Annotated in this window: 53 protein-coding genes (2 of these 53 running past the window's edge); 37 read left to right on the top strand and 16 right to left on the bottom strand. The window is 57.9% G+C overall.

The genetic code is table 11. The features are described 5' to 3' along the window. Positions 1-252 carry the 5' portion of a MarR family winged helix-turn-helix transcriptional regulator gene (locus OSH04_RS16600; RefSeq protein WP_009463827.1) on the bottom strand. Its footprint begins 207 nt before the window's first position, so the window shows 252 of its 459 coding nt (coding positions 1-252); its start codon is at positions 250-252; its stop codon lies off the left edge, out of view. Positions 253-452: 200 nt separating this feature from the next. Here OSH04_RS16600 and OSH04_RS16595 point away from each other — a divergent pair, with 200 nt between their 5' ends. The 19 genes from OSH04_RS16595 to OSH04_RS16505 all read left to right on the top strand — a co-directional run bounded on the left by OSH04_RS16595 (position 453) and on the right by OSH04_RS16505 (position 23,082). Beyond that, the gene (locus OSH04_RS16595) at positions 453-2,663 is read left to right on the top strand and encodes a thiamine pyrophosphate-dependent enzyme (protein ID WP_060186754.1); all 2,211 of its coding nucleotides are present in this window, start codon (positions 453-455) and stop codon (positions 2,661-2,663) included. Positions 2,664-2,686: 23 nt separating this feature from the next. Continuing rightward, a complete protein-coding gene (locus OSH04_RS16590) occupies positions 2,687-4,192 on the top strand; it encodes an indolepyruvate oxidoreductase subunit beta family protein (RefSeq protein ID WP_035269365.1) in 1,506 nt (501 codons plus the stop codon). Between the two features lie 232 nt (positions 4,193-4,424). Then, positions 4,425-4,940, top strand: a complete 516-nt coding sequence (locus tag OSH04_RS16585; protein ID WP_009463824.1) for a MarR family winged helix-turn-helix transcriptional regulator — start codon at positions 4,425-4,427, stop codon at positions 4,938-4,940. Positions 4,941-5,035: 95 nt separating this feature from the next. Continuing rightward, positions 5,036-5,479, top strand: coding sequence for an acyl-CoA thioesterase (locus tag OSH04_RS16580; RefSeq protein WP_035269363.1), 444 nt, complete (start codon positions 5,036-5,038; stop codon positions 5,477-5,479). A 130-nt stretch (positions 5,480-5,609) separates the two neighbouring features. Further along, positions 5,610-7,946: a bifunctional salicylyl-CoA 5-hydroxylase/oxidoreductase gene (locus tag OSH04_RS16575; RefSeq protein WP_083055158.1), complete on the top strand. Its 2,337-nt coding sequence runs from the start codon at positions 5,610-5,612 to the stop codon at positions 7,944-7,946. Between the two features lie 21 nt (positions 7,947-7,967). Then, positions 7,968-9,092 (top strand): cupin domain-containing protein, encoded by a 1,125-nt coding sequence (locus OSH04_RS16570; protein ID WP_009463821.1) that lies wholly within the window; start codon positions 7,968-7,970, stop codon positions 9,090-9,092. A 95-nt stretch (positions 9,093-9,187) separates the two neighbouring features. Next, complete coding sequence (locus OSH04_RS16565; protein WP_009463820.1) at positions 9,188-10,111, top strand: fumarylacetoacetate hydrolase family protein; 924 nt, start codon at positions 9,188-9,190, stop codon at positions 10,109-10,111. A 15-nt stretch (positions 10,112-10,126) separates the two neighbouring features. Next, positions 10,127-11,155, top strand: coding sequence for a carbon-nitrogen hydrolase family protein (locus OSH04_RS16560; RefSeq protein ID WP_009463819.1), 1,029 nt, complete (start codon positions 10,127-10,129; stop codon positions 11,153-11,155). A 246-nt stretch (positions 11,156-11,401) separates the two neighbouring features. Further along, positions 11,402-12,190, top strand: coding sequence for a cyclase family protein (locus OSH04_RS16555; RefSeq protein ID WP_088451603.1), 789 nt, complete (start codon positions 11,402-11,404; stop codon positions 12,188-12,190). A gap of 330 nt (positions 12,191-12,520) precedes the next feature. Next, on the top strand, positions 12,521-13,489 hold the full coding sequence (locus OSH04_RS16550) for a PDR/VanB family oxidoreductase (protein ID WP_115634869.1): 969 nt from the start codon (positions 12,521-12,523) through the stop codon (positions 13,487-13,489). A gap of 23 nt (positions 13,490-13,512) precedes the next feature. Continuing rightward, on the top strand, positions 13,513-14,847 hold the full coding sequence (locus OSH04_RS16545; RefSeq protein ID WP_009463816.1) for an aromatic ring-hydroxylating dioxygenase subunit alpha: 1,335 nt from the start codon (positions 13,513-13,515) through the stop codon (positions 14,845-14,847). A 2-nt stretch (positions 14,848-14,849) separates the two neighbouring features. Beyond that, entirely contained in the window at positions 14,850-15,332 is a 483-nt protein-coding gene (locus tag OSH04_RS16540; protein ID WP_009463815.1) for an aromatic-ring-hydroxylating dioxygenase subunit beta, read from the top strand. Between the two features lie 19 nt (positions 15,333-15,351). Beyond that, complete coding sequence (locus OSH04_RS16535) at positions 15,352-16,983, top strand: AMP-binding protein (protein WP_266108886.1); 1,632 nt, start codon at positions 15,352-15,354, stop codon at positions 16,981-16,983. Between the two features lie 4 nt (positions 16,984-16,987). After that, positions 16,988-18,172: a thiolase family protein gene (locus OSH04_RS16530; RefSeq protein ID WP_083055163.1), complete on the top strand. Its 1,185-nt coding sequence runs from the start codon at positions 16,988-16,990 to the stop codon at positions 18,170-18,172. Next, positions 18,169-18,570 carry a Zn-ribbon domain-containing OB-fold protein gene (locus OSH04_RS16525; protein ID WP_026483927.1) on the top strand — a complete coding sequence of 134 codons (402 nt, stop codon included), beginning with the start codon at positions 18,169-18,171 and terminating at the stop codon, positions 18,568-18,570. The genes OSH04_RS16530 and OSH04_RS16525 overlap by 4 nt, the downstream gene beginning before the upstream one ends. A gap of 21 nt (positions 18,571-18,591) precedes the next feature. After that, on the top strand, positions 18,592-19,323 hold the full coding sequence (locus OSH04_RS16520; protein ID WP_266108885.1) for an SDR family NAD(P)-dependent oxidoreductase: 732 nt from the start codon (positions 18,592-18,594) through the stop codon (positions 19,321-19,323). Positions 19,324-20,094: 771 nt separating this feature from the next. Further along, the gene (locus OSH04_RS16515; protein ID WP_009464436.1) at positions 20,095-20,598 is read left to right on the top strand and encodes a TRAP transporter small permease; all 504 of its coding nucleotides are present in this window, start codon (positions 20,095-20,097) and stop codon (positions 20,596-20,598) included. A 15-nt stretch (positions 20,599-20,613) separates the two neighbouring features. Further along, entirely contained in the window at positions 20,614-21,903 is a 1,290-nt protein-coding gene (locus OSH04_RS16510; RefSeq protein WP_021447142.1) for a TRAP transporter large permease, read from the top strand. Positions 21,904-22,044: 141 nt separating this feature from the next. Further along, positions 22,045-23,082, top strand: coding sequence for a TRAP transporter substrate-binding protein (locus tag OSH04_RS16505; protein ID WP_035269350.1), 1,038 nt, complete (start codon positions 22,045-22,047; stop codon positions 23,080-23,082). 224 nt (positions 23,083-23,306) lie between these two features. Here the strand turns inward: OSH04_RS16505 and OSH04_RS16500 are convergent, their stop codons facing one another. Next, the gene (locus tag OSH04_RS16500) at positions 23,307-23,987 is read right to left on the bottom strand and encodes a pyridoxine/pyridoxamine 5'-phosphate oxidase (protein ID WP_266108883.1); all 681 of its coding nucleotides are present in this window, start codon (positions 23,985-23,987) and stop codon (positions 23,307-23,309) included. A 196-nt stretch (positions 23,988-24,183) separates the two neighbouring features. Continuing rightward, positions 24,184-25,572 (bottom strand): DUF6056 family protein, encoded by a 1,389-nt coding sequence (locus OSH04_RS16495; RefSeq protein WP_266108881.1) that lies wholly within the window; start codon positions 25,570-25,572, stop codon positions 24,184-24,186. 330 nt (positions 25,573-25,902) lie between these two features. On the opposite strand from OSH04_RS16495, the gene OSH04_RS16490 reads away from it, so the two are divergent. The 5 genes from OSH04_RS16490 to OSH04_RS16470 are packed head-to-tail and all read left to right on the top strand — an operon-like array spanning position 25,903 to position 31,127. Continuing rightward, positions 25,903-26,790 carry a SphA family protein gene (locus tag OSH04_RS16490; protein WP_035269964.1) on the top strand — a complete coding sequence of 296 codons (888 nt, stop codon included), beginning with the start codon at positions 25,903-25,905 and terminating at the stop codon, positions 26,788-26,790. Positions 26,791-26,812: 22 nt separating this feature from the next. Next, entirely contained in the window at positions 26,813-27,595 is a 783-nt protein-coding gene (locus OSH04_RS16485; RefSeq protein WP_035269344.1) for an SDR family oxidoreductase, read from the top strand. Positions 27,596-27,651: 56 nt separating this feature from the next. After that, a complete protein-coding gene (locus tag OSH04_RS16480; RefSeq protein WP_009461224.1) occupies positions 27,652-28,896 on the top strand; it encodes a styrene monooxygenase/indole monooxygenase family protein in 1,245 nt (414 codons plus the stop codon). Positions 28,897-28,921: 25 nt separating this feature from the next. Beyond that, the gene (locus OSH04_RS16475; protein ID WP_009461223.1) at positions 28,922-29,533 is read left to right on the top strand and encodes a flavin reductase family protein; all 612 of its coding nucleotides are present in this window, start codon (positions 28,922-28,924) and stop codon (positions 29,531-29,533) included. Between the two features lies 1 nt (position 29,534). Continuing rightward, entirely contained in the window at positions 29,535-31,127 is a 1,593-nt protein-coding gene (locus OSH04_RS16470; RefSeq protein WP_266108879.1) for a phytoene desaturase family protein, read from the top strand. A gap of 22 nt (positions 31,128-31,149) precedes the next feature. On the opposite strand, the gene OSH04_RS16465 is transcribed toward OSH04_RS16470, so the two are convergent. Beyond that, on the bottom strand, positions 31,150-32,127 hold the full coding sequence (locus OSH04_RS16465; RefSeq protein ID WP_266108877.1) for an AraC family transcriptional regulator: 978 nt from the start codon (positions 32,125-32,127) through the stop codon (positions 31,150-31,152). A gap of 161 nt (positions 32,128-32,288) precedes the next feature. On the opposite strand from OSH04_RS16465, the gene OSH04_RS16460 reads away from it, so the two are divergent. Then, the gene (locus OSH04_RS16460; protein ID WP_035269337.1) at positions 32,289-32,906 is read left to right on the top strand and encodes a flavin reductase family protein; all 618 of its coding nucleotides are present in this window, start codon (positions 32,289-32,291) and stop codon (positions 32,904-32,906) included. Positions 32,907-33,246: 340 nt separating this feature from the next. Here OSH04_RS16460 and OSH04_RS16455 read toward each other — a convergent pair whose 3' ends face one another. Continuing rightward, positions 33,247-34,026, bottom strand: a complete 780-nt coding sequence (locus OSH04_RS16455; RefSeq protein WP_009461219.1) for an ABC transporter ATP-binding protein — start codon at positions 34,024-34,026, stop codon at positions 33,247-33,249. 261 nt (positions 34,027-34,287) lie between these two features. On the opposite strand from OSH04_RS16455, the gene panD reads away from it, so the two are divergent. Next, the gene (panD, locus tag OSH04_RS16450) at positions 34,288-34,848 is read left to right on the top strand and encodes an aspartate 1-decarboxylase (protein WP_266108875.1); all 561 of its coding nucleotides are present in this window, start codon (positions 34,288-34,290) and stop codon (positions 34,846-34,848) included. Between the two features lie 242 nt (positions 34,849-35,090). Here the strand turns inward: panD and OSH04_RS16445 are convergent, their stop codons facing one another. From OSH04_RS16445 to OSH04_RS16410, 8 genes are all read right to left on the bottom strand, one after another. Beyond that, a complete protein-coding gene (locus OSH04_RS16445) occupies positions 35,091-37,628 on the bottom strand; it encodes a TonB-dependent siderophore receptor (protein ID WP_266108873.1) in 2,538 nt (845 codons plus the stop codon). 255 nt (positions 37,629-37,883) lie between these two features. Next, positions 37,884-38,891, bottom strand: coding sequence for a FecR domain-containing protein (locus OSH04_RS16440; RefSeq protein ID WP_266108872.1), 1,008 nt, complete (start codon positions 38,889-38,891; stop codon positions 37,884-37,886). Positions 38,892-38,902: 11 nt separating this feature from the next. After that, on the bottom strand, positions 38,903-39,463 hold the full coding sequence (locus tag OSH04_RS16435; protein ID WP_042484893.1) for a sigma-70 family RNA polymerase sigma factor: 561 nt from the start codon (positions 39,461-39,463) through the stop codon (positions 38,903-38,905). A 141-nt stretch (positions 39,464-39,604) separates the two neighbouring features. Then, the gene (locus OSH04_RS16430) at positions 39,605-40,609 is read right to left on the bottom strand and encodes an ABC transporter ATP-binding protein (RefSeq protein WP_266108871.1); all 1,005 of its coding nucleotides are present in this window, start codon (positions 40,607-40,609) and stop codon (positions 39,605-39,607) included. Continuing rightward, a complete protein-coding gene (locus OSH04_RS16425; protein WP_257112789.1) occupies positions 40,606-41,580 on the bottom strand; it encodes an ABC transporter ATP-binding protein in 975 nt (324 codons plus the stop codon). Before OSH04_RS16425 ends, OSH04_RS16430 begins: the two co-directional genes overlap by 4 nt. 3 nt (positions 41,581-41,583) lie before the next feature. Beyond that, positions 41,584-42,498, bottom strand: a complete 915-nt coding sequence (locus OSH04_RS16420) for an ABC transporter permease (protein WP_009461211.1) — start codon at positions 42,496-42,498, stop codon at positions 41,584-41,586. Position 42,499: 1 nt separating this feature from the next. After that, positions 42,500-43,486: an ABC transporter permease gene (locus OSH04_RS16415; protein WP_009461210.1), complete on the bottom strand. Its 987-nt coding sequence runs from the start codon at positions 43,484-43,486 to the stop codon at positions 42,500-42,502. A 154-nt stretch (positions 43,487-43,640) separates the two neighbouring features. Next, positions 43,641-45,212, bottom strand: coding sequence for an ABC transporter substrate-binding protein (locus OSH04_RS16410; protein WP_239054954.1), 1,572 nt, complete (start codon positions 45,210-45,212; stop codon positions 43,641-43,643). A gap of 213 nt (positions 45,213-45,425) precedes the next feature. On the opposite strand from OSH04_RS16410, the gene dinB reads away from it, so the two are divergent. Both dinB and OSH04_RS16400 read left to right on the top strand, forming a co-directional pair. Continuing rightward, positions 45,426-46,595 carry a DNA polymerase IV gene (gene dinB, locus OSH04_RS16405; RefSeq protein ID WP_009461208.1) on the top strand — a complete coding sequence of 390 codons (1,170 nt, stop codon included), beginning with the start codon at positions 45,426-45,428 and terminating at the stop codon, positions 46,593-46,595. A 273-nt stretch (positions 46,596-46,868) separates the two neighbouring features. After that, positions 46,869-48,059, top strand: coding sequence for an acetylornithine transaminase (locus OSH04_RS16400; RefSeq protein ID WP_035269332.1), 1,191 nt, complete (start codon positions 46,869-46,871; stop codon positions 48,057-48,059). A 106-nt stretch (positions 48,060-48,165) separates the two neighbouring features. Here the strand turns inward: OSH04_RS16400 and OSH04_RS16395 are convergent, their stop codons facing one another. The 3 genes from OSH04_RS16395 to OSH04_RS16385 are packed head-to-tail and all read right to left on the bottom strand — an operon-like array spanning position 48,166 to position 49,066. After that, positions 48,166-48,492, bottom strand: coding sequence for a helix-turn-helix domain-containing protein (locus OSH04_RS16395; protein WP_266108870.1), 327 nt, complete (start codon positions 48,490-48,492; stop codon positions 48,166-48,168). After that, complete coding sequence (locus OSH04_RS16390; RefSeq protein WP_035269329.1) at positions 48,476-48,739, bottom strand: type II toxin-antitoxin system RelE family toxin; 264 nt, start codon at positions 48,737-48,739, stop codon at positions 48,476-48,478. Before OSH04_RS16390 ends, OSH04_RS16395 begins: the two co-directional genes overlap by 17 nt. Before the next feature lie 18 nt (positions 48,740-48,757). After that, the gene (locus OSH04_RS16385) at positions 48,758-49,066 is read right to left on the bottom strand and encodes a hypothetical protein (protein ID WP_266108869.1); all 309 of its coding nucleotides are present in this window, start codon (positions 49,064-49,066) and stop codon (positions 48,758-48,760) included. An 8-nt stretch (positions 49,067-49,074) separates the two neighbouring features. On the opposite strand from OSH04_RS16385, the gene OSH04_RS16380 reads away from it, so the two are divergent. The 9 genes from OSH04_RS16380 to OSH04_RS16340 all read left to right on the top strand — a co-directional run. Beyond that, on the top strand, positions 49,075-49,902 hold the full coding sequence (locus tag OSH04_RS16380) for a MetQ/NlpA family ABC transporter substrate-binding protein (protein ID WP_254002515.1): 828 nt from the start codon (positions 49,075-49,077) through the stop codon (positions 49,900-49,902). Further along, the gene (locus tag OSH04_RS16375; RefSeq protein WP_266108868.1) at positions 49,902-50,744 is read left to right on the top strand and encodes a MetQ/NlpA family ABC transporter substrate-binding protein; all 843 of its coding nucleotides are present in this window, start codon (positions 49,902-49,904) and stop codon (positions 50,742-50,744) included. The genes OSH04_RS16380 and OSH04_RS16375 overlap by 1 nt, the downstream gene beginning before the upstream one ends. A gap of 1 nt (position 50,745) precedes the next feature. Continuing rightward, positions 50,746-51,951, top strand: a complete 1,206-nt coding sequence (locus tag OSH04_RS16370; protein ID WP_266108867.1) for a methionine ABC transporter ATP-binding protein — start codon at positions 50,746-50,748, stop codon at positions 51,949-51,951. Beyond that, positions 51,923-52,585: a methionine ABC transporter permease gene (locus OSH04_RS16365; RefSeq protein ID WP_026483900.1), complete on the top strand. Its 663-nt coding sequence runs from the start codon at positions 51,923-51,925 to the stop codon at positions 52,583-52,585. Before OSH04_RS16370 ends, OSH04_RS16365 begins: the two co-directional genes overlap by 29 nt. A gap of 78 nt (positions 52,586-52,663) precedes the next feature. Next, complete coding sequence (locus OSH04_RS16360; RefSeq protein WP_266108866.1) at positions 52,664-53,929, top strand: SfnB family sulfur acquisition oxidoreductase; 1,266 nt, start codon at positions 52,664-52,666, stop codon at positions 53,927-53,929. A gap of 4 nt (positions 53,930-53,933) precedes the next feature. After that, entirely contained in the window at positions 53,934-55,133 is a 1,200-nt protein-coding gene (locus tag OSH04_RS16355; protein ID WP_266108865.1) for an SfnB family sulfur acquisition oxidoreductase, read from the top strand. A gap of 165 nt (positions 55,134-55,298) precedes the next feature. Then, entirely contained in the window at positions 55,299-56,123 is an 825-nt protein-coding gene (locus OSH04_RS16350; protein ID WP_088451569.1) for a MetQ/NlpA family ABC transporter substrate-binding protein, read from the top strand. 16 nt (positions 56,124-56,139) lie between these two features. Further along, a complete protein-coding gene (locus OSH04_RS16345) occupies positions 56,140-57,567 on the top strand; it encodes an LLM class flavin-dependent oxidoreductase (RefSeq protein ID WP_060186585.1) in 1,428 nt (475 codons plus the stop codon). 71 nt (positions 57,568-57,638) lie between these two features. Next, on the top strand, positions 57,639-57,671 hold the beginning of the coding sequence (locus OSH04_RS16340) for a MetQ/NlpA family ABC transporter substrate-binding protein (RefSeq protein ID WP_266108864.1). 813 nt of this gene lie beyond the right edge of the window; only the first 33 of its 846 coding nucleotides appear in the window; the start codon lies at positions 57,639-57,641; the stop codon falls past the right edge of the window.

Genomic DNA, 57,671 nt, shown 5'->3' with positions numbered 1-57,671 from the left:
CAAACCTTGCTTTTCCAGGCGATCGAGCAAGCGTGTGACGGTGGGTTGCTTGGTGGTGGCAATACGAGCCAGATGGCCGATGCTCACTTCGCCCGCGCCGGACAGGGTGGACAGCACACGCCATTCGGAAATGGACAAACCGTTGCTTAGCACCACTTCATGGAATTCGGCAGAGATCAGCTGGCTTGCCTGGGCCAACAAGGCGGGCAGGTAGTTTTCGACAAAGACGGTGTCGTGTTCGGTGGGGCTCATGGTGCTTATTGTCATTACAGGCTAATGGGTGCCGCAAGGCAGCAACAGGGCTCACTATAACCAAGCTGTCCGCTCGCGTGTCGCAAATAATTTAGCTACTTTACTAGGGAAAACCATGAGAATGGATATGTTGAGATATAAACATATTCCGATGAAAATAAATGCTATGTTCACAATGAGCGGTAAGTAAGGAAAGAAAAATGGCTGAGCGATCGTTTGTCGAAGAAGTCAAAAAGCTGCGCCTGGGTGATGGAGACGTATTCAGTGGCGAAGGCATCCTGGCGGTGACCAAGGCCCTGCTGGAATCGGGCGTGTCCTACGTGGCCGGTTACCAGGGTGCGCCTATCTCGCACTTGATGGACGTGTTGGCAGATGCCCAGGACATCTTGCAAGAGAACGGAATCCGTTTTGAAAACAGTGCCAGCGAGGCAACGGCTGCGGCAACGCTGGCTGCATCGGTTAACTACCCGCTGCGTGGCGCCATTACCTTCAAGGCAACGGTAGGTACCAACGTGGCCTCGGACGCGCTGGCCAACCTGGCCTCCGGTGGGGTCAAGGGCGGTGCGCTGATCATTGTGGGCGAAGACTACGGCGAAGGCTCGTCCATCATGCAGGAGCGCAGCCACGCTTTTGCCATGAAATCCCAGATGTGGATGCTGGACCCCCGTCCCAACCTGCCCTGTATTGTGCAAGCAGTTAAAGACGGCTTTGATCTGTCCGAAGCGTCCAACACCCCCGTGATGTTGCAGCTGCGTATTCGCGCCTGTCACGTGCATGGTCAGTTTGTGGCCTCGGATAACCGCCGCGCCAAATTCACCATCAAAGAAGCGATGGAGCAGCCCACACGCGATATCAACCGTATCGTGTTGCCGCCCGCTAGTTTCCTGCACGAAAAAGAAAAGATCGAACAGCGCTGGCCTAATGCCGTCAAGTTCATCGAAGAGCGTCAGTTGAATGAATTCTTTGCTGATGGCACCGATGACGTCGGTCTGATCGTTCAGGGCGGTGGCTACAACACCGTCATCCGTGCTCTGGAGCATCTGGATATGGCTGACGTGTTCGGCGAATCCAAAGTGCCCATGTACGTGATGAACGTGGCCTACCCGCTGATCGAATCTGAAATCGTCCGCTTCTGTGAAGGCAAGCGTGCGGTGCTGGTGCTGGAAGAAGGTCAGCCCAACTTTGTGGAACAGAACATCTCCGACATCGTGCGTCGTCACAATGTGGACGTGACCTTGCACGGCAAGGATCTGTTGCCTCTGGCCGGTGAGTACAACACCGCCACCATGTTGAAAGGCCTGCGTGCCTTCATGGAAAAATACGAGCGCATTGAGCCCCTGCCAGCCCGCAAACCACGCGTGATCCCGATGAAAGTCGAGACCGTGGAGCGTCCCAAAGCTGAGCAAGCCAGCCTGGTGGAAGTGGAAGCGGCTGAAGTCAAACCCTTGGGCAGCCTGGACGAGAACGTTCACGCCCGTCCGCCAGGGTTTTGTACCGGCTGTCCCGAGCGTCCTATCTTTACCGCTTTGAAGCTGGTGGAGCGCGAGCTGGGCGAGCACCACGTGTCGGCCGACATTGGCTGTCACCTGTTCTCCATTCTGCCGCCCTTCAACCTGGGCAACACCACCATGGGTTACGGCCTGGGTGGCGCCGGTTCGGCCGCCTTGAACGTGGATTCGGACAAGCGTGCGATCTCGGTCATGGGTGACGGTGGTTTCTGGCACAACGGTTTGACCAGTGGTATTGCCAACGCCGTGTTCAACCGCAGCGATAACCTGACCATTGTGATCGACAACAGCTACACGGCGGCTACCGGTGGTCAGGACATTCTGTCCTCCAAGGCCAAGAACGAAACGCGCAGTACCGGTCACCTGATCGAGAAAGCCGCGCGTGGCGTCGGTGTGGAATGGCTGCGCATGATTCGTCGCACCTACGACTTGAAGACCATGACGGCAACCCTGCGTGAAGCCCTGACGACCAAGGAAAAGGGTCCCAAGGTGCTGGTGGCGCAAAGCGAATGTATGTTGAACCGCCAGCGTCGCGAGAAAGGCCAGGTGCGTAAAGCCGTGGCGGCGGGCGAACGCGTAGTGCGCGAGCGTTTTGGTGTGGACCCGGATACGTGTACCGGCGATCACTCCTGCATCCGCTTGTCCGGTTGCCCTTCGTTGTCGATTCGCCCCAATCCGGACGCTCTGCGTCAGGACCCCGTAGCGAATGTGATGAACAGTTGTGTGGGTTGCGGTCTGTGTGGTGAGGTTTCCCACGCGGCGATTCTGTGCCCGTCTTTCTACCGTGCACAAGTAGTCAGCAACCCGACTGGCTGGGACAAGTTCCGCGAAAAAACCCGCCGTGGCTTTATCGGCTGGTTGCAGCGTCGTGACGCTGCTCGTCGTGATCGTCTGGCCTTCTAAGCACACCCGTAGAGATTTTTATCATGCAGATCAAACCAATCAAGATTGCTATTTTGGCCATGGGTGGCGAAGGCGGCGGCGTGTTGGCCGACTGGATCGTCAACCTGGGCGAACAAAACGGCTACTTTGCACAGACCACCTCGGTGCCGGGCGTGGCCCAGCGTACCGGCGCCACGATTTACTACGTGGAACTGTTCCCGCACTCGGCCGCCGTGGATGGCAAAAAGCCTGTGCTGGCTCTGATGCCCATGCCCGGTGACGTGGACGTGGTGCTGGCTTCCGAACTGATGGAAGCCGGTCGCGCCGTACAACGTGGCCTGGTGACAGAGGACCGCACCACGTTGATCGCTTCCACCCACCGTGTCTATTCCATTGCCGAAAAATCGGCCATGGGCGATGGCCGTGTGGACGACAACGCCCTGATTGCGCACGCAACCCAGGCTGCCAAGCGCTTTGTGTACTTCAATATGGAAAAAGCGGCCGAGGATTCGGGCAGCGTGATTTCCGCCGTGCTGTTTGGCGCATTGGCCAGCACCGGCGTGCTGCCCTTTAGCCGTTCGCAGTTTGAACAGACCATTGAGCGTGGTGGTGTGGGCGTCAAACCCAGCTTGAAGGCTTTTGGTGCCGCTTACGCCCGTGTTGCGGAAGGTGATGCAGGTAAAGCCGATTCGGAAAACAAGCCGGTTGATATGGCGACGCTGGCCCCCCGCGACCCTGCGGTGGCCAAGCTGATTGACCGCGTCCGTGCCGAAGTACCCGCGCAGGCCCAGCCTATCGTGGTGGAAGGTGTGCGTCGTGTTCTGGACTTCCAGGACGTGGCCTACGCCAATCTGTACCTGGACCGCCTGAAAAAGATCAGCCAGTTTGCCCGCCCTGACGATGTGGCCCTGATCCGCGAAACCGGCCGCTACCTGGCGCTGTGGATGTCTTACGAGGACGCCATTCGCGTGGCTGAATTGAAAACCCGCTCCAGCCGTTTTGACCGTGTGCATAAAGAAGTGCGCGCGGCCGACGGCCAGATCGTGGCGATCAACGAATACATGCACCCCCGCGTGGAAGAAATCAGCGAAATCCTGCCGTTTGCCAGCGTAGGCCGTTGGTTGATGCGTCCTACCTGGGGCAACAAGCTGGTGAAATCCCAGACCAAATCCGGTCGTGTGATTCAAACCAGCTCGGTGCGCGGCTTCATTCCCTTGTACCTGCTCTCGGGCTTCAAGCGCTGGCGTCGTCGTACGTTGCGCTACCAGGCTGAGCAGCAGCGCATTGAAGGCTGGTTGAAGCAGATCGAGCAGGCTGCCGATGCCCATCCGGCCCTGGCTCTGGAAATTGCCCAGTGCCAGCGTCTGGTCAAAGGGTATGGCGATACCCATGCCCGTGGCTTGCGTAACTACCAGACCGTGATGTCGGCTCTGGAACGCAACCCCAGCACCTTGTCGCCTGCTATTTTGGGCGCCCTGCGCGATGCGGCTTTGGCTGACGAGCACGGCGTGAAGCTGGAGGCTGCACTGCGCCAGTACGCACTGGTGTAAGGGCAACACCGGGCCGCTTTCGGGCGGCCTTGGTGAAAACCCTTGAGGAAGCGTTTTTATCCCGCCAAATACTTTATTTCTAAAATATTCATAGTAGAATATAAATTCGGATTGGCACTGCGACCAAGGCCCTGAAAGCCAGACATCCCGTGTCTACTTGGCCACTTGTTCAAGCAAGAATATCCCGCCTGTTGGTCAAACTGAATTAGCCAAAGCTTGGGGGAAAAACAATATGAATCAAAGCGAAGCAGCACTCGAATTTTTGGTAGAACCGGCCGATGCCGGCTTTGAAGGCCGCGTCGGTCCCAAGGACCCCGCCAGCCTGAAATTGTGGTTGCGCATGCTGACCTGCACCAAGCAGATCGAAGACGAAATCCGTCGCCGCTTGCGCCAGAATTTTGATATTTCGCTGGCCCGTTTCGACTATATGGCCCAGCTGTATCGTTACCCGCAGGGCCTGAAGATGGGCGAATTGTCGCGTTATCTGATGGTAACCGGCGGCAATATTACCGGACTGACTGACGAGCTGGCCCGCGAGGGCATGGTGTCTCGCCAGAGCAGCCCCACCGACCGACGTGCTTGGGTGTTGCGTCTCACCCCCAAGGGCAAGAGCAGTTTCGAGGCGATGGCCCAGGCCCACAGCGACTGGATTGCGGAAATGTTTGAAGGTCTGGGCACGGAAGAGGTCGTGCACATCCATCAGCATCTGGGCCTGTTGCGGGTCCATCTGCAAAGCGCGGCTGGCTAGCATAAGGTGCATCTTGCCAGGCCTGTAAAGCCGGCAGGATGCGGATAGCGCCACGAACAGGCGCACAAAACACTTGCTAAAAAGGTGTCTACAACATGGTTTCCAAGCTGTACGAACAAGAACATCGCATCCGTTTTTCGGAATGCGATCCAGCGGGTATCGTTTTTTATCCGCAGTACTTTGTGATGTTTAACGACCTGATGGAAGCATGGATCGACTCCATGACCCCCGAGGGTTTTCACAACATGATCGCCAGCAAACGGGTGGGCATGCCCTCGGTGCATATCGAAGCCGAGTTCAAGTCCATCAGCCGTATGGGTGATGATGTGGTGATGAGCCTGGGTGTGGAACGCATTGGCAATAGCTCCTTGAAGCTGCTGTTGCGCTGCATCGGTAAAGACGGTGTGTTGCGTATGCAAGTGCGCCAGACCGTGGTGACCACCTCGCTGGAGACGCACCTGGGTATTCCTATCCCTGATTTCCTGCGCAACCCCATGCAAGAGTATGTGATTGCCCAGCCAGAAAGCAGCAAGGCTTGATCTAGTTTGAAGTAGTAGCAGGCAGTGTGCAGGTCAGGTATTTTTTTTGATTTAAATAGTTGACTTGTATAATATTTATTAATAAATATACTATGCTCAGAAGCATGTATTCAGACCATACGGACATATCATGAATATCGTATGTATTGGCGGAGGCCCAGCCGGCTTGTATTTCGGTTTGCTGATGAAGTTGCAAAACCCTCAGAACGAGGTTTTTGTCATCGAGCGCAACCGACCGTACGACACCTTTGGCTGGGGTGTGGTGTTCTCGGACGCGACCATGGAAAACCTGCGTGAAGCTGACCCTGTGTCCGCGCAGACCATCGGTGATGCGTTCAACCACTGGGACGACATTGAGTGCCATTTCAAAGGTAGCGCCGTGCGCTCCAGCGGTCATGGCTTTATCGGGATTGGTCGCAAGAAATTGCTGAACATCCTGCAGGCTCGCTGTGAAGAAGTGGGCGTCAAGCTGGTGTTCGAGACCGTGGTCACGGACGAAGCTGAACTGGCCCGCAAGTACAACGCCGATATCCTGATTGCTTCTGACGGCATCAACAGCGCCATTCGTACCCGCTACGAAGACGTGTTCCAGCCCGATATCGACACCCGTAACTGCCGCTTTGTGTGGCTGGGTACGGAAAAAGTGTTCGACGCCTTCAACTTCATTTTTGTTGAAACCGAGCACGGCTGGTTCCAGGCTCACGCCTACCGCTTCCAGGATGGCCTGTCCACGTTCATCGTGGAAACGCCTGAAGAGACCTGGCAGAAAGCCGGTATTGGCGAAATGTCGCAGGAAGAGGCCATTGCCTACTGCGAGAAGCTGTTTGCCGACCACCTGGATGGCAACAAGCTGATCAGTAACGCGACTCACCTGCGCGGTTCGGCCATCTGGATCCGCTTCCCACGCGTTATCTGCAACAAGTGGGTGCACTGGCAAGATTACGGCACCGGCAAGAAGGTTCCTGTGGTGCTGATGGGCGATGCCGCTCACACCGCTCACTTCTCCATCGGTTCTGGCACCAAGCTGGCTCTGGAAGATGCCATTACGCTGGCCCAGCACATGGACCACGAGTCCATGGAAGAGGCCCTGAAAGATTACGAAGCCGCTCGTAGCGTGGACGTATTGCGCATTCAGAACGCCGCCCGCAACTCGACCGAATGGTTCGAGAACGTGGCCCGTTACGCCAATATGAAGCCCGAGCAGTTCACCTACTCCATGCTGACCCGTTCGCAGCGCATCTCGCACGAGAACATGCGTATGCGTGACGCGGCCTGGCTGGAAAAATACGAGCGCTGGATGGCGACCGAAGCTGGCATGAAGCTGGCCGACGGTGAAAAGGCTCCCTCGCCCATGTTCACGCCCTTCAAGCTGCGCGATATGCAGTTGAAGAACCGTGTCGTGCTCTCGCCCACGCTGATGTACAGCGCCAAGGACGGTATGCCCGGTGCGACGCACCAGGTGCATTACGGCAGCCGCGCCATGGGTGGCGCTGGCCTGATCATGGCTGAAATGACGGCCGTGACGCCTGAAGGTCGTGTCACCCCCGGTTGTACCGGTCTGTGGAACGACGAGCAGGCCAATGCCTGGAAACCTGTGGTGGCTTTCGCCCACGAACAGGGTGCCAAGATTGGTGTGCAGCTGGGCCACGCTGGCCGTCGCGGTTCGACGCAGCTGGGTTGGGAAAAAGCCAATCAGCCGCTGGCTGAAGGCAACTGGCCTTTGGTGTCGGCCTCCGCCCTGCCTTACCAGGCTGGCGTCACTGCCGTGCCTGCCGAGATCACCCGCGCCCAGATGGACGAAATTCGTGACGCCTTTGTGGCCGCCGCCAAGCGCGCTGACCAGGCTGGCTTTGACTGCATCGAATTGCAAGCCGCCCACGGTTACCTCTTGTCCAGCTTCATCTCGCCACTGACTAATCAGCGTAGTGATGAATTTGGTGGTAGTCTGGAAAATCGCATGGCTTACCCGCTGGAAGTGTTTGCCGCTATCCGCGCCGTCTGGCCAGAGAACAAGCCCATCATGGTGCGTATCTCGGCAACAGACTGGGCCGAAGGTGGCAACACGGCGGACGACGGTGTGGAAATTGCCCGCCTGTTCAAGCAAGCCGGTGCCGATCTGATCGACGTGTCCTCGGGTGAAGTGGTGCTGGAGCAGCAGCCAATTTACGGCCGCATGTACCAGACGCCATTCTCCGACCGTATCCGTAACGAAGCCGGTATCGCCACCATGGCGGTGGGTTCGATCATGGAAGCGGATCACGCCAACAGCATTATTGCTGCAGGCCGTGCTGACCTGTGCGCCCTGTCGCGAGGCTTTCTGGCCGACGCGAACTGGCCACAACGTCAGGCTGCGGAGCTGGGTTACACCGACCTGGCCTGGCCCGTTCAGTACGAATGGGGCAAGGACTGGTTGCAGCGCCAAATCAAACGTGCGCCAGTGGCCCAGGACGGCCCTGCCAAGTCATAAAACACGAAAGGAGACAGCATCATGTCGGAAGAACGTTTTGACACCCACCGCGAAAGCGTGCTCGGTCGTGCAGATGTTGAGGACACGCCCGAATTGGTGAAGTACTACCAGGATTTGACTCAGTTTGAGGCCGGTGCTCTGTGGACCGTGGCCAACAAGATCGAGCCCTGGGAGCCCAAGTCCGAATCCGTGCCTGTGGTCTGGCGCTACCGCGACCTGCGCGATTACGTGTTGCGTTCGGTGGATCTGGTCAGCCCTGAAAAGGCCGGTCGTCGTGTGATTTACCTGAACAACCCCGGTCGCCAGGAAGTCTCGGCGGCGGTGGGCTGGCTGTACTCTGGTTTGCAGGTCATGAAACCGGGTGAAGCGGCTTCCGCACATGCGCACTCCTCCTCGGCCCTGCGTTTCATCATGGAAGGCCGCGGTGCCTACACCATCGTGGACGGCCACAAGATGACCTTGGGCGCCAACGACTTCGTGCTGACGCCTAACGGTTGCTGGCACGAGCACGGTGTGGAAGCTGACGGCCTGCCTTGCATCTGGCAAGACGGTCTGGACATTCCGCTGGTCAACGCCCTGGAAGCCGGTTTCTACGCGGTTCACCCGGATCTGACCCAGGCCATTACGCACCCCGTCAACGACGCGGTGGGTATCTGGGGTGGTCGTGGTCTGAAGCCCACCTTGCACGACTGGCAAAAACCGTACTCGCCCCTGCTCAAGTACGAGTGGGAGCCCACCTACGAAGCCTTGTCGGCCTACGCCAAGGTAACGGACGGCAGCCCCTTTGATGGCGTCATCATGGACTACATCAACCCGCTGACCGGCGGCCCTGTCATGGCCACCATTGGTGCCAGCATGCAGATGCTGCGCCCCGGTGAACACACCAAGGCCCACCGTCACACCGGCAGCATTATTTACCAATGCGCCAAGGGTGAAGGTTATTCCATCATCAATGGCAAACGCTTTGACTGGCGCGAACGCGACATTTTCTGCGTACCATCCTGGATGTTCCATGAGCACGTGAACGGCTCCTCGTCTGACGACGCTTGCCTGTTCTCGTTCCATGACCTGCCGGTGATGCGCGCCCTGAATCTGTACCGCGAAGAAGCGCTGGCAGAGAACGGCGGCCATCAGGTCCTGCTGTAAGACTACTTGTTTAACTTATTTGGACGGCCTGCCAAGGCGGGCCGACCCGATTTATTCAAGCCATCTGCACAAGATGGCCCAATCTGGAGATAGAAATGCGTCTTGTAACGTACCGTAGTGAAGTTGCTGCCGCTGGCCGCTTGGGTGCCATTGTGGGTGATTTGGTGGTTGACCTGGGTTACCTGGGCGACGCCACAGGCCACATGCTGCCTGACAATATGCTCGATTTCATCGACCTGGGCCCAGCCGCTGTGACCTCCACGGCTCGCTTGCTGGAAACCTACGCCGACGATATGCCTTTTGGTGTGGCGCTGCCTCTGGCCAACGTCAAGCTGTTGGCTCCTATCCCACGCCCACGCAAGAACATCTTTGGTATCGGCCTGAACTACGTGGAACACGTGGCCGAATCCAGCCGTACTCTGGACACCTCCAAAGAGCTGCCCAAGCAGCCCGTGATTTTCTCCAAGCCACCAACCACTGTGGTTGGCCCTGGCGATGCCATCGAGCACAACAAGAACATCACTCAGCAAATGGACTGGGAAGTGGAACTGGCCGTGATCATGGGCACCCGTGCTCAGCGCGTGGCCAAAGAAGACGCCCTGAAGTACGTGTTCGGTTACTCCGTCATGATCGACGTGAGCGCCCGCGACTGCCGTCGTGCCGGTCAGTGGATCTACTCCAAAGGCCAGGACACCTACGCTCCTTTCGGCCCCGTGATCGTGACCGCTGACGAGCTGACCGACCCGCACAACCTGAACCTGAGCCTGACTCTGAACGGTGTGACCAAGCAAAGCTCCAACACCAAGCACATGCTGTTCAACGTGAACGATCTGATCGCTGACATCAGTGCCGGTATCACGCTGGAACCCGGTGACATCATCGCTACCGGTACCCCAGAAGGCGTGGGCGCTGGCCGTGATCCTCAAGAGTGGATGTGGCCTGGTGACGTAGTGCACGCTGTGGTTGAAGGCATTGGCGAACTGCGCCACCCCATCGTGGACGTCACCCCCCAAAACTAAGTAAAGGAGAGCATGATGCTGGAATTGCGTCAGTTCAAGGCCGCCGCCGTTCAGGCAGCGCCCGTGTTCCTGGATACGAATGCGACTATTGAAAAAGTATGTCGCCTGATCAACGAAGCGGCCGATAACGGTGCCGAGCTGATCGCCTTCCCCGAAGTGTTTGTATCTGGCTACCCCTACTGGAGCTGGGTGATGAACCCGATCGACGGTAGCCCGTGGTTCGAGCGCCTGTGCAAATCGGCCATCGAAGTGCCCGGTCCCGAGATCCAGAAGGTTGCGCAGGTTTGTCGCCAGCGCAAGGTCAACGTGGTGTTGGGTGTGAACGAGCGCAGTCCCGTTGGCATCGGCACCATTTACAACACGCTGGTCACCATCGGCGCTGACGGTCGCATTCTGGGCCGTCACCGCAAACTGGTTCCCACCTGGGCTGAAAAGCTGACCTGGGCCAACGGCGATGCGTCCTCGATGCGCGTGCATGACACCACTATTGGCCCTCTGGGTGCCTTGGCTTGCGGTGAAAACACCAACACGCTGGCTCGTTTCAGCCTGTTGTCGCAAGGTGAACTGGTACACGTTGCCAGCTACATCGCCTTGCCCGTGGCACCGAAAGACTACGACATGGCTGAAGCGATTCGCCTGCGTGCTGCTGCTCACTGCTTTGAAGGCAAGGTGTTTACGGTTGTGGCTTGCTCGACGGTTTCCGAGGAAATCATCGAAGCCATGTCGGCCAGCCATCCTGAAGCACGTGATCTGCTGGCTCGTCCCAACAGCGCGTTCTCGGGCATTATTGGCCCCGATGGCCGCGTTCAGGGCGAAGCACTGATCGACAAGGAAGGCATTGCCTACGCCGACATCGATCTGTCGCGCTGCATCCAGCCGCGTCAAATGCACGACATCACTGGTCACTACAACCGTTTTGACGTGTTTGACCTGCGTGTGAACCGCAAGGCACTGACGCCCGCCCGCTTTTACGAAGGCGACGCAGCGTCCCAGCCAGACCTGAATCCTGCCGAGTTCTCCGTTCTGGACGACAAGGAAGCGTAAGAAGGTTCAAGACGGTCCCTTTCCCTGTGTGGATCGGGACCGTTTTTTGACGGGTCTCTTTGCTCAAGCGACCTGCTCAAAAAAAACCGCCGTGGCTTTGCCGCAGCGGTCCAAGATGCAAGCTGCCTTTGTAAGGAAGGCGGTGCCGGGCCTGAAGGAGCGGGCTGTTTTAACGGCTGGTCCCTATCCTGCGCCATGCAGGGCAGGCAACGATAACGACGACATAAGACCCAAGTAGGAGATGAAATGAGCGACACGAACCCATTGGCAGCCTTTATCCAGGCGATCGACAGCAAGCAGGTCCGTTTTGTGGATCTGACCCAGACTCTGTCTCCCAGCTTCCCCGCCTTGCAACTGCCTCCCCAATTTGGCCAGACTGCCGGTTTCTCGATTGAGCGCATCAGCCAATACGACGAAAACGGCCCAGGCTGGTACTGGAACAACTTCACCTGTGGCGAACACACCGGTACCCACTTTGACGCGCCTGCGCACTGGATTTCCGGCAAGGACCATCCAGACAACACGGTCGACACTATTCCAGTCGACAACTTCCTGCGCCCTGCCGTGGTGGTTGATGCTTCTGCTGAAGTGGCCCAGAACGAAGACTTCATTTTGACCTCCGAGTTCCTGTTGAACTGGGAAGCCAAGCATGGCCGTATCCCTGAAGGCGCCTGGGTGCTGTTTCGCACCGACTGGTCCAAGCGCGTGAACGACGCCGAGGCCTTCCTGAACATGCGTGAAGACGGTGCTCACACGCCTGGCCCAGCTCAGGAAGCGGTAGAGTGGATGATTCACGAGCGCAAGGTTCACGGTTTTGGCGTTGAAACCATCAACACCGATGCTGGCCAATCCTACTCCTGGCCTATTGGCTACCCTTGCCACACCCTGATGCACGGTGCCAACCGCTACGGTCTGCAGTGCCTGTGCAACCTGGATCAGCTGCCCCCTCAAGGTGCACTGATCATGTCGGCCCCGTTGAAGATTGAAGGCGGTTCCGGCAGCCCATTGCGCGTGGTCGCACTGGTTGCTCAGTAAGTAGAAAACGGTGGGGAAGTGGCAGAACTGTGTACCATGCGGTTCTGCTGTTTTCTCACCTAGTGGTTTTCCATTATATTCGGCAGTATATATTTATCCGTAAACTATTCATCAATAAAATAAATTCACAAAAGAATGAATAGAGATCCAGCCATACAGCCAGTCTTGGTGTCAGGCAGCCGGTTTTAGCGGAGACAGTAGACGAGCCTTACGCAGCCTTTTTCAGGTTACGCGATACCGTCCCATTGCCCCCTGCGGCGCTACATCATGCCACGGCTTGGCCTTTTTGGCTGGGTAATTGATGTAGTCATGCTCAATGGTAGGCACATGATGGATACTTTTGAACTCGTCATCCGGGACATCCAGAACGCATCCCCGCTGATTCGCAGTTTTACGCTGGAGCCTGCCCAGGCCGGTTCCCTGCCCGCGTTTGCGCCGGGTTCGCACCTGCAGGTACAGATTCCTGATCTGAACGATCACCGCTGCTATTCCCTGATTTCGCTGGACGCCGACACGGCACAGGGTCCGACCTGTTACCGTCTGGGCGTGCGCCTGGAAGACAACAGCTCGGGTGGTTCGCGCTTCATGCACAGCCTGAAAGTAGGCGATACGCTGCGCGTGGCTGGTCCCAAGAATGATTTCCCCTTGCATGCTGCCGCTGAAGGCGAAACCGAAACCGTGCTGATTGCCGGTGGTATCGGTATCACCCCCATTGCCAGCATGGCCGCTGCCTTGCATCACCAGGGCCGCCCTTATCAGCTGCACTATGCTGGTCGCAGTGTGGAACAGTTGGCCTTTCTGGATGAGCTGAGCGCCCTGTCCGGCCCGGCCCTGCGCCACTATGCGGACGATAGCGAAGGCCGTTTCTGCCTGAATACCCTGCTCGACGGTCTGTCCAAAGACCAGCATATCTACGTCTGCGGCCCCAAAGGCATGATTGATGCCGTGATCGAAGCCTGCAAGCAACGTGGCTGGCCTACTGACCATGTGCACTTCGAGCTGTTTGTGACGGCTGCTCCCCAGGAAGGCGACCAGCCGTTTGAAGTGGAACTGCGCCAAAGCGGCGTGACCCTGCAAATTCCCGCGGACAAGACCATTGTGGACGTGATGGAAGAGCAGGGCCTGGACCCCATGATCGACTGCAAGCGCGGCGAGTGCGGCGTCTGTACCTGTGATGTGATCGAAGGCGAGGTTGACCACCGCGACTACTTCCTGAGCGACTCGGAAAAAGCCAGCAACAAGGTCATCCAGATCTGTATTTCCCGCGCCAAGACCCCGCGTCTGGTGCTGGATCTATAAGCCCAAGGGCGACGGAGAACATGATGGAAAAGTATCGTGATAATCCCCAGGCCATCCGCGAATTGGTACGCGAGGCCGAGGTCCACAAGGATTTGTACATCAACCAGGAGCTGTTTGAACTGGAGATGGAGCAGTTGTTCGTCAATACCTGGGTCTACGTTGGCCATGCCAGCCAGGTGCCCAATAAAGGCGACTTCTACACCACGACGGTCGGTACTGAATCGGTCATCATGGTGCGCCATACCGATGACAGCATCCGCGTGCTCTACAACCGCTGCCCGCACAAAGGTGTGCAAGTGGCGGGCGAGACCTGTGGCAACACGGGCAAATTCTTCCGTTGCCCCTACCACGCCTGGACGTTCAAGACGGACGGCTCCCTGCTGTCCATCCCTTTGAAGAAAGGCTACGAGAACACCGGCTTTGAATGCACCGAAGGCAGCAAGGGCATGGCCGCAGTACAGAACGTCAAGGTGTACCGCGATTTCGTGTTCTGTCGTCTGGCCGATGAAGGCATTGGCTTTGAGGAATTCTTTGGCGAGTCTCTGAGCACCATCGACAATATGGTGGATCGCTCCCCCGAAGGCCGTCTGGAAGTGGCCGGTGGCGTGATGCGTTACATGCACCAGTGCAACTGGAAAATGCTGGTTGATAACCAGACCGATACCTGTCACCCCATGGTGGCGCACGAGTCCTCGGCGGGTACGGCAGTTAAAGCCTGGGAAGCGGCCCCTCCGGGTACGCCCAAGCCCATGGCTGTTGAATTGTTTGCCCCCTTCATGTCGCCTTACGAGTTCTACGAAGGCATGGGCATTCGCGTGTGGGAAAACGGTCACGGCCATACCGGCGTGAGCAATTCCATTCACGCTGATTACTCCGAAATCCCCGGCTATTGGGACCAGATGGTCGAAGCCTATGGTGAAGAGCGCGCCAAAGCCATTTTGGGCGATACGCGTCACAACACTTGCTACTTCCCCAACATCATGGTCAAGGGCCCGATCCAGACCTTGCGTTTGTTCAAGCCGCTGGCCGCTGACAAAACCCTGGTGGAATCCTGGACCTTCCGCCTGGTGGGTGCACCCGACACCTTCCTGGAACGCACCCTGATGTACAACCGCCTGATCAACGCCCCGACCTCCATGGTCGGTCACGATGACCTGGAAATGTACGAGCGTGCCCAGCACGGTTTGCAGTCGCGTGGTCGCGACTGGATGAACCTGGCCCGTCTGGTGGAAAAAGATGAAGACCAGCAAAAGAACGTGGTGATCAACGGCACCAGCGAAATGCAGATGCGCGCCCAGTTCCGCGCCTGGTTGAAGTTCATGCTGCCCGAGCAGCAGGCCAAGAAAGAAGAGGAATAACCATGAGCGAAATCAGCCGTCAGGCCCTTATCGATTTTGTGTATGCGGAAGCCCGCCTGCTGGATGAGCAGCGCTACGAGCAATGGCTCGACCTGTTCACCGAGGATGGCTACTACTGGATGCCGCTGGTGCACGATCAGCAGGACGCCCGTTTACACGCGTCCCTGATGCACGAGGACAAGCTCTTGCTGCGTATCCGTGTGGAACGTCTGGCAGGCCGCCGTACCTTTTCCCAGCAGCCCAAAAGCCGTAGCCATCACCTGCTCCAGCAACCCACTGTGGAAAGCATGGACGAGGAAAAAGGCGAATACACCGTGCGTTGCGCCTTCCATTACACGGAAACGCGTGGCGACAACCAAGATATCTATGTGGGTTGGAATACCTACACCCTGGTGCGCCAGGACGACGCCTTGAAGATCCGTCTGAAACGGGTGGATCTGCTCAATTGCGACGCGCCTTTCGGCAATATCCAGTTGTTTATGTGACAGGACAGGAGAATTTTTGATGGCCAACACCACGGTCTACCAGGCTTTTCGAGACACCGCCCAGAAATGGGGCGACAAGCCCTTTGTATGTACCCTGCCTGAGACCGCCGAGATCTACGGTATTGAAGCGGGCGAGCTGACTTATGGTCAGGCGCTGGAGCGTATCGACGCCTTGCGCGCCGGCTACGCCGCTGCTGGCTACGGCCACGGCCACCGCGTCGGCATCCTGCTGGAGAACCGCCCCGTGTTCTTCCTGCACTGGTTCGCACTGAACAGCCTGGGCGTGTCGATTGTGCCAATCAATCCTGATTTGCGCGCTGCCGAGCTGGAATACCTGATCGGCCATTCGGAAATGATCATGGCCATTGCCCTGCCCAGCCGTCACCAGGATCTGGTGGAAGCGGCTCAGCGTGCTGGTCAGCCTTTTGCCATCATGGCCGATGGCGATGTGCCTCCGATGGTGGAGCGCGCCGCCTCCCGTTCCTGTGACATTCCTGATGAAAACAGCGAATGTGCCTTGCTGTACACCTCCGGTACCACAGGCCGCCCCAAGGGCTGCATGCTGTCCAACCAGTACTTCCATTATGCTGGCGAGTGGTACCGCGACATTGGTGGTCTGGCTTCGCTGGAGCATGGCAAAGAGCGCATGCTGACTCCGCTGCCCCTGTTCCACATGAATGCGATGGCCTGCTCGACCATGGCCATGATCAAGACCGGCGGCTGCCTGATCTCCCTGGACCGTTTCCACCCACGTAGCTGGTGGGATTCGGTGCGCGAGTCCGGCGCAACCGTGGTGCATTACCTGGGTGTGATGCCTGCCATCCTGATGAAGGCCGAGGCCAGCGAAAAAGACCGTCAACACAATGTGCGCTTTGGTTTTGGCGCTGGTGTGGACCGTGGTCTGCATCCTATCTTTGAAGAACGCTTTGGTTTCCCCCTGCTGGAAGCCTGGGCCATGACGGAAACCGGCGCGGGTGCCAGCATCATCGCCAATCACGAGCCCCGCTTTATCGGCACCTCCTGCTTTGGCAAGGAAATGCCCGTGGTGGAAGTGCTGTTGCGCAAGGACGATGGCGAACCCGCTCAAGCCGGTGAAAACGGCGAATTGCTGGTGCGCTCGGCCGGTGACAACCCACGCTACGGCTTTTTCTCCGGCTACTGGAAAGACCCGGCAGCAACCGACGAAGCCTGGGAAGGCGGCTGGTTCCACACGGGCGACATTGTTTGCCGCGACGAACAAGGCTATCTGCACTTTGTGGACCGCAAAAAGAACGTGATCCGTCGCAGTGGCGAGAACATCGCTGCCGTGGAAGTGGAAAACATCATGCAGCAGCACCCGCTGGTGCGCTCCATTGCCGTGGCCGCCGTGCCCGACGCCATCCGTGGCGACGAAGTGATGGCGCTGGTGGTGCCGCACAACCCAATTGAAACCCAGGAACAGCGCGAACAGGCTGCCCAGGAAATGGTGCAGTGGGGCCTGACCCAGCTGGCCTACTTCAAGGTGCCCGGCTACGTTCTGTTTGTGGATGCCCTGCCGCTGACTTCGACCAACAAGATCCAGCGCGGTGAACTGAAAACGGTTGCTCTGGCTGCGCTGGAAAACCCGGCCTGCGTGAACACGAATCACCTGAAAAAACGTCAGGAGGCCTAAGCCCATGGCCTTGCCGCAAGCAGCCCGCCAGGGCTATGACGATGTGGTGCTGGTCGCCCCGGTGACCATCCCCTACGAGCGCCATTCCGAGCAGACCGCGCATTGGTGGCTGGGTGCGGCATTGGGCCAGTTGCTGGCCCAGTCCGGCCTGAAAAAAGCCGACGTCGATGGTGTGTGTGTATCCAGCTTCACGCTGGGTTCGGACACTGCCGTAGGCGTGATGCAGCATTTTCAGATGAGCCCACGCTGGCTGGACCATATCCCCATGGGTGGGGCCAGCGGTGTGGTGGCCATGCGTCGTGCGGCCCGCGCCGTGCAGTGTGGCGATGCGTCCATCGTGGCGTGTATTGCGGGTGATACCAACCACCGTGAATCCTTCAAGAACACGGTGTCGGGCTTCTCGCGTTTCTCGCAGGATGCCGTCTACCCATACGGTGCTGGTGGCCCCAACGCCAGCTTTGCGCTGCTGACGGACTACTACATGCGTCACTACGGTGCCACGCGTGAAGATTTCGGCAAGCTGTGCGTCGCCCAGCGCGATAATGCGCTGCGCAACCCGCATGCCCTGATGAAAAAACCGCTGACGCTGGAACAGTACATGGAGGCGCGCGTCATTGCTGACCCCATCCACTTGTTTGACTGCGTGATGCCGTGTGCTGGAGCCGAAGGCTATCTGGTCATGCGTCGTGAACAGGCCGAAGCACTGGGCCTGCCTTATGTGCGTATCCGTTCTACCATCGAGCGTCACAACGCTTTCCCTGAAGACCCTGTGCAGCATCGCGGTGGCTGGGCCATGGACAAGGATGCGTTCTACGAACATGCGGGCCTCACCCCGGCAGACGTGGATTTCATGGAAACCTACGATGACTACCCCGTCATCAACGTCCTGCAGTTTGAAGACCTGGGATTCTGCGCCAAGGGCGAAGGCCCTGAGTTCATCCGCAAGAACACCTTTACCGTGGACGGCAGCTTTCCCTTCAATACCAGCGGCGGACAGCTATCGGTAGGCCAGGCCGGTGCAGCAGGCGGCTACCTGGGACTGGTTCAGGCCTTGCGCCAATTGACGGATACCGCAGGCGACACGCAAGTGGCCAATGCCCGCATCGGCCTGGTGTCCGGCTTTGGCATGATTAATTACGACCGCGGCATTTGTACTGCTGCGGCCTTGCTGGAACGGGGGCAGTCATGAGCGACACCCAAATCTTGCCACCGGGTGCACGCAGCGCCACGGCAGCCGGACTGACCGAAGCCGCCCAACGCGGCGAATTCGCCCTGCAAGTGTGCCCGTCCTGCGGCACGGTGCAGTATCCCGCCCGCGATGTGTGCGGCCATTGCTTGCACACGACGCTGAACTGGCAGGCCGTTGCCGACACGGGTGTTCTGCAGGCCACGACCACCTTGCATCACAGCAATGAACCCTACTTTCAGGCACGACTGCCCTGGCGTATCGGCACAGTTGCCCTGGATTGCGGCCCTTTTGCCATCGCCCACTTGCCCGAAGGCGGGCAGGCGGACGAGAAAGTGCGCCTGAGTCTGGAGCTGGATGCTGGCGGCGTAGCCGTGCTGGTGGCGCGCCCTGCGCCCTGAATTAGCCTGGAGACAATCAAGATGACACAAGCTCAATACACCGCCATTGTGACGGGCGGCAGCACCGGTATTGGTGAAGACATTTGCCGCAAGATGCTGGATCAGGGTTACACCGTGATCAGCATGGCGCGCAATGTCCTGCCCTGGACGCACGAGCGTCTGCACTGCGTGCAGGTGGATTTGCTGGATGCAGCAGCAACCGAAAAAGCCGCCAAGGATATTGCCGAGCGCTTTGAAGTGACCCACTTCATCCACAACGCAGGCGTGATCTGGCCGGCCTTGCTGGACGAGGTCAAGCTGGAAGACTTGCAGGGTCTGACCCAGATTCACCTGGGTGCTGCCTTGCAGATTACCCAGGTGGTCGTTCCTGGCATGCGCGAGCGCCACTTTGGCCGCATCGTGCTGATGTCTTCGCGGGGTGCGCTGGGTCTGCAAACCCGTACTGCCTATGCCGCTACCAAGGCTGGCATGTTGGGTATGGCCCGTACCTGGGCGCTGGAACTGGCGGACCAAGGCATTACCGTCAACGTGATTGCCCCCGGTCCCATCACTACCAATATGTTCTACGACGTGGTCGAAGCCGGTAGCGAGCGCGAAGCCAAGCTGGCTGCCGCGATCCCTGTGAAGCGTCTGGGCCGTGCGGATGACATCAGCCGCGCCACCCTGTTCTTCTCGGACCCTGAAAACAGCTTCATCACGGGTCAGACCCTGTATGTCTGCGGTGGTGCCAGCGTGGGTACGCTGACGATCTGATTGATGGGCAAGGGGACTGCCCGTGATCGCGCTTTGAGTGCGTTCAGGAGCGAGTCCATTTGCTTGACGGCATATAAAACCCCCTTGGTTTTCCAAGGGGGTTTTTGCTTTTGGATGGCACAGCCCCCTTGATGGACTATCTGTTCCAGCATGTCTGACGGCGAGTGTCGTTTAAACAAACGGCTGAAGGGACCGTCTTGATTGGTGGCGGCTGGTCAGCGGTGCCGGGATTTTTTGCTGCCTAAGTTTTTTTCTTTGTCGCAGAGGCCGATTTTGGCTTTTTATCCCCGGTTTTTGGTGTCAAAAGTTGCTGTTTCAGGCTTGCTCGCATCGCATGGAAGTATGTCCAACACGTGAGAGGCCTGTTCATTTTCGGCTCTCTTTTTGTCACATGAAACACCTGGGCCTCAGGGTTTGGCTACCGGTCCGGATGCTGCCTGATTGCTAGTGGGCTGATTCTTTTATTGCCCTTCTTAAAGCCAATGTTCGCCTGCTCGACATTGCGCCAAGCCATGACTCACGCCTGTTCCGGCAGTTTTTATCAGCTCTTGCACAGGACAAGCGAGGCAGTTTGTGACCGTATTTCTTGCTATGTGAGATAGAAACCACGATTCCATGATTTTGGATGGAATTAAGGGTTTCTTTCTATTTACCTGGATTTGTTCATCTATAAACTATTTAGAACAGAAATATAACAATGCGCGTCGATTTTTCGGGGTGCATGATGACCCAAAAAACGGGCCTTCGCTGGCCAAAAAGAGTGGAGCTGTAATGAACGACGATCTGCCAGGAATGGAGCTGGTGCGTTCACGTGGAGTAGTACGAGTTGTAGAGACAATTCTGGATGCTGCCTGTGTGGTCATCTTGATCCTGATGACAGGGATCACTACCGTGGACGTGATAGGCCGGTATGTATTTCACGCCCCTTTGCTGGGCGCTTATGAAGCCAGCGAACTCTTGCTGGGCGTGCTGATTTTTGCGGCCTTGCCGCGTGTTACCTGGCACCAGCAACACCTGACCGTCAGTTTGATTGACGCCTGGCTAGGTCCAGTGGCGCGTCGTATCCAGCAATTCGTGATCAATGTGGTCTCTACCGTCATGCTGGCCGTGCTGACTGTCTACCTGTGGAGTCACGCCAACGAGCTGGCCGACTACGGCGATATGAGCAACGCCTTGCAAGTGCCTATTGCCCCGTTTGCCTACATCATCGCCACCATGACCGGCATTGCCACTGTGGCTTCCCTGTTCAAGATTTTTAGCTCTCCAAGCCGATAAAGACGGAGTTTTTTCATGTTGATTTCTATTATCGGACTGGCTGTCCTTCTGGGTAGCTTATTTCTGGGTTTGCCCATTGCCTGGGGCATGTTGCTGGTTGGTACGCTGGGTTTTGCCTTCTTTACCGGCATGGAAGCGGCCTTGACCATGGCGGCGCAGACCAGCTACGACACGGCCATGAGCTACAGCTTTACCGTGCTGCCGCTGTTCATCTTGATGGGTAATCTGGTCAATGCCTCGGGCTTGTCCAAGGACCTGTACAAAGCCGCTCACGCCTTTATTGGCCACCTGCGTGGTGGTCTGGCGATGGCCACGATTGTTGCCTGTGGTGCCTTTAGTGCACTCTGTGGCTCCAGTATGGCCACCACCGCAGCCATGGGTCGTGTGGCCATGCCCAATATGCGCAAGTACAACTACGACGACCGTCTGGCTACCGGCAGTATTGCGGCAGGCGGCACGCTGGGCATTCTGATTCCACCCAGCGTGATGATGGTGGTCTACGGGATTCTGACCGAAACCGACATTGGCAAGCTGTTTGCGGCAGGCTTTTTGCCCGGCATGATCGCCATGCTGATGTACCTGATCACGGTGATGATCATTACCGCGATCAACCCGAATCTGGGCCGTCCTGGCGAAAAAGCTAGCTGGCGCGAGCGCTTTGAGGCGACCAAAGGCGTGATGGCCATTACCGTGCTGTTCATCGTCATCATGGGCGGTATTTACGGGGGTGTCTTCACCCCGACAGAAGCGGCGGGTATTGGCGCTGCAGCGACCTTCTTGCTGACCCTGAAGCGTCGTGGCTGGCAGCCTCGCATGTACCTGACGGTGCTGATTGAAGCCGCTCAAACCACGGCCATCATGTTTGCTTTGGTGATTGGTGCGCTGGTCTTTACCAACTTCCTGACCGTGGCTGGTTTGCCTAATCAGTTGCTGGGTTTCATCCAGGGCATTGATGTGTCGCCCATTGTGGTGATTCTGATCATCTGCGCGATTTACCTGGTTCTGGGTTGTTTCCTGGAAACCATGTCCATGGTCATGCTGACGGTGCCTATCTTCTACCCGATTGTGGCCTCTCTGGGCTTTGATCTGGTGTGGTTCGGCATCATCGTGGTGGTGGCTGCTGAAATCAGTCTGATTACCCCTCCGTTGGGTCTGAACATTTTCATGATCAAGAACGTGATGCCCGATGTTCCTTTGGGCACCATTATTCGGGGTGTGACTCCCTTTGTAATGATGGATATCGTGCGTTTGCTCTTGCTGGTGTTTGTCCCCTGGATTGTTCTGGTTGTCCCGAACAGTATGTAAACCCGGCCCGGATGCAGTTGTGATCCGGGCAGCAGTAAAGCCGCCGGGTGTGCAGGTCCAGGACCTGCTTAACGTCCCATCAAGTGGCCAAGACGCCGGGCTGTAGTGGCCCGGCAGCAAAATAATTTACGAGGAGTCGAGATGCGTGTTTTCAAAAAATTGGCCTTGAGCCTGGGCCTGGCTGCAGCAGCCCTGGCACCGACCATGCCTTCGGTTGCGGCTGAAGTTACCACCCTGCGGTTTTCCCAGTGGATGCCTCCAGGCCACTTTATTGTGACCAATATGTTCGAGCCCTGGGCCCAGGAAGTGGAAAAAGCCACGGAAGGTCGCGTGAAGGTGGAATTCATCAACGCGCTGGGCAAGCCTCAGGCTCACCTGGATCTGGTGCGTAACGGTATTGCTGATATGGGCATGTCGGTACACAGCTACACGGCTAACCGCTTCCCGCTGATCGAATTTGCTGAACTGCCTTTCACCACGGATGATGGCGGAGTGAACTCGGTTGCCTACTGGCGCACCTACGAAAAATTCATGATGGGTGCCAACGAGCACAGGGGCGTGAAACTGCTGGGTATGTGGACCAGCCCCGCGACCGTTATTTTCACCAGCCAGGACAATGTGCAAAGCATTGACGATTTGAAAGGCAAGAAGCTGCGCTCGCCTAGCCCCTTGTTTGATGCCATCGGTAAAGCGCTGGGTATCGTGACCGTGAACGCGCCTGCATCGGACAGCTACGAAATGCTGTCGCGTGGTGTGATCGATGGTATGTACTTCCAGTACGACCAATTGGATAACTGGAAACTGGACAAGCTGGTCAAGACTGCCGTGTCCGTGGAAGGTGGTTTTGGCAAATCCAGCCAGTACATGTTCATGAACGAGCGCAAGTGGAAGAGTCTGTCGGAAGCCGACCGTGCTGCTATCGAGAAAATCAGCGGCGAATGGATTGCCAATGACTTCGGTTCCAAGTGGCAAGTGGCTGAGCAACAGGCCATTGAAAAGCACACTGCAGCTGGCTTGAAGACCCTGCGCATTGAAGGTGCAGCGGCTGATCAGCTGAAAGAGCGTCTGGCCTTTGTTGAAGAAGACTGGATCAAGGCCGCTGACAAGAAGGGCATCGACGGTAAAGCTGCGCTGGCCTACTTCCGCGAGCAGATCAAAGAGCTGAGCGCTGCCAAGTAATACGCAGCAAGAGACTCACTACAGTCTTGGCCCCGCTTTCCTTTGGGAGAGCGGGGTTTTTTATTTGTAGTGATCTATGCCTGAACAAGCTGGACACACACTCGGGTTTGACGGTGTTTTTAACTATGCTGGCTTATTGAAGAAGTACGGTTGGAGATTGATGAAATCGCGTGCCTTGTTAAGGTCATGCATCAACCTGCGCGGTTCGCCTTTATATTTGTTGCTCAAGGCCAAAGCCGAACGGTTGCCCACTCCAGGCCTTGCGCATTACGGGTGTAGCGCAAACGCTTGTGATTTCGGTCTGATGCACCCTGCCAGAACTCCACTATGTGAGGGGTAAGTGCATAGACGCGCCAGCCTGGTTCCACATGATCGGGATGAGTATCCAAATAAACCTGTGCTTCCTTCAAGCGCTGATGAAGTTCAGTCTCATCGTGCAGAACTTCGCTTTGCCTGGACGCAATCGCACTGGCGCGTGAGCCTAGGGGCCGGCCTAGAAAATCGTCAGCACAAATCTGTTCCGGCAAAAGATGAACATGACCACGCAGGCGAATTTGCTTGCCTAGTGCAGGCCAGTAAAAAGTCAGTGCTGCCTGAGGGTGATAATCCAACTGCCGGGCCTTGGGGCTATTGCCCTTAAGCGCAAAATGCCAGCCTTCCGCGTCCACATTCTTCAAAATAAGCACGCGAGCATCAGGCCAGCCGTGTTCGTCTACCGTGGACAAGGTCATGGCATGTGGTTCTCTAATCCCTGCAGCTAAGGCCTCGTTTAGCCACAAGGCAAATGCTTGCTCCGGAGTTGCTGGCATGTCAGCCAAATCCAGCTCTGGCAAAGGGGCTTTCAAAGAGGGAATCTGACGTAGCGTGTCCTTGATGGAAGCGCCGCAAGAAGCAGATGAAGACATACAGCTTGCCTGTTAAAAAATCGTCGACTTCTGAGCGTCTGCTCAAAGCACCATACTATTGATTTTCACCAGGCATCGTCAAGAAACAGACATGGCTAAAAGGCGGTTCTTTTCATAGTCCGAGGGGGGGCAAATTAGTAGCCTGTGCGGTTGGGCTGAGGTATCGGAGCAGTCATCTACTAACAGCGTAATCGCTCTAAGGCTTGGCTGGAGGAGCCCCCGTCTCCAGGTCATAGTGCTGATTGACGGCATATTCATTGATCACCGCCTTGCTGCGGAAGTATCGGGCCATGGCTTTGGGGTCAAAGTGCATATCGAAGCGATCCCGCGAACGCAACGTGGGCAGGAAAAAATACTTGGGTAGTTTTACGTGATGACGCTGATGCTTGTGGGCATCGGCCAAGATAGCGCGTCGTACCTGATCCTGCTCCCAGGTGCCGTGATAGCTGCGCAGCATTAATCCGCTGGATACCAGCCATAGCGTGCCGCAGGCCCCCAAGGTTACTAACAGGTTGCGCTGCATAGGTATAGCGCGTTGCCCTTGCGCCAATAAATCATGTCCGTAAATAGACAAGGCCACCAGCAGATACATCAAGCCGCCATTCAAGGCTCGCTTGGGGATATTAGGTGCCAGAACCAGAATGGCATTGGCCAGAAGTGATGCGCCAATGAGCAGCCACATTGCCCGGCGTACAGATTCAGAAGACGCAGGCCCTATGGCAAAGCGCCAAACCAGCATCACTAGAATCACCCCCCAGTACCGCAATAGGGCGTCCGGGAAACGACGACCAAAATGCTCCCCAATGCGCCATAAGAAAGGCTGGTCATACCAATGAGCAAAGACCTCTGCGCGTGCTTGATTGCCCGGCGCCAGGACCAGCACGGCGACTCCCAGCCCCATACAGAGCAACCAAACCAGATGCCATGAACCGAGCGAACCTGTGCGCTGAAAGTGCCTTAGGCCCAGATACGCCAGCAAACACCAGCTGATAATGCCGGTGTTTTCATTGGAACAACCGGCCAGTAGGCCCAGAAGGCAGAGCGCCAAGCCTGTGATCACAGAGGGCTTGCCCTTTTGCAAGTAGTAAATAAAGGCCAGCACAAAACCAAAGTTGAACAGATTGGGCCACAGGTAGTTGGCGGCGCCTACCAACCAGAATGTGGTTTGCCCCAGATGGGGGTTGACCAGCCAATACAAGGTGAACACCAGCAGCAGTAAAGACGGGCGCAAGGCTCGTCCGGCCAGTTGGGCCCCCAGTGCTGTCAGTACCGTGACCAGGCCAAACAGGGCCGCTGTATTCAGTGTGGCTTTCAGCCATCCCGGAGCCAGCGTGAGCATGGCGCTGGAGAGCGTATCCGAGACCAGACGACCGCTCCATTGCAGATAATGTTGCTTGATCGACGTCCATGCAATGCCTTTGTTGGCGTAATTGAAGTCGTCCGAGATCATGGGGGTGAGCCAATAAATGGCCCACGTAGCCATCACGGCCAGCACCGCAAAAGTAATAAAGGCCGAGGCACCAAAACGGCGGCCAAGCAAAGGCTGGCTGAATCGGGATTCAGCAAAAGAGAGAGTTGGGCTCATCGAGATGAAGCGGCGTGTTTGTGGCCAGGTCCACGACGACGGTATTACACATCGCTCGCCGTCCTGGGTGTTCAGGCCCAGGTGATATTGATTATTTACTGGGTGGGAAGCGAGGAATTATCTCAGATACCCGTTGAAACACAGCGTTTAACGGCCTTACTGATCGTCATCCTTTAAATCTAAACCAAATCGGGGTTTTCCCTGCTTTTGCGGCTTCTTGCGCTTATTGGCTAGGCGCTGCGCAAAGTGGATATACCGACAAAAAGAGCACTTCTACCATTGGCTCCATCGTCATACCTAAAAAACAAAAGGAGAACGGACGTGGGGGACATCAATAAAAAAATAGCAGCAGTGGTTCTGGGTGCAGGGGTATTGGGCGCAGGCCCGGCCTGTGCCATTGAGGGCAACGGCCTGCCTATTTATCCCGATGGTTTGGAAAACTTCATGAGTGGTGCCCTGCCGCCACCCGGAGTGCACTTGCTGATGTACGGCGGTGCCATGCGTTACGACTCGGTGCGTGACAAGAACGGCGACAAGTTGCCTATTCCTGACTTCAAGGTCGATGTGGCAATGGTTGCGCCGCGTCTGGTCTGGGTGACGGACCAGCAGGTGTTTGGCGGCCAATTGGCGTTCCACGCCCTGGCTCCCTTGCTGACCGTCAAGGCACAGGCCGCCGGTCAGTCCCAGCGCCGTAGCGGTCTGGGTGACGTGGTGTTTGGTCCGGCCTTGGGCTTTCACCCCAGCGAGAAGATGCACTACATCCTGGGAGTGGACTTTGTTGCCCCGACTGGCCGCTATAAAGTGACCGACAGCGCCAACCTGGGCCGCAACTACTGGGCCATTCAGCCCGCTGCTGCGTTCAGCTACATGCAGCCCAGCGGCATCAACCTGGATTTGAAGATGATGGTGGACTTCAACTTCCGCAACAGCGACACCGAAACGCGTACGGGTAAAGCCATTCACGCCGATTACGCCGTGGGTTGGGGCTTTGGCAATGGGCTGGTGCTGGGTGTGGGTGGTTACGCCTATCAACAGATTGAAAGCGACCGTGGCCCCATGGCCGGTGACAGCAAGGCTCGTGCCTTCGCCATTGGTCCCAGCCTGCGTTATGCCAATGACAAGGGTCTGCTGATTACGGCCAAGTACCAGCAGGATCTGGGCGTACGTGGTCGTCCCGAAGGAAAACAATTTTTTGTAAAAGTAGCGGTTCCGTTCTAAGGGCCCGCGGCAGGAGAGCGACATGAAAGGACTGAAGGATAAGGTAGTCATCGTTACCGGCGGCGCAACGCGTGTAGGCGCAGGTGTGGTCGAGGTGCTGATGGGCTACGGCGCACGTGTGGCCGTGTTTGATATTGATGCCGCAGGTGGCCAGAAAGCCGTAGGCAACGATGCCGCCAAAGCCAAATTCTGGGAAGTGGACATTACCAGCGATGACAGCCTGAATGCCGCCATCGAGCAGGTGCAGGCGCATTTTGGCCGTGTGGATGGTCTGGTCAATCTGGCCTGTTCCTATCTGGATGAAGGCATGGCGTCCAGCCGTGCTGACTGGCTCAAGGCTCTGGACATCAACCTGGTTAGCGCCGTGCAGGCGGCCAAGGCGGTGCGTCCCTTGTTGCCGCGTGGTGGTTCCATCGTCAACTTCACGTCGATCTCCTCCTCGATTGCTCAAACCGGGCGCTGGTTGTACCCGGTCTCCAAGGCTGCCTTGTTGCAACTGACACGCAGCATGGCGCTGGACTTTGCTCCAGACGGTATCCGCGTGAACTCGGTCTCGCCCGGCTGGATCTGGTCGCGCGTGATGGACGAGCTGACGGGCGGTGACCGTGCCAAGACCGACCGCGTGGCCTCGGCATTTCACATGCTGGGCCGCGTGGGCGATCCCCAGGAAGTGGGCGAAGTCGTGTCCTTCCTGCTCTCGGATTCCGCCAGTTTCGTGACCGGTGCCGATTACGCCGTGGATGGCGGCTACTCGGCCATGGGACCCGAGCAAGGTGTACCCGCCATTCCCAAATTGGCTGAATAAGAAAAACCAGGACGCCGCCGCAGTGGCGTCCTTAGCTCCCTCAGAAGGAAAAAATCATGCGTAAAGTTGCTATTGTGGGCGCTGGCCAGGCTGGCATGCCCGTTGCATTCGGTCTTTTGGCCAAGGGCTACGACGTAGCCGTTTTCACCAACCGCAGCCCCGACGATGTTCGTGGTGGCCGCGTGATGTCCAGCCAGTGCATGTTTGCCGAGGCGCTGGACGTAGAGCGCCGTCTGGGCCTGAATTTCTGGGACGACGAATGCCCGCCTGTACAAGGCATTGGCTTTGCTCTGCCCAACCCTGAACAGCCTGACACCAAAGCCGTGGACTGGAGCGGCCGTCTGGATCGTGAAGCCCAGGCAACTGACCAGCGCGTGAAAATGCCTTACTGGCTGGAACTGTTCGAGCAGCGTGGCGGCAAGCTGATCATGGAAGATGTGGGCGTGGCCGAACTGGAGCGCATCACCCAGGAGTACGACCTGACCATGCTGGCTGCCGGTAAAGGCGAAGTGGTCAAGTTGTTCGAGCGTGACGATCAGCGTTCCATGTACGACAAGCCTCAGCGCGCCCTGGCCCTGACCTATGTACATGGTCTGGAGCCTACGCCTGAATACTCGCGCGTGTCCTTTAACTTCATCCCCGGTGTGGGCGAATACTTTGTGTTCCCCTCGCTGACTCTGTCCGGTCCCTGCGACATCATGGTGTTCGAAGGCGTGCCCGGTGGCCCACTGGATCGTTTCCGCGATGCCAAGACGCCCGAAGCTCATTTGGAGCAAAGCGTTTCTTTCCTGCGCGAATTCCTGCCTTGGGAAGGCGATCGTGCCCGTAATGTGGAACTGACTGACGCTCAGGGTTACCTGTCCGGTGCTTTCCCTCCCACAGTTCGTAAACCTGTGCTGACGCTGCCTTCGGGCCGCATGGTGCTGGGTCTGGGTGATGCCGTGGTCGTGAACGACCCCATTACCGGCCAAGGTTCCAACAACGCCGCCAAAGCCGCCCAAGTGTATCTGGACAGCATTTTGCAACGTGGTGAAGGCGCGTTTGACCGTAACTGGATGCAGGAAACGTTCGAGCGTTACTGGGATTACGCCAATCTGGTGGTGCGCTGGACCAACTCCATGTTGAAGCCACCAACCGACTCTTCTTTTGCCTTGTTGACCTCGGCTCAGCAATCGCCCGCCCTGGCTCATTTCCTGGCCAACAGTTTCAACCACCCACCGGTTCTGTTCCCGGCCTGGGAAGATCTGAGTGCCGCTCAGGCATTGATCGAGAAGACTCGCAGCCAATCTGTGGCTGCCTGATAGATAGTATTCAAGGAGACGTATCATGACCCCCACCGCAACGCTGCAAGACTCCTCGTCCCAAACCGCTGCCCAGCGGCAGGCCGTGTCTGCCCAAGCGTTGGCAGCCGCTGACGCCAAACCCACACCGTCCAATCTGAATGTGGTCGATAGCCGTGCGTTTCGCCAGGCACTGGGCCATTTTCCAACGGGTGTGGCCATTGTCACGACTCGTTGTCCCGATGGCCGGGCGGTGGGTCTGACCATCAACTCCTTTACGTCCCTGTCGCTGGAGCCGCCCCTGGTGATGTGGAGCCTGGTGAATCACTCGCCCAGCCTGGAAATTTTCGAGAAGTGCAGCCACTTTGCGATCAACGTGATCAGCCAGGAACAAGTGCCCGTGGCCCTGGGGTTTGCCAACTCCCAGGTCAAGGACAAGTTTGCCCTGGTCTCGCATGTGGATGGTGAAGAAGGCGTGCCTTTGCTGGACGACTGTGTGGCGACCTTTGTGTGCGAGAACTACCGTCAGCATGAAGGTGGCGACCACACCTTGTTTATTGGCCGTGTGGTGCGCCACACCACGCTGACCGAACACGAGCCTGCGGTGTTTCACCGTGGCCGTTTCGCCAACCTGACCACGCCTAGCGGAGACCGTTGAAATGAGTGATGCGCACAGCGCTGATGTAGTCATTGTCGGCAGCGGGATGAACTCCCTGACCTGTGCCGCCTTGTTGGCCCAACGTGGCTTGTCGGTGACAGTGCTGGAGCGCAATGCGGTGGCCGGGGGCTGCATCCGTACGCAAGAGCTGTTCCCCGGTTTTACCCATGATGTTCTGTCCAGTTGGTATCCCTTGTTCATGGGCGGTGCATCCTATGCCACTTTGGCTGAACCCTTGGCCAAAGCCGGTCTGGAGTTTGTCAAAGGCGAATACAGCACGGGTCTGGCCATTCCTGGTGGCCCGTCGCTGGCCTTGCGTCAGGATATGGACGACACCGTACGTCGCTTCAATGACTTGATGCCGGGTGAAGGCGATGCCTTGGGTGCCATGGCGGCTCGCATGTTTGGCCCGGATGCCGGTTTGGTATTTGGCTTGCTGGGCGGTGAGCCTTACCGTTGGCCCATGGCCAAACTGGCCTTTGGTGCCTGGCGCGAACGGGGTCTGGATGGCTTGATGTCCTTTGGCTCGCAAGCGCTGGAAAGCTTTCGGCGCTGGGCCATGCGCGAACTGCGCAGCGACCTGGCCCGCGCCATGATTGCGCCCTGGGTATTGCATAGCGGCCTGGGCCCGGATGAAGCCAGCTCGGCCCTGATCGGCAAGCTGACGTTCAGTGCCGTGGTCAGTGGCGGTATGCCTGTCGTCAAAGGTGGCAGTTATCAGATTGTGAAAGCCTTTACCCGCATTATTGAAGAAGCAGGTGGGGTGGTACTGACCAATTCCCATGTGGATCGCGTGCTGGTGGAAGGCAATAAAGCCACCGGCGTGTGTGTGGGTACGCAGCGCTATCTGGCCCGCCGTGCGGTGGTCTGCAATGTGACGCCCGGTCAGCTGTACGGCGACTTGTTGCCGGAAGTAGAACCCGAGCTGTTGAAGTCCGCCCAGGATTATCACTATGGTCGGGGCGGCATGCAGATACACTTTGCCTTGAATTCCCCGCCCGACTGGCTTGACCCGGAACTGCGCCATGTCCCTATGGTGCATGTGACGGAAAGCATGGAGCAGGTGTGCTCTTCGGTGGTGACGGCCAGCAATGGCTATCTGCCTGCCAAACCGACCTTGGCCGTGGGCCAGCCGGTGGCGGTGGATGTGACTCGTGCACTGGAAGGGCACTGGATTCTATGGGTACAAATGCAGGAGCTGCCGCGTCACATCAAAGGCGATGAAGCGGGCGAGATTCCTGTGCCAGCGGATGGACGCTGGAACGAAGCCGTGCGCGAGGCGATGGCCGATCGCGTTCAGGCCCGTCTGGAAACCGTCATGCCTGGCCTGGCTGCCAAGATTATCGGGCGTCGTAGTGTCAGCCCGGCGGATCTGGAAGCCTTGAACATGAATCTGGTGGGGGGCGATCCGTATAGCGGGGTGTGCTCACCGGATCAGTTCTTTTTCATGCGTCCTTTTGCAGGACACAAGAACGCGCGCAGTGGCACCACGCCCTGGCGCAATCTGCATCAAATTGGTGCGTCGGTGCATCCAGGCCCTGGCCTGGGTGGTCAATCCGGCTATCTGGCAGCCCAGCGTATCTTGAAGGGGTGAGAGGACGGGTGAGGCGGTCAGCTTAGTGCTGGCCGCCGCGCACTCGTTGCAGGGTCTCGCTAGGCGTTTCGCCAAAGCGGCTGCGGTATTCGGCGCTGAAACGGCCCTGGTGTGCAAAGCCCCAGCGCATGGCCAGGTCGGCCAGCGTCAGGTGAGGTTCGTTGGAATGGATCAGTTCGTGGCGCAGACGGTCCAGACGAACCTGACGCAGGTACTGCATGGGGCTGACGCCGTAGTGGTCTCGGAAGGCTTGCTGCAAGGTGCGGGAGCTCACGCCCGCAATGGTGCTGAGTTCGTCTACCGTGACCGGCAAATGAGCCTGCTCATGCAAATGGCTGGCTACTTTCTTCAAATGGCGCGGCAGGATGCGAGTGGGGTTCAGGGCCTGAATCTGAGTCGGCGGGTGCAGATCCAGCAAGGTTGTCACCGCCAATTGCTCCAGCTGGTTGATAATCAACGGCGAGCGGCGAATGTCTTCGTAGTTGCGTGCACAGTCCAGCACGTAGCGCAGCATGATTTGCCAGGAAGGCTGGGTATGCGCCTCCAGGCGTACCGGAAACAGCAAACCTTGCGGGCCTACGTCCAGGCCCATGCCACGGGCAGCCTGTTCCACCAGATTGCGGTCTATCTTGAGCATTAATTGCTCATTATTGGCGTGCCAGACCATGTCCACATCCTCGTTGGGATTCAGGATCGTGGCGGCGTAGGGACTGGAGTCCACGGTTTGGCCACCGCAGCGAATTTTGGCGGTGCCGTATTGGGGCATCTGGACCAGGTAGAAACCGGCCAGGTGTTCAGGTTGTATGTGTACGTCGGCGCCATAGCCCAGGCGGCTCAAGGCGACCTGACCAAACTGGGCGTGACGCAGCCGGGTTTGCAGGGTCTGATCGGCACGTAGCTGCTTGAGCTGGTGCGACTTGAACATATCGCTGACAGATTTGCGCACGTGTTCCAGGTCAGCAGAAGCTACACGTGCCCAGTGATCGGGCTTATTTTCCATGTTTCATGTGCCTAGATGGTTCTGAAAGGCAGGAAGGATACGTAAAACCTTGAGTTTCAACGGTTTGCAGCGGCTTTATTTTAGTTGTAAAGTATATCAGTGGGCCACCGGGATTTCCCGCAGTCCCGTTTAGTTTGTTGTGTTTATTAACAGAGAGAACCGTGCAGAAAGACTTTCACTTCTACGAACCCACACAAGGCCATGGACTGCGCCACGACCCGATCAGTTCTATTGTGGGTCCCCGTGTCATCGGCTGGATTGGCACCAAAAGCAAGGAAGGTGTGCTGAACCTGGCTCCATACAGCTTCTGCAACGTGTTCAACTATCGCCCGCCTGTCATCGCTTTTTCCAGCGTGGGCTACAAAGACAGCGTGCGTAACGCAATTGAAACCGGCGTCTTTACCTGGAACCTGGCTACCCGTGATCTGGCCGAACCCATGAACATGACCAGCCTGGAACAAGATGTGCGCGAGTTTGAAGTCGCGGGCCTGACGCCTGTGGATTCCCGCCTGATTGATGCCCCCCGCGTGGGCGAGAGCCATGCCTCGCTGGAGTGCAAGGTGACGACGCACTTTCAGCTGAAAGACTCGGAAGGTAAGGATCTGAACACCTGGATGGTGCTGGGCGAAGTGGTAGGTGTGCATGTGTCGCCCAACAGCATCGTGGACGGCATTTACCGTACCGCGATCCCACGTCCGATTCTGCGTGGTGGTGGTCCTGGCGATTACTTTGAGATTACGGACTTGGCCTTGTTTGATATGCCACGTCCCAAGTCCTGATAGCAGGGCTGTAGTCAGAAGCCGCTGGTTGGCGGCTTCATTAGGATGGTTGCAAATGCATAACGGCGCCGCAAGGCGCCGTTTGCTTTATGTCTGCTCAGAGTGTGGCCGAAGTCTTTGGGCTGTTTTACCTGCTGATATACATTCGGCTGTCTGGCGATCCGGCGATCCGGCGGCCCGGCGATCCGGCTTTTCGATGTTTCCGTCGTGTCGCATCCTGGCAGGCTTGGCGAACCTACTGCTTCGCGATTGCTCGGTGACTGGTCGATCCGATCGACCCAAGGGGCAGATAGCCAGTCACAGACCCGTCAATCCGTATTGCGCGCCGTAGGCGGGCACCTTAGCCCTTGGACGAACCGCCCGCCGCCAGAAATTGCGCCAAACGAGGGCTGCGTGGTGACACCAGCACTTCTTCTGGCGGGCCTTCTTCCTCGATTTGACCTTCGTGCAGATACACCACCTTGCTGGAGACGTTGCGCGCAAAGCTCATTTCGTGGGTAACCACCACCATCGTGCGCCCTTCTTCGGCCAAATTCTGCATAACGCGCAGAACCTCGCCCACACGCTCGGGGTCCAGTGCCGAGGTTGGCTCGTCAAACAGCATCACTTCAGGTTCCAGCGCCAGCGCCCGGGCAATTGCCACGCGCTGCTGCTGGCCGCCAGACAAGAAGGCCGGGTATTGTTTGGCCAGATCGCGCGACAGGCCTACCTTGTCCAGATACAGCTCCGCTTTGGCAATGGCCTGCGCCTTGTCCATGCCCTGTACATGAATGGGCGTGGCGGTAATGTTTTCCAGCACCGTCATGTGGGACCACAGATTGAAGTGCTGGAACACCATGGCCAGGCTGGTGCGCAGGCGCTTGAGCTGTTGTTTATCTACCGCAACCAGTTCGTCCGTTTTGGGGTCCAGACGGGTTTTCAGTTCCTCGCCCTTGATGACGATACGGCCGGAATTGGGCGTTTCCAGAAAGTTGATGCAACGCAGAAACGTACTTTTGCCCGAACCACTGGACCCGATCAGGCTGATGACATCGCCCGGCTCCGCGCTGAGAGAGACTCCCTTGAGGACCTCCAGGGAACCATAGCGTTTGTGAATATTCTCGATGAGCAGGTTGGGCATGGAAAACGGTATCGTATTGAAAATAAAAAAGACCGGCGCGACGCGGCAGAGGGGATTACAGCACAGACTGGCCGTCAGGCAAATCATTGATGCTGTGGTTTTCCCGTACAAATCTGTGGGTCTAAACGGATTTGCGCGCATTTCTGGGTTTATGATGCAGTCTTTCCCGCAGCCCTGATCGGGCTAAGGGCGCAGCGCAAGCCGCGTTTTAGCCAAGCTTAGGTGTCCGTTACAGGGGACCTGTTTCTAGAGAGTGTTGTCATGAAAAAAGTGGTCCGTGCCAAGCTGCATGGTATCAAGGTGACCGGTGCCGACTTGAACTATCACGGCTCGATCACACTGGATCCTGAAATCTGCGAACAAGCGGGCATTTTACCCATGGAGTTTGTGGAAATCTGGAATAAGGACAGTGGCGCCCGTATTTCTACCTACGTGATCTTCGGTGAACCCGGCTCGCGCTGTGTGGTCCTGAACGGCGCGGCGGCCCGTACCTGTCAAAAGGGCGACACCGTCATCATCTGCGCAACCGAATACGTGATGAACTCCGAAGACCTGTATTCCCTGCGCCCTACCGTGCTGACCTTCACGCCGGAAAACGAAGTGGATGAAGTCATGCACTACGAAGTGGCCAAGACCGCCCGGCGCGATTACGACTTCCGCGTGGTTCGCGACGACCGCCCTCGCGGTGCAGAGCGCCCACTGGCCCGTGTGGATGTGGACGCCCTGTCCGCAGACCTGCGCTCTCGTGGCCTGGATGATCGTGCCATTGCCGACATCCTGTCCTGCCACCTGGCCGATTTCGCACCTGCGAACCAGAACTGATTGAATGTCACCGGGCCGCATCAGGCCCGCTGATGGCTTTATTAAAAAACGCGGTGTTCACTGCCTCTGGCAGCAAACTCCGCGTTTTTTGCATTTAGCCCGTTCGTGGCCCAATGACTTCTGGCGCTCAAGCCTGAATATGGCATTTGGTGCAGCGCCGTAGTGCAGCGTATCGTCAGATCACAAGATACCCAGAGCGCTGCGATCAGAGCGCTTGAGTACCTTGTTCATCACGTTCAGCGTCAATATTGGGCGCGCAGCGTCAGCATCACGTTGCGTGGGTCGCCGTAGTAGTTGTAGGCGCGTTCGTGGGCAATATAACGGTAGTACTTCTTGTCGAACACGTTGTTCAGGTTGAGGGTGGCTGAAACCTTGGGCGTGAAGTCGTAGCGCACCATCAGATCAGCCACGGCGTAAGGATTTTGCTCGATACGGATCGTGCCGGCCGTGTTCTCGTACAGGAATTTGGTCTGCCACGTGAAGCCACCCCCCACTGTCCACTGGCGCAACGAGCCGGGCAGGCGGTAAGAGGTAAAGAGCTTGAACATATGTTCTGGCGTGCGCGTGTTGAAGGGCTTGCCCTGGTTGGCCGCATCTTTCACGTACTTGGTGGTGTTGTAGGTATAGCCAGCCGTCAGATTCCAGCCTGGGGCCAGTTCACCTGTCAACTCCGCCTCAATCCCTTCGCTGCGCACTTTGCCTGCGGCAATCGAGCAGTAGTCGCTGGTGGTATAGGGGCACGGTTTGGGGCCGTCCAGATCGGTCTGGGCGCGGTTGGTTTCTTCGATACGGAAGGCCGCCAGCGAAGCCTGCACGCGGCCATCCTGGAATTCACCCTTGATACCCGCCTCGTAGTTGGCACCCACGATGGGCTTGAGCAAGGAGCCGTTGCGATCGATGGCGTTTTGCGGACGGAACACGTCGGTATAGCTGGCGTACAGCGAGTAGTTATCGTTCAGATCGAATATCAGACCGGCGTACGGTGTGAACTCGCCACTGACCTTGTAGCTCGAGGAGGCCGTGTTGGCGCCGGTGAGCAGATTGGTGCTGTCGCTGCTGTAGTCCCACCAGCTCCAACGACCACCCACGATCAAGGTAAGCGGATCGGCAAGGCTTAGACGAGCAGCGGTATAGATGCCCGACTGCTTGGTGATGGTGGCGGTGCGCGATTCATAGGGCCCAATATTGGGCGGAGGCAGCGAGGTGGGGTCCCAGTTAAAGACATCGGGCCGAATGCTGGCGTATTCACGCAGCGGCACCTGGTCGGTTTCGGTGGGATTGCGGCGCATGTTCGCACCTACTACCAGCTCATGCTTGCGGCCCAGCAAGGAGAATGGGCCCGAGGCGTACAGGTCCACGCTGGTCTGGGTGCGGTTCAGGCTGCTGGCTCGTGCGTAGTTCAGGAGTGGGCCTTGGTGCGTGTTGCGGTCCACGCCCGCGCCCGAGGCGGACAGAAACACCGTGTCTACGTCGTAGTGCTGGCGGTTGGCCGACAGCTTGGTCTGCCAGCCGTTGTCCATCTCCCAGGTCAGGTCGCCGAACACGGTGGTGCTGCGGGTGGCCCGGTGGTTCCAGTCGGCACCCAGGTAAGTGCTGCGTGGCAGTTCGAGATCGCCGCCATCGTCAAAGAAGACGACGCCAGTGCCGTTGGGCGTACCCTTGGTGCGCTGATGGTCCACCCCCACGGTGGCCGTGATCGAGGGAGTGAAGTCGTATTGCAAGGCGCCATACAGCACTTCCTTGCGTTCCTTGACGTGATCCACGAAGGAGTCGCGGTCGTCGTGCACGGCCACCACCCGCCCGCGCAGATCACCGCTGTGGTTGAGCGGACTGGAGACGTCGGCTTCCACACGGTAGCTGTTCCACGATCCCACCATCGCGCTGCCGCTGGCGGCAAATTCACGGGTGGGTTGCTTGCGCACCAGATTGAGCGTGCCGCCCGGGTTGCCGGCCCCCTGCAACAGACCCGCCGCGCCGCGTACCACTTCCACGCGATCGTAGATGGCCATGTCGGCGGCCGCTTCCGAGCCGCCTGCGCCCAGCGAGACAGGCACGCCGTCAAGCTGTGCCGTATCCAGCGAGAAGCCGCGGACCTGATAAGTCGTGCCCAGCACTTCGCCTTCTTGTACCTTGACGCCGGTGGCCTGCTTGAGTGCGTCATTAAGCGTGAGCAAACCCTGGTCGTCGAGCCGCTGGCGCGTGATCACGCTGACCGACTGCGGGGTTTCACGTGCAGTCAGGTTCATGCGCGTGGCCGAGCTTGCCGATGCGTTGGTGTAGCTGCCTGTGCCTTCGGTTCTGGGATCGAGTCGTCCCCGTACGGTTACGGTGCTCAGCTGGGTGACGTCACCGGCAGGTGCCTCTGGGACTTGGCGCAGATGGTAGCTGCCATCCGAGCTGGCAACAGCAGTCAGGCCAGTACCGGCCAACAGTGCATCCAGCGCGGCCTGGGGCGAAAACGTGCCGGAAACGCCTGGGCTGTTTCTGTCCCTGGCCAGCTCACCGGCTCCAGCGACCAGTACGCCGGATGCGCTTGCAAAGCGAGCCAGCGCTGTGCTCAAGGGGCCCGCTGGAATGCTGTAGCTTTGTTGTTTGGCAGACGCACTGTTGATCGTTTGGGCGTGGGCTTGAGGATGCCAGCTTGCCAGGCTCAATGCACCGCTGGCCAGGGCAAGTTGCAGCACGCAGGCCAAGGGGCTTAGTTTGAAACCGGGTCGGAAAAAGTGCATGGCACCAAAAGAGTTCGCCCCTCGGGCGACAGGCTGGGAATAGCCGGGCATGATGAATTCTGCTCCTTGGAAGCGGTGTAGTCGGCGAGAGCGAGCCGGTTTGCATGTGTCCTGGTCAGATTCTGGTTTTGTGCCAGGAGACGGGTAAAACGATGCCCTCATCAGGTATATCGAACACGCCAAGGAAAAGCGGAACTCGGAAAAGTGGAAATAGCCGGTTTGAAGCATTGGGCCGCTTGAATAGGCCCGTAAACCGGCTTGTCATGCACGGCGGCTGATGCCCGTGAATGTGTGTCTGAATCAAGGTCAGTGCTCGGCAAGTTCAATGCTGACCCACCAGGGCAGGGTTCGTTTGATGCGAATGGGCAGCACCCCTTCCAGCATTCTCAAGGCCCGGTCCGGATCGGTGGAGGGATAGCTGCCAATCACAGGCAGCTGGGCCGCCTCGGGTGAAACGCTAAGGTGGCCGCCGCGATAGCGCTGCAATTCGCGCACGACCTCGATCAAGGGTGTGTTGTCGGTGACGAGGATGCCTTTGGTCCAGCTTTGTCGCTCGGGCAGGACAGCAGTGGTAGCCGCAATCGCGGTACGCGAAAGCTGTGTCTGCTGACCGGCATGGATAATGTGCTGCTGGCGCTTGTTTGCCGTGTCCACCTGTACCGCGCCTTGATACACCGCCAGAAAAGTCTCCTGACCGTCCAGCCGCACCGTAAAGCGTGTTCCCAAGGCACGCAGCAAGCCTTGACGGGTTTCGACCAGAAAGGGCCGTGCAGGATCGGCCGCTGTATCGATCAGAATTTCACCCTGAACCAGGGAGAGCAGCCGTTGATTGCCTCGGTAGTCGTGGTTCATTGCAGTGTCGGAGCTGAGCCAAACGGTAGAGCCATCGGGCAAAGTCAGTTGGTGGACTTCACCACGGGCGGTGCGATGCTCGGCTGACCAGGCCATTACTGTGCCGGGCAAGGACGTATGCTGCCAAGCCAGCCAACTGCCCAATCCGCTGCCTGCCAGCGTGCCCAGACCCAGCAACAATTGGCGGCGTCGCCCCATGCGTTGGTTGGCCATGCAATAGCTTTGGACGGCAGCCTGGCGGCTGTCGCTGCTTTGTATCGGCTCAAAGCGGCCACTGATGCGTTCCACGTACTGCCAGGCCTTGCGATGCTCGGCCTGAGCGGCCAGCCAGCCTTGCCAGCGTTGCTGGTCCTGGGCCGAGGCCTCATCCGAGCGCAACAGGGCAAACCATTCGGCGGCCTGTTCCAGCGCGTCAAACGAGGGCTCCAGCATATCGTCGGGATGCAGTTCGGAAGTGCTCATGGGGCGGGTAATCAGCGTGGCTCGGGCAGGCTGGACGCCTGATGCACGGGCATGTCAGCGGCGGTATGGCGGGCTTCCAGTTTCAGGCAGCACAGCATGGCCTGGCTAAGGTATCGGTGCACCATGCGTGTGGACACGCCCAGCGCCTCTGCAATTTCCCGGTTGCTCATGCCGTCGGCCATGGCCATGAAAAAGGCATTGCCCACTTTGGCAGGCAGGGTCCGCAACATGCTGTCTATTTCGTGCAGGGCTTCCAGCACCAGGGCCTGGTGTTCGGCAGAAGGAACCAGGGCGGCCGGGCGGTTGGCCAGCTCTTCCAGCCAGGCTTGTTCAATCTGACGGCGTCGCCATAAGTCCACGCACATGCCATTGGCCATGAGCCGCAAATACACACGTGCTTCGGGTTCGCTGCCGAATTGACGGGGTTTTTGCAGCAGTCGGACAAAAACGTCTTGGGCCAGATCGGCCGCATCAAAGGAATTACCTAGCCTGCGTCGCAGCCAGCTATGCAACCAGCCGTGGTAATTCCGGTAGAGCGATTCCGTGTCGGGTGAGAAGGCGGCATTGTGCATGATGCGTTCCAGTGGTGCCTGCTCGACCAGAAAACGGTAGAGATTCGGGCAATGAGAACTGAGAATAATTCTCAATTATCAGAAAAAACCGCCCATTCGGCAAGTTGCCGTGGGCGGTTTTACTGTTGGCATCGCAAGCGATCAGGCCTGATCGCGCCCTTCTTCTACGGCATGGCAAGCCACTTCGTGCTGCCCGGTTTGCAGCAAAGCCGGGGCTTCGCGGCGGCAGCGATCATTGGCCAGCGGGCAGCGTGGATGGAAGGTACAGCCTGATGGCGGGTTCAGCGGGTTGGGCACTTCCCCCGCTACCGGAATGCGACTTTTGCCCGCCCCGCTCATGTCGGGAATGGCTCCCAGCAGCATCCGGGTGTAGGGATGGCGAGGCTGCGCGAACAAATCGTCGCGTGGCGCAATTTCCACAATCCGGCCCAAATACATGACGCCAACCCGGTCGGCCACGTGATGCACCACGGCCAGGTTGTGTGAGATGAACAGATAGGTCAGCCCCAGTTCGCGCTGCAAATCCTTCATCAGGTTCAGGACCTGTGCCTGCACCGACACGTCCAGCGCCGAGGTCGGCTCGTCACAGACGATGAATTCAGGTTGCAGGGCCAGAGCACGGGCAATGGAAATACGCTGGCGCTGGCCGCCGGAGAACTGGTGCGGGTAGCGCTGGGCGTCGCTGGGGTTCAGGCCCACTTGCGTCAGCAGCTCAGCCACTTTGGCGTCTTGCTGGGCGCGGCTCATGTCCGTGTGGGTGACCAGTGGTTCTGCAATGATGCGGCCCACGCGCCAACGAGGATTCAGGCTGGCATAAGGGTCCTGAAAAATCATCTGACGGCGCTTGCGCATGGATTTTTGGCTGGCCTTGTCCATGGTTTTCAGGGACTGGCCATCAAACAGAATCTCGCCACGTGTCAGCGAATACAGGCCGGTCAGCAGACGGGCCACGGTGGATTTCCCGCAGCCGGACTCACCCACCAGCGCCAGGGTTTCACCCTTGTTCAAGGTGAAGCTGACGCCATCGACCGCGCGCAGGTTTACCTTGGGTTTGCGGTAGACCAGACGTTCCAGCAAGGGCGGGGACACATCGAACCAGCAGGCAGCGTCCTTGACCTGGACCAGGGCTTGTTTAGGGGCGCTCATGCGGACTCCTGTGCATGCAGCCAACAGGCCGCCTGTGTTTGTGGGGGAACAGGCAACAGCTCGGGGCGTTCGACCAGGCAGCGATCAAAGCGACGATCACAGCGTGGATTGAAGGCGCAGCCGGGCGGGATGGCGTTCAGGCGCGGCATGCTGCCGGGGATTTGTTCCAGACGCTCCAGCCCCGCGTGCAGATTGGGAATGGAACGCATCAAGCCACGGGTATAAGGGTGGCTGGGTTTCTGGATCACGTCCTGTACAGGGCCGATCTCGATAATGCGACCGGCGTACATCACGGCCACGCGGTCGGCAGTCTCGGCAATCACCCCCATATCGTGGGTAATCAGCATGACCGAGGTGCCATGCGAGCGACAGAGCTTTTTCAGCAGGTCGATAATCTGCGCCTGAATGGACACGTCCAGTGCCGTGGTGGGTTCGTCCGCCACGATCAGCTTGGGCTCGGCCGCCAGGGCCAGCGCAATCACCACCCGTTGGCGCATGCCGCCGGAGAACTGGTGCGGATAGTGGTCGATACGCTCGCGCGCTGCCGGAATGCCGGTAGCTTCCAGCAATTCGATGGCGCGTTCCTGTGCCTGTTTCCAGGACAAGGGCAGATGCGTGACGATGGTTTCAGCCAGTTGATGACCCACGGTATAGAGCGGGTTCAGCGAGGTCAGCGGGTCCTGGAAAATCGCGCCAATCTTGCGGCCACGAATCTTGCGCATCTGGTCCTGGTTCAGATTGTCGATGCGCTCGCCTTCCAGCAGGATCTGGCCGCCGCTGATGCGACCGGGGGCATCGAGCAAACCAATAATGGAGGAACCCGTCAGGGATTTACCGGCACCGGACTCCCCCACCACTCCCAGCACTTCGCCGGGGGCGATGGAAAAGGACACATGATCCAGGGCTTGGAGCACACCACGCCGGGTCGGGAATTCGACACACAGGTCTTGGACAGTTAAGAGTGCAGTCATGGCTTAGCTCAATTTGGGGTTCAGGGCGTCACGCAACCAGTCGCCCAGGAGGTTGACCGACAGCACCAGCAGCACCAGCATCAGGCCAGGGAAAATCGTGATCCACCATTCGCCCGAGAACAGGAAGTCGTTACCGATCCGGATCAGGGTGCCCAGAGAAGGCGAGGTGGCCGGAACGCCGACGCCCAGAAAGGACAGCGTGGCTTCGGTGATGATGGCGGTGGCCAGATGCACGGTGGCCAGCACCAGCACGGGGCCCATCACATTGGGCAGCACATGGCTGAACATGATGCGCGGGGAGGACACGCCAATCACGCGGGCAGCCTGTACGTATTCACGGTTTTTCTCCACCAGCGTGGAGCCACGCACGGTACGGGCATATTGCGGCCAACCGGCCAGCGCAATCGCCCCGATCAGCACCGGGAAGGCGACTACATCGTGCATGTTCAAGGGGAACACGGCACGGGCCACCCCGTCGATCAGCAAGGCAATCAGGATGGCCGGGAAGGACAGCTGCACATCGGCCACACGCATGATGAAGGCATCCACACGGCCACCGGAGTAACCGGCCAGCAGGCCCAGCACGATACCGACCACCATGGACAAGGCTACCGAGGCCAGACCGATCAGCAAGGAGGTGCGCGTCCCGTACAACAGGGCCGAATACAGGTCACGCCCCTGGCTGTCTGTTCCCAACCAGTATTGGGGCGACCCGTTTTCCGACCAGGCCGGGGCCAGCAAGGCATCCATCAGATCGATGGAGGTCAGATCGAAGGGATCGTAAGGAGCCACCCAGCGGGCACCCAGCGCGCCGATAAACAGCAGCAAGGCCATGATGGTGGCCGCAATGGCGACGGGCGAGTGACGCCAGGACCAGACCAGATCGCTATCCCAGGCGGTTTTCAATTTAGCGAACATATTAGTGCCCCTTGGCGCCCGACAATTGGGTGCGCAGACGTGGATCGACCAGGAAGTACAGCAGGTCTACCAGCAGGTTGATCACAACAAATACCAGGGCAATCAGACAGAGATAGGCCGCCATCACGGGGATGTCGGCAAATTGCACGGCCTGGATAAACAGCAGACCCATGCCCGGCCATTGGAAAACGGTTTCCGTCACGATGGCAAAGGCGATGATGCCGCCCAGTTGCAGCCCCGTGATGGTGATAACCGGCACCATGGTGTTTTTCAGAGCGTGACCAAAGTGGATGGCGCGTTGCGACAGGCCACGGGCACGAGCAAATTTGATGTAGTCGGCGCGCAGTACTTCCAGCATCTCGGAGCGCACCAGACGCAGGATCAGCGTGAGCTGGAACAAACAGAGCGTGATGGCGGGCAGGATCAAATGCTTGATCCCGTCCCAGCTAAGCAGGCCGGTACTCCACCAGCCAAACTTCAGGACTTCGCCCCGGCCATAACTGGGCAGCCAGCCCAATTGCACGGAGAAGATCAGGATCAGCAAGATACCGATCAGGAAGGTGGGCAGTGATATGCCCAGCAATGAAAAGGCCAGAATGCTTTGCGCCATGAAACCATTACGCTTCAAGGCGGTGTACACGCCCAGTGGCAGGCCTATCAGCAAGGCCAGTATGGCGGCCACCACGGAGAGTTCTACGGTGGCAGGCAGGCGGTCTTTGAGCAGGGTGGAAACCGGTTGGGCTTGCCGCAGGGACAGGCCAAATTCGCCTTGTACGGCCTGGGACACAAAGCGTCCGAATTGCACGGGGGCGGGTTGGTCCAGCCCCAGGCTGGCACGCAGTTCCACGCGATCTTGTTCGGTGGCGTCCTGTCCCAGCATGATGGTGACCGGGTCACCAATGTAGCGGAACAGCACAAAAGCCAGAAGGCTGACCGTCAGCATCACCAGAACAGCCTGGATCAGACGGCGAATAATAAATACCAGCATAGGCGGTCTCCTGGTAGAGCGCGAGGATCACTCGCGACCAGTGTCGTCCTTAATGTGTAGAAAGGGCCCGGCAAGGGGGCTGGTGTAGAACGGATGACTACAGCGTAATGGGAACCAGCCCCGCACGGAGGCGGGGCTGGGGTATGAAAACAACTTAGTCGATGGTGGTCCATTGGGCCAGCATGCGGTTGTCCGCACGATGTACCACGTTGACCTTCTTGGCCATGGCCCAAGGAATGATCTGGTCATGCAGGGGAATGTGGCCCACTTCCTTGGCATGAATTTCCAGAACCTTGTGGATGGCCGCATCGCGCTTGGCGGTGTCGGTTTCGGTCTTGATCTGGTCGATCAAGGCGTCCACTTCGGCGTTTTCGTAGCCACCAAAGTTAAAGGAGCCGTCAGCGCCCTCGCCCTTGCTGTGCATCAGGCTTTGCAGGGTGTACAGCGCATCAAAGGTCGGCACGCCCCAGCCAAACATGTAGGCGCTGGAGTCAAAGCTTTGTACCTTGGGGAAGTAGGTGGCGCGTGGCATGGCGTTCAGGTTGGCTTTCACGCCGACCTTGGCCCACATGCCCACGATGGCCTGGCAGATGGCCTCATCGTTGATGTAGCGATCGTTCGGGCAATCCAGGGTGAAGGTCAGGGAATTGTCGTAACCGGCTTCTTTCAGCAGTTCCTTGGCACGATCCTGGCTGTAAGGCAGGCGCTGGGCCAATTCCTTGGTGTAGCCGTGAACCTGAGGGGCCACCATGGTGCCGGTGGGGGCGGAAGAACCGCGCATCACGGCTTTCTTGATGGCTTCAATGTCGATGGCCACGTACAGGGCTTCACGCACACGCTGGTCAGCAAAGGGGTTCTTGCCCTTGATGCTGCTGTACTTCAGTTCCGGATTCTTTTGGTCCAGACCCAGGTAGATGGTGCGGTACTCGTTGCCTTCCACAATCTTGGTTTGCTGGCGCAGACGCTGCAAGTCCTGCGCAGGTGGGTCCAGAACCAGGTCCACTTCGCCCGACAGCAAGGCGGCGGTACGGGTGGCGTTCTGCTTGATGGGTACGTAGATCACTTCGGTGACATTACCCACCTTGTTGCCCTTGTTCCACCATTCTTCGTTTTCGACAAAGACGGTGCGCACGTCCACTTCACGCGACTTCAGCTTGTAAGGGCCGGTACCGTTGGTGTTGCGAGCTGAGAAGGTTTCTTCGTTCTTGTTGAAGTCCTGAGGCTGGGTGACATTGTTCTTTTCCGACCAGGCCTTGTTCATGATGAACACACTGGTCAATTGGCGCAGCAGAACCGGGTTGGGAGCGGCAGTAACAATGTCCACCGTCTTGTCGTCCACTTTTTCTGCCTTGACGATGCCGTTCACGTAGGCCTTGAAGTTGGACGTAGGGGCCATGGCGCGCTGAATGGAGAACACCACGTCATCGGCGGTAAAGGGAGCGCCATCGTGGAATTTCACCCCTTCGCGCAGCGTAAAGCGCCAGACAGTAGGTTCACGCTGTTCCCAGGCCGTGGCCAGGCTGGGCACAATCTGGAAATCCTTGTCGTAGTCCACCAGCGCCTCATAGACATACATGCTGCCTGTGATCGTGAGGTTTTCGTTCTGTGCGTGTGGGTCCAGCGTCATGAAGTCGCCCTGGCTGGACCAGGTAAGCGTTTTGCTGTGGCCCACCAAGGGCAGGGCGACCAGAGCTGCCAGCGCAGCAGCCAATACTGTTTTTTTCATGAAAACCTCCTGTTGGGGTGCTTGGTGTCGCTGATAGAGAGGCTGCATAGTAACCGGGCGCTTGCTGCCGATTCAATACGTAGTTTCAGCCTGCTGTCAGCTTAATGATGTTTAGTGATTTATATCATCCCGGCGCTTATTCAGTGGCTCTCGGTGCACCGCTGACTTGTCGCTATAATGGTGTACATATATACAGTTAACAGGCTGATCAAGGTGGCGGCACAAGAAGAAAAACCTCTGGAGCGGCGTATTGCTCATGTGGATATGGATGCGTTTTATGCCTCGGTGGAGCTGCTGCGCTACCCGCATTTGCGCGGCAGTCCCGTGGTGATTGGCGGGCGCAGTGCTGATGCGCCCAGGCAATTGCCCGATGGCAGCTGGCAACATGCCCGTCTGGCCGATTACGTTGGGCGCGGGGTGGCCACGACTTCGACCTATGAAGCGCGTCAGCTGGGTGTATTCTCGGCCATGGGTTTAATGAAGGCGGCGCAACTGGCCCCCGATGCCATCTTGCTGCCTGCCGATTTCCAAGCTTACCGCCATTATTCGCGCTTGTTCAAACAGGCTGTGGCCACGGTATCGGACCATATCGAAGATAGGGGTATCGACGAGATCTATGTGGACCTCAGCCATAAAACCGAAGACAGCCACGAACTGGCCGAGCAGATTCGACAAGCCGTGAACCAGGCCACCGGCCTGACCTGTTCGGTAGGCATTACGCCCAACAAGCTGCTCTCCAAAATTGCCTCAGAACTGAACAAGCCCAATGGGGCCTGCGTGTTGACCATGGACGATGTGCCTACCCGCATCTGGCCGCTGGCCGTGGGCAAGATCAATGGCATTGGTCCCAAGTCGGTCGTGAAGCTGACGGAAATGGGCATACAGAAGATCGGGGAACTGGCTGCCACACCTGCAGAAAAATTGCAGGAACAGTTTGGCCTGCGCTACGCGCAATGGCTAATGGCCGTGGCTCAAGGCCAGGACGAGCGCCCCTTATCCACCGACCGCACGCCTAAATCCATCAGTCGTGAAACCACCTTCGAGCGTGATCTGCACGTGCGCATGGATCGGTCCCGCCTGTCTGCCGTGCTGGAGTCCCTGTGTGAAAAGCTGGAGCAGGATTTACGCAAATCCGCCATGTGCGCCCAAACCATAGGCATCAAGCTGAAGTTCGAGGACTTCAAAACCGTGACGCGCGACCTGTCCCTGCCCGCTCCCGTGCTGGCGGCGGATGCCATTTTGGCCGCCGCCCGCCAGAATTTGAAACGCGCCGTGCTGGATAGACGCCTGCGCCTGCTGGGTGTGAAAGCCAGCGCTCTGCTGCCCATCAGTGAAATGCCGCAGGAGCAGCCTCGTCAACTGGATCTGGACGGTTTGTTTTAGGCAGGCAGATCTTTGGAAAGCCGCCTGGATGACAGGTTTTATACAAACGCGTCCCGGCGACTCCCACCCCGATACCGTGCAAAGATTTCAGGCTTAAAACGCTTTGGCGCCTGCCAGGGCGCGGATGTGTACCAGAAAAGGGACAATCCACGGCCAGATGGCCATTGTCCCAGGCATAAGCGTCCTGCTGGGGGTGTGCTGCGTTAGAATTAATTGTCCAGCCGCCGGGCTGGTTTATTTTTTCTTCTTTCATTTTCATCAAGGTTTGCCGTTATGGAATTCGATCGGGCCGGTGTACGTGCATTAATGGAAATTACCCAGCGTCCGGAGTTGGTCTTTGTGCGAGGAGAAGGTTCCTGGCTGCAAGATCACAACGGCAAGCGATACCTGGACACCGTCCAGGGCTGGGCCGTGAACGCGCTGGGCCACAGCCCTGCCAACGTGATCAAGGCGATCACCGAACAAGCGTCCAAATTGATCAACCCCTCGCCTGCGTTCTACAACGAGCCCTCTATCGAGCTGGCCAAACGCATCGTGGAACACTCCTGCTTTGATCGCGTGTTCTTTGCCAACAGTGGTGGCGAAGCCAACGAAGGCGCCATCAAGCTGGCGCGCAAATGGGGTCAGATCAACAAGAACAACGCTTACAAGATCATTTCTTTTGAGCACTCTTTCCATGGCCGTACCCTGGCCACCATGTCCCTGTCCGGCAAACCCGGCTGGGATCGCATGTTTGCTCCACAGGTCGACGGCTTTCCGAAAGCCAAACTGAACGATCTGGAATCCGTGCGCGCGCTGATCGACGATCAAACCGTGGGCATCATGCTCGAACCCGTACAGGGCGAGGCCGGTGTTATTCCTGCGACCGTGGAATTCATGAAGGGTCTGCGCGCTCTGGCCGACGAGCACAAATTGCTGCTGATCGTGGACGAAGTGCAAACCGGCATGGGCCGTACCGGCACCATGTTTGCCTACGAACACTCGGGCATTCGTCCTGACATCATGACCTTGGGTAAAGGCATTGGTGGCGGCGTTCCTTTGTCGGCACTGTGCGCACGCGAAGAAGTGTCCTGCTTCCAGCCAGGCGACCAGGGCGGTACCTACAACGGTAACCCCCTGATGACCGCTGCTGGCGTGGCCGTGTTCGACGAACTGGCTGCTCCTGGCTTCCTGGCTTCGGTCAACGCCCGCGCCAAGCAGCTGTCCGAAGGCCTGCTGGCCATTAGCGCCAAGTGGGGCATGAATGGTGAGCGTGGTGAAGGCCTGTTGCGTGCTCTGATCCTGGATCAGGACGACGGCCCGGAAATCGTCGCTGCTGCTCGCGACCGTGCTCCAGAAGGCATGCTGCTGAACTCGCCACGTCCTAACCTGCTGCGTTTCATGCCAGCTCTGAACATCACGGCCGACGAAATCGACCTGATGTTGGCCTGGCTGGACGAAATCCTGGTCAAGGTTCGCGGCTAAGCGGCCAGCTTGCTGTAAAGAAATCCGCCTTCGGGCGGATTTTTTTTGGTCTTTGGATTTTTGTAGCCTTGCGGGTCTGGTGGGCTTGCAAACCGCCGTTCCTGGCTTAGAAGTCGAGTTGCTCAGGTGTAATCCCAAGCGCGGCGGCAATGCGCTCCAGGCTGCTTTTGCGTAGCCGCTCGCTGCTCTCTTGCTGAGCATAGGCAGATTGGCTGATACCCAGACGAGCGGCCAGCTCTGCCTGTGTCAGCCCAAGGTGTTCACGCCATGCCCGAACCGGTGTTGCACCGTCGATCGTGCTGCTGACGACGGCGTGGGGGATCAGCCCGCCGTCTTGGGTCTGGCTGGCGAGGTAGTCTTCGTAGGGAATCACGACAAAAGCGGGATTGCCGTCCGGGCCATTGATGATCTGAATGTTAGTACGTGCGTTCATCGCGCTTTCTCACTTCCTGGATGTCGATAATTCTTATCTCTACGTCCCAATCAAACAGGACGCGATAGTTTCCGATGCGCAGGCGATAGCCATACTGGTGATTCGTCAGCGCTTTGATGTTCTGCGATCCGGAGCAATTGGGCATGTCAGCCAAGTTGCCGACACCGTCGCGGATAGCGCCTTGGTGTTGCCTGTCGATCTTGCGCAGTTGTTTGGCGGCTTTGGGTGTCCAGAATATCGAGTTCATAGACGAAATATAAGTTAATTATAAGTTAAGTTCCTTGATATAAGTTTGGAAGAATTGCGCGGAGGCAGGCAAAAAAACATTTGTGACCCCTGTTCTTGCACTTCCACGGCTAACTTGAAACGCGCATGAAATATCACAAATGCCATCGTTGGCAGTATTTAGTTTATTTTCAAAAATAATATAAATATCAATAACTTGAGGTAATTTTATCCAGCAGTTAGCCAGCATAAGTAAATGATTGTTCTGTTGTGGTGTCAGGAGAATGGAGTCGATGTAATAGAAGCTTCCAAGATTTGCCTGCAAGCGCAGGCCCACCCCGTGAGGCACTGTTTACCATGCTCCAGCAACTGTCCAAACTCATCGTAGCTAGTGCCCTTGTGCTGGCTGTTTCTCCGGCCATCGCCGCCGACTCCTTACGCATTGGCGTGGTGCCGGGCGCCTATGCCGATTCCATCAATGCCGCGGCCCAGGATGCCAAGGCCCAAGGCATTAATGTCGAGGTGATCGAGTTCACCGACTGGACCACGCCCAATGTGGCGGTGGATAACGGCGATATTGATATCAATTACTTCCAGCATCAGCCTTTCCTGAAGAACGCCATCGAGAAAAACGGCTACAAGCTGGCCAGCGCGGGCACGGGTATTTTGGCCAATGTGGGTGTGTATTCGCTCAAGCATCAGGCGGTGGATCAGGTCCCTCAGGGCGGCAAGGTAGGCATTGCCAACGACCCCGTGAACCAGGGGCGTGGTCTGCTCTTGCTGCAAAAAGTCGGGCTGATCAAGCTCAAGCCAGAGGTCGGTTATCTGGGCAGCCTGGATGACATTGTCGAGAACCCCAAAAAGCTCAGCTTTGTGGAAGTAGAAGGCCCGCAGCTGGTGCGTATTACGGGTGATGTGGATATTGCCCAGGGCTATCCGCATTTCATCGTGGCGGCCAAAGCCTTTGATCCTTCCAGTGGTCTGGCCTACTCCGGTATAGAAGATGCGCAGTTTGCCATTCAGTTCGTGGTGAAAGCGGACCGTACTAACGATCCTGTCATTCAAAAGTTCATTTCCATCTATCAAAACTCGCAGTCTGTGCGTGACGTGTCGCGTGCGGCATTCAATAACGACGAGCGCCTCTACACCCTGGCCTGGCTGAATGCACAAGGAGGGGCGAAATAATGACGGCGATTTTCTCCTCTCGCGTGCAGCGTTGGACGCTGGGCATTCTGTTTGCCGCTGCCCTGCCGTTCAGCAGCTCTGCCGCCGTGATTAAAGTGGGCTCCATTCCTGGTGCAACCTCGGATGCGGTGCAAGCGCTGATCCCGGAAGGCAAAAAGCAGGGTCTGGATATTCAGTTGGTGGAATTTACGGATTGGACGCTGCCCAACGAGGCCGTCAACAACCGCGATATTGATGTGAATTTCTTCCAGCACCAAGCCTTTCTGAACAATGCCATCAAAGAGCGTGGTTACGACCTGGAATTGATCGGTCTGGGCTTGCTGCAAAACATTGGCCTGTACTCGAACAAGTATCAGTCTCTGGACCAGGTTCCCAAGGGCGCAACCGTGTCCTTGCCGAATGATCCGGTCAATCAGGGCCGTGGCCTGTTGCTGCTGCAAAAAGCGGGCCTGATTACCTTGCGCCATGGTCTGGATACCGGGGCTACGGTCAATGATGTGGTGGACAACCCCAAGCAGCTCAAGCTGGTGGAAATTGAAGGCCCGCAACTGATTCATTCCCTGCCGGATGTGGATCTGGCCGTCGTCTGGCCCAGCTATTTCGTCAGCGCTGGCCGCAAGGCGGATGCGGGCAAGGCCCTGGTCTATTCCGGCATTGCCGACACCTTCTATGCAATGGGTTTTGTTACGCGCAAAGATCGCGTCAACGACCCTGCCCTGAAACAGTTCGTGGAGCTGTTCCAGCAGTCGCAAGCGGTACGCAACACGATTGCAGACCGCTTTGATCACAACCCCCATCTGTACACCTTGCCCTGGCAAGGCAGCAGCACAGCGAGCAAGTGATATGGCATACACATCAGCACTACGACGTAATTTGGACGAGTTGCGCGATAACGCCGAACAGGCTGCAGGACAGCGCGAGGTTCACAAGGCCAGTGCGTCTGTCAAAGCGGAACTGGAACAGCAGCCCAGCGTCGTCAAGGCAGGCAGCGTGGCCTTCCGTAATCTGTCCAAAATCTATCAGTCCTCGGCAGGCGCCGTGCCTGCCTTGCAGGACATTGATCTGGACATCGCGCCAGGCAGCATCTTCGGCATTATTGGCCGTAGCGGCGCGGGTAAATCCAGCTTGCTGCGCACCATCAACCGGCTGGAGCGCCCGAGCAGCGGCCAGGTACTGGTGGATGGCGTGGATATTGCCCGCTTGAATGAATCGGAACTGGTGCAACTGCGTCGCCGCATTGGCATGATTTTTCAGCACTTCAATTTGTTGTCTGCCAAAACGGTGTACGAGAACGTGGCTTTGCCCTTGAAGGTGGCCGGGGTGTCGGCACAAGACATTGCTCAGCGTGTTCAGGAACTGCTGCAACTGGTCGGCTTGCAAGATAAGGCCGATACCTATCCCAGTCGTTTGTCGGGTGGGCAAAAGCAGCGCGTGGGCATTGCTCGTGCCTTGGCAACCGGCCCGGAGATTTTGCTGTGCGACGAAGCCACTTCGGCACTGGACCCGGAGACCACGCAGTCCATTTTGAGCCTGCTCAAGGACATTAACCGCCGTTTGGGTATCACCGTCGTACTGATTACGCACGAGATGAGCGTGATCCGTGAAATTGCCGACCGCGTGCTGGTGCTGGAAAAAGGCCGCATTGCCGAACTGGGCGAGGTCTGGCGTGTGTTTGGCAAACCGCAGCATGACGCCACCAAGGCGCTGCTGGCCCCCTTGCAGCACACACTGCCAGAGGATCTGCAGGCACGTCTGGTGCAGCAGCCTCCTAAATCCGGCACGTACAGTCGCATTCTGCAATTGAGCTATAGCGGCGAAGGCGGCTGGGAGCCGGATTTGCTGCGCATTGCCCGCAGCCTGCCCGGCCAGCCGCAGCTGGTTCATGGTGGCGTGGACCGCATTCAGGGCCATGCACATGGACGTTTGCTGGTCGCCATTGAGGGGCATGTGAGCCTGCCCGATTTGACATCTTTGACGCAAGGCCCGGCGGCCATCGCGCATCACATTGAGGACATTGGATATGTTGTGGAATCTGAGTATCCCCGCTGAGCGTTATTGGCAGGCTTTTCTGGACACGTTGATGATGGTGGGCGTGTCGGGGGGCATCGCCTTTCTGGCTGGTATTCCGCTGGCGGTGCTCTTGATTGTGACGGCCCCTCATGGCTTTTGGGAGTCGCCCAGGATCAACCGGGCGGTGGGTAGCGTGGTGAATGGTTTTCGGGCCACGCCCTTCATTGTTTTGCTGGTCGCCTTGATCCCCTTCACGCGTTTGCTGGCAGGCACCACGATTGGAGTGTGGGCGGCTATTGTGCCCCTGGCAATCAGCGCCACGCCGTTCTTCGCACGGATTGCCGAGGTCAGCCTGCGCGAGGTGGACTCGGGCCTGATTGAAGCGGCTCAAGCCATGGGCTGCAAGAAGTGGGACATCGTGCGCCACGTCTACTTGCCCGAGGCACTGCCCGGCATTGTGGGTGGTTTCACCATCACTATCGTGGCTTTGATCAGCTCCTCGGCCATGGCCGGTGCGGTCGGTGCCGGTGGTCTGGGTGACTTGGCAATCCGCTACGGCTACCAGCGTTTTGACACGCAGGTGATGTTGATCGTGATTGCCGTGTTGATTGCTTTAGTGACTGTGGTGCAGTTTGCCGGCGACCGCTACGTGCAGTGGCTGCGCGCACGTTGATCCGAGTTTAGCCAAGGGCTGGCGCACGTAGTGGCGTCGCCTATCCCTACCGTTTTTAGTCATTGAAAAGAGTGCCGTATGAATGATCGGATTACTCAGGGCGGAGCTTTGCCCGAAGCATCTGCAAAGCCGCGTCTGCCCTTGCCCCCCCAACAGCCTCATGTGATTGGCAGTGAAGCCGAAGCCATCGCCATTGCCCGGCAATTGGCTGCTGAATTTGCCCAAACTGCGGCCGAGCGCGATCGCCTGCGCCAGCTTCCCTGGGACGAGATAGAGCGCTATACCGCCAGTGGCCTGGGTGCCATCACTATCCCCAAAGCCTATGGCGGCCTGGGAGCCTCCAACGAAACGCTGGCGCAGGTTTTTGCCATCATCAGCGCGGCTGACCCTTCTCTGGGTCAGATCCCGCAAAACCATTTCGCGCTGATCCAGAACCTGAAAGACACCGGCACTGAATCTCAAAAGCAGCGTTGGTTCAAGGCGGTGCTGCAAGGCGCGCGTTTAGGTAATGGCGGGCCGGAAAAAAAGGGCAAGGCAGCGGTGATTACCGACATCACTGCCCATCTTGCTCGGGCAGCGGATGGCCGCTTGCGCGTTAGCGGCACACGCTTTTATTCAACCGGCGCCTTGTTCGCGCATTGGATTCCTTTCCGAGCTGCGGATGAGCAAGGCCGTGGCGTGCAAGTCTGGGTGCGTCGTGATGCGCCTGGTGTGCAGGTGATTGATGACTGGAACGCTTTTGGGCAACGCACCACCGCCAGTGGCAGTGTGGTGTTCGATCAGGTTTTGGTTGAGGAAGACCATGTGCTGGAAAGCTGGCGTTTTGTGGACAAGCCTTCCCTGTCGGGTCCTATTTCTCAACTGATTCAAGCCAGTATTGATGCCGGTATCGCCCAGGGTGCCTTGCAGGATGCACTGGAATTTGTCCGTAATCGTGCGCGCCCCTGGACCGATTCGGGGGTGACCAGTGCCACGCAGGACCCTCACATCATTCAGGAAGTGGGTGCCTTGCAGATTGAGGTGGATGCCGCTCAGGAAGTTTTGCTGGAGGCAGCGCGTTTGCTGGATGAGCTGGCTGCCAAGCCCGTGGATGCAGACAGCAGCGCCCGTGCTTCTGTGGCTGTTGCCGAGGCAAAAATCCTGAGCACAGAAGCCGCCCTGAACGCCAGCGAACAGCTCTTTGCCTTGGCCGGCTCGTCGTCCACCCGTGCGGCTCATAACCTGGATCGCCACTGGCGCAACGCCCGCGTGCACACCTTGCATGACCCGGTGCGCTGGAAATATCACTTGCTGGGCAATTACCTGCTCAATGGCGCCTCGCCGTCTTATCACCAATGGAACTGAGGCCATGACAACACAGCTTTCTACATCCGTACACATCATCCAGTCCGAGGCCGAAGCGCTGCAATCCGCCGAGCAGTTTGCACAATCCATTGCCCCCCATGCGCTGGAGCGTGATCGCGACCGTATCTTGCCGCATCGAGAGGTGGAGCAATTCAGTCAAAGTGGCTTATGGGGCATTACGGTCCCCAAAGAATACGGCGGCGCGGGCGTTTCCGCCGATGTGCTCACCCGTGTCGTGCAGCGCATTGCCAAGGCCGATGGCAACTTTGGCCATATCCCGCAAAACCACTATTACGCGTTGGAAGTGTTGCGCGTGGGGGCGACGCACGAGCAAAAGGCCTTTTTCTACGATCAGGTGCTGCAAGGCAAACGCTTTGGCAATGCATTGGCAGAGATCGGCAAGAAGGACTTTGTCCGTCGCACGCAATTGCTGAAAGAACCGGATGGCTGGTTTGTGGATGGCCGCAAATTCTATTGCACGGGTTCGCTGTTTGCACACTGGATTCCCACGCTGACGACCTCGCCTGATGATGGCCGCCTGTATCTGGTTTTTGTACCGCGTGGGGCTGCAGGCGTCACGCTGACAGACGATTGGGACGGCTTTGGCCAACGTGTCACAGGCAGTGGGACGGTGGAGTTCACGCGTGTTCCTGTGCAGCCGCAATGGGTTGTGCCGTTCACGGACTCCTTCGAGCGTCCGACCACCATTGGCCCCTATGCCCAGATCATCCATGCAGCACTGGATTTGGGCATAGGCCAAGGGGCTTTCGAGGCCACCTTGCCCTTTATCCGCGAGCACAGCCGCCCCTGGATTACCGCTGGCGTGGACAGCGCCGCACAGGACCCCTTGCTGCTGCAGGAGGTGGGCAATGTGCATGTGCGTTTGCGTGCCGCGCAAGCGCTACTGGCCCGCGCCGCCCGCTTTGTGGACGCCGCCCAGCAAGCACCGGATGAGGACAGCGTGGCTCAGGCCTCCATTGCCGTTGCGCAGGCCAAGGCTTTGGCGACCAGCGCCAGTGTGCTGGCAGGCAGCAAGTTATTTGAACTGGCAGGCACCAGCGCTACGCAGGCCCAGCATGGGCTGGATCGCTACTGGCGTAACGCCCGAGTCCATACCCTGCATGACCCGGTGCGCTGGAAGTACCACGCCATTGGCAATTACGCCCTGAATGGCGTGCGTCCGCCGCGTCATGGTGCTTTGTGATGCCACCTGGAAAGCTGTGTTTGGGCATGGCTGCAGGGGTGAAGAAGCGTTGCGCAGTATGGCTCAAAGCATGTCAGTAAATACGTTCTAGCAAGACACATATGCGCTTCGATATGGCCTGTTTTCCAGGCCACGAGCCTTTCTCTTTTATCTGGATGTTGATTGATGACTATCTCGAAGATTTTGAAAAAACTGACGGCGTTTAGCCTGGTTTCTACTGCCGTTTTGTTGAGCAGCACAGCGACCGCTGCGCCATTGAAAATCGGCGTTGTTCCCGGCATTTTTGCGGACTCGGTGGCCGTTGCCGCGCAGGAGGCCAAGAAGCAGGGTGTGGATGTGCAGGTGATCGAATTTACCGATTGGGCCACACCGAATGTGGCGCTGGATGCGGGCGATATTGATCTGAACTACTACCAGAACAGTAATTACCTGGCCAATGCGGTGCGCGACAAGGGCTTCAAACTGGTCAGTGTGCAGCCGGGCATTTTGTCTTACCTGGGCCTGTATTCCCTCAAGCACGCCACCTTGGCTGATTTGCCCGATGGCGCAAAAGTGGCAATTGCCAGTGACGCCGTCAACGTAGGCCGTGGGCTGCGCCTGTTGCAGCATGCGGGCTTGATCACGCTGCGCCCTGAAACCGGCTTGCTGGGCACTCCGGATGACATTGTTTCCAATCCCAAAAACCTGAAGTTTGTGGAAGTGGAAGGCCCGCAATTGGCACGTGCCACGCAGGACGTGGATCTGGCTCAGGGCTTTCCGTATTTCATCCTGGCATCCAAAGCCTTCGATGCCACCAAGGCCTTGTCCTTGACCAGTTACGAGGACGATTCCTGGGCGATTCAGTTTGTGGCCCGTAGTGACAGGACGGAAGATCCGCGCATTGCCCAGTTCCTGGAGGTCTACAAAACATCGCCCGCTGTGCGCGAGGCAATCGATCAGTTCTACCAGGGCGAGAAAAAGCTGTATCGCCTGACCTGGTTGCCGCATTAAGCAAGGAGAACGCCCCATGACGCAGCCCAAGAAACACATCCATATCAACGCTTTCAACATGAATTGCGTCGGCCACATCCACCATGGTTTGTGGACGCATCCGCGTGATCAATCCACGCAGTATCACACTCTGAAGTACTGGACGGATCTGGCCCAAACGCTGGAAAAAGGCTTGTTCGACGGCATCTTTCTGGCGGATGTGGTCGGCTATTACGACGTTTACCAGCAAGGTGTGGACTTGACGCTGCGCGAGGGTATTCAACTACCGGTGAACAACCCCTGGCTGCTGGTCTCGGCCATGGCAGCCGTCACGCAACATATTGGCTTTGGTCTGACAGCGTCAGTGGCGGCGCATCACCCTTACACCTTCGCACGCGATGTCAGCACGCTGGATCAGCTAAGCAATGGCCGCATAGGCTGGAACATCGTGACGGGTTATGTGGATAGCGGGGCGCGGGGTTTGGGGCAGGATGGTCTGGATGCACACGACAGCCGTTACGACCGGGCCGAGGACTTTCTGCAATTGGCTTACAAGCTGTGGGAAGGCAGCTGGGAAGATGGCGCGCTGATTGCCGACAAGCAGCGTCGTATCCATGCCCTGCCCGAGAAAGTGCATACCGTGCATCACGAAGGGCCGTTTTATCGCAGCAATGCAATTCATATGAGCGCGCCCTCTCCTCAGCGCACGCCTCTGCTGTTCCAGGCAGGCACTTCGGCGCGGGGGCTGCAGTTTGCCGGGCAACATGCTGAAGGGGTTTTCATCGGTGCGCGGGACCCGGAAGCGGCCAGGGACTCGTCCCGCAAGCTGCGTCAGGCAGCGGTCAATGCGGGACGGCAAGCGCAGGATCTGAAGATTTATGCGGGTGTAGCGGTCGTTACGGGTGCTACGGAAGCCGAGGCTAAAGAGAAGTATGCCGACTATCTGGCCCATGCCAGTTCCGAGGGCGGCCTGGCGCATTTTGCGGCCAGTACCGGCGTGGACTTTGCCCAGTATGACCTGGATGAACCCATCAGCTTTGGCCCCAGCAACGCGATTCAATCCGCAGCGGCCGCAGCCCAGAAACAAGGCTGGACGACGCGCCGCAAGCTGCTGGAGCAATTCACGCTGGGTAGCCGCTACAAAACCATTGTGGGCGACCCGCAGCAAGTGGCGGATGCGCTAAGCACCTGGATTGATGAAGGCGAGATCGACGGCTTCAATCTGACCCGCATCGTTGTGCCTGAAACCTGGGAAGACTTTGCCAGCTACATCGTGCCCGAGCTGCAAAACCGGGGCCGCTATCGCACGGCCTATGAAGGTGGAACCCTGCGCCAGCAATTGTTTGGACAAGGAGATCGGGTATCTGCCACGCACCCTGCCGCGCAGTGGCGGCATTTGGTGCCCGGTTCGACCCCGGAGGCGGGATCGGATGAGGCGGCTACCTCTGCCTTGCAGGCAAGCTGATTAGGGCGAGAAAGAGCCAGTATCTGCTGCGTTGAATCATTTTTTACGACCCCTTTTTTAAGGTCAGGATCATGTTGTTTGCCCGTTTTTCTATTCGTGCCGTG

Origin of the sequence: Alcaligenes nematophilus (genome assembly GCF_026344155.1) — a bacterium.
In the GTDB taxonomy this organism is placed as follows: Bacteria; Pseudomonadota; Gammaproteobacteria; order Burkholderiales; family Burkholderiaceae_B; genus Alcaligenes; species Alcaligenes phenolicus.
The sequence above is the reverse complement of the archived record's forward strand: the minus strand, read 5'-3'. Positions and strand labels throughout refer to the sequence as shown.

Coding starts and splice junctions, on each gene's coding strand:
- OSH04_RS16595 (WP_060186754.1), top strand. CDS start 453: ATGGCTGAGCGATCGTTTGTCGAAGAAGTCAAAAAGCTGCGCCTGGGT.
- OSH04_RS16590 (WP_035269365.1), top strand. CDS start 2,687: ATGCAGATCAAACCAATCAAGATTGCTATTTTGGCCATGGGTGGCGAA.
- OSH04_RS16585 (WP_009463824.1), top strand. CDS start 4,425: ATGAATCAAAGCGAAGCAGCACTCGAATTTTTGGTAGAACCGGCCGAT.
- OSH04_RS16580 (WP_035269363.1), top strand. CDS start 5,036: ATGGTTTCCAAGCTGTACGAACAAGAACATCGCATCCGTTTTTCGGAA.
- OSH04_RS16575 (WP_083055158.1), top strand. CDS start 5,610: ATGAATATCGTATGTATTGGCGGAGGCCCAGCCGGCTTGTATTTCGGT.
- OSH04_RS16570 (WP_009463821.1), top strand. CDS start 7,968: ATGTCGGAAGAACGTTTTGACACCCACCGCGAAAGCGTGCTCGGTCGT.
- OSH04_RS16565 (WP_009463820.1), top strand. CDS start 9,188: ATGCGTCTTGTAACGTACCGTAGTGAAGTTGCTGCCGCTGGCCGCTTG.
- OSH04_RS16560 (WP_009463819.1), top strand. CDS start 10,127: ATGCTGGAATTGCGTCAGTTCAAGGCCGCCGCCGTTCAGGCAGCGCCC.
- OSH04_RS16555 (WP_088451603.1), top strand. CDS start 11,402: ATGAGCGACACGAACCCATTGGCAGCCTTTATCCAGGCGATCGACAGC.
- OSH04_RS16550 (WP_115634869.1), top strand. CDS start 12,521: ATGGATACTTTTGAACTCGTCATCCGGGACATCCAGAACGCATCCCCG.
- OSH04_RS16545 (WP_009463816.1), top strand. CDS start 13,513: ATGGAAAAGTATCGTGATAATCCCCAGGCCATCCGCGAATTGGTACGC.
- OSH04_RS16540 (WP_009463815.1), top strand. CDS start 14,850: ATGAGCGAAATCAGCCGTCAGGCCCTTATCGATTTTGTGTATGCGGAA.
- OSH04_RS16535 (WP_266108886.1), top strand. CDS start 15,352: ATGGCCAACACCACGGTCTACCAGGCTTTTCGAGACACCGCCCAGAAA.
- OSH04_RS16530 (WP_083055163.1), top strand. CDS start 16,988: ATGGCCTTGCCGCAAGCAGCCCGCCAGGGCTATGACGATGTGGTGCTG.
- OSH04_RS16525 (WP_026483927.1), top strand. CDS start 18,169: ATGAGCGACACCCAAATCTTGCCACCGGGTGCACGCAGCGCCACGGCA.
- OSH04_RS16520 (WP_266108885.1), top strand. CDS start 18,592: ATGACACAAGCTCAATACACCGCCATTGTGACGGGCGGCAGCACCGGT.
- OSH04_RS16515 (WP_009464436.1), top strand. CDS start 20,095: ATGAACGACGATCTGCCAGGAATGGAGCTGGTGCGTTCACGTGGAGTA.
- OSH04_RS16510 (WP_021447142.1), top strand. CDS start 20,614: ATGTTGATTTCTATTATCGGACTGGCTGTCCTTCTGGGTAGCTTATTT.
- OSH04_RS16505 (WP_035269350.1), top strand. CDS start 22,045: ATGCGTGTTTTCAAAAAATTGGCCTTGAGCCTGGGCCTGGCTGCAGCA.
- OSH04_RS16500 (WP_266108883.1), bottom strand. CDS start 23,987: ATGTCTTCATCTGCTTCTTGCGGCGCTTCCATCAAGGACACGCTACGT.
- OSH04_RS16495 (WP_266108881.1), bottom strand. CDS start 25,572: ATGAGCCCAACTCTCTCTTTTGCTGAATCCCGATTCAGCCAGCCTTTG.
- OSH04_RS16485 (WP_035269344.1), top strand. CDS start 26,813: ATGAAAGGACTGAAGGATAAGGTAGTCATCGTTACCGGCGGCGCAACG.
- OSH04_RS16480 (WP_009461224.1), top strand. CDS start 27,652: ATGCGTAAAGTTGCTATTGTGGGCGCTGGCCAGGCTGGCATGCCCGTT.
- OSH04_RS16475 (WP_009461223.1), top strand. CDS start 28,922: ATGACCCCCACCGCAACGCTGCAAGACTCCTCGTCCCAAACCGCTGCC.
- OSH04_RS16470 (WP_266108879.1), top strand. CDS start 29,535: ATGAGTGATGCGCACAGCGCTGATGTAGTCATTGTCGGCAGCGGGATG.
- OSH04_RS16465 (WP_266108877.1), bottom strand. CDS start 32,127: ATGGAAAATAAGCCCGATCACTGGGCACGTGTAGCTTCTGCTGACCTG.
- OSH04_RS16455 (WP_009461219.1), bottom strand. CDS start 34,026: ATGCCCAACCTGCTCATCGAGAATATTCACAAACGCTATGGTTCCCTG.
- panD (WP_266108875.1), top strand. CDS start 34,288: ATGAAAAAAGTGGTCCGTGCCAAGCTGCATGGTATCAAGGTGACCGGT.
- OSH04_RS16445 (WP_266108873.1), bottom strand. CDS start 37,628: ATGCCCGGCTATTCCCAGCCTGTCGCCCGAGGGGCGAACTCTTTTGGT.
- OSH04_RS16440 (WP_266108872.1), bottom strand. CDS start 38,891: ATGAGCACTTCCGAACTGCATCCCGACGATATGCTGGAGCCCTCGTTT.
- OSH04_RS16435 (WP_042484893.1), bottom strand. CDS start 39,463: ATGCACAATGCCGCCTTCTCACCCGACACGGAATCGCTCTACCGGAAT.
- OSH04_RS16430 (WP_266108871.1), bottom strand. CDS start 40,609: ATGAGCGCCCCTAAACAAGCCCTGGTCCAGGTCAAGGACGCTGCCTGC.
- OSH04_RS16425 (WP_257112789.1), bottom strand. CDS start 41,580: ATGACTGCACTCTTAACTGTCCAAGACCTGTGTGTCGAATTCCCGACC.
- OSH04_RS16420 (WP_009461211.1), bottom strand. CDS start 42,498: ATGTTCGCTAAATTGAAAACCGCCTGGGATAGCGATCTGGTCTGGTCC.
- OSH04_RS16415 (WP_009461210.1), bottom strand. CDS start 43,486: ATGCTGGTATTTATTATTCGCCGTCTGATCCAGGCTGTTCTGGTGATG.
- OSH04_RS16410 (WP_239054954.1), bottom strand. CDS start 45,212: ATGAAAAAAACAGTATTGGCTGCTGCGCTGGCAGCTCTGGTCGCCCTG.
- OSH04_RS16400 (WP_035269332.1), top strand. CDS start 46,869: ATGGAATTCGATCGGGCCGGTGTACGTGCATTAATGGAAATTACCCAG.
- OSH04_RS16395 (WP_266108870.1), bottom strand. CDS start 48,492: ATGAACGCACGTACTAACATTCAGATCATCAATGGCCCGGACGGCAAT.
- OSH04_RS16390 (WP_035269329.1), bottom strand. CDS start 48,739: ATGAACTCGATATTCTGGACACCCAAAGCCGCCAAACAACTGCGCAAG.
- OSH04_RS16380 (WP_254002515.1), top strand. CDS start 49,075: ATGCTCCAGCAACTGTCCAAACTCATCGTAGCTAGTGCCCTTGTGCTG.
- OSH04_RS16375 (WP_266108868.1), top strand. CDS start 49,902: ATGACGGCGATTTTCTCCTCTCGCGTGCAGCGTTGGACGCTGGGCATT.
- OSH04_RS16370 (WP_266108867.1), top strand. CDS start 50,746: ATGGCATACACATCAGCACTACGACGTAATTTGGACGAGTTGCGCGAT.
- OSH04_RS16365 (WP_026483900.1), top strand. CDS start 51,923: ATGTTGTGGAATCTGAGTATCCCCGCTGAGCGTTATTGGCAGGCTTTT.
- OSH04_RS16360 (WP_266108866.1), top strand. CDS start 52,664: ATGAATGATCGGATTACTCAGGGCGGAGCTTTGCCCGAAGCATCTGCA.
- OSH04_RS16355 (WP_266108865.1), top strand. CDS start 53,934: ATGACAACACAGCTTTCTACATCCGTACACATCATCCAGTCCGAGGCC.
- OSH04_RS16350 (WP_088451569.1), top strand. CDS start 55,299: ATGACTATCTCGAAGATTTTGAAAAAACTGACGGCGTTTAGCCTGGTT.
- OSH04_RS16345 (WP_060186585.1), top strand. CDS start 56,140: ATGACGCAGCCCAAGAAACACATCCATATCAACGCTTTCAACATGAAT.